57 protein-coding genes and 3 other annotated features (2 of these 60 cut by a window edge) are annotated in these 57,671 nt (G+C 39.1%); of the genes, 11 read left to right on the top strand and 46 right to left on the bottom strand.

Annotated features, from left to right (window positions below):
* Window positions 1–345: the 3' portion of a universal stress protein gene (locus HCJ55_RS05975; RefSeq protein WP_003725993.1), read on the top strand. The gene continues 120 nt to the left of window position 1, outside the view; the window shows 345 of its 465 coding nt (coding positions 121–465); its start codon lies off the left edge, out of view; the stop codon is at window positions 343–345.
* A 50-nt stretch (window positions 346–395) separates the two neighbouring features.
* On the opposite strand, the gene HCJ55_RS05970 is transcribed toward HCJ55_RS05975, so the two are convergent.
* The 5 genes from HCJ55_RS05970 to sppA form a co-directional block, all read right to left on the bottom strand.
* Window positions 396–1,589, bottom strand: coding sequence for an acetate kinase (locus HCJ55_RS05970; protein ID WP_185502372.1), 1,194 nt, complete (start codon window positions 1,587–1,589; stop codon window positions 396–398).
* A gap of 23 nt (window positions 1,590–1,612) precedes the next feature.
* On the bottom strand, window positions 1,613–2,611 hold the full coding sequence (locus tag HCJ55_RS05965) for a class I SAM-dependent methyltransferase (protein WP_185502306.1): 999 nt from the start codon (window positions 2,609–2,611) through the stop codon (window positions 1,613–1,615).
* A 190-nt stretch (window positions 2,612–2,801) separates the two neighbouring features.
* Entirely contained in the window at window positions 2,802–3,299 is a 498-nt protein-coding gene (tpx, locus tag HCJ55_RS05960; protein WP_185517457.1) for a thiol peroxidase, read from the bottom strand.
* 61 nt (window positions 3,300–3,360) lie between these two features.
* Window positions 3,361–3,897, bottom strand: a complete 537-nt coding sequence (locus HCJ55_RS05955; RefSeq protein ID WP_185391483.1) for an RDD family protein — start codon at window positions 3,895–3,897, stop codon at window positions 3,361–3,363.
* A 19-nt stretch (window positions 3,898–3,916) separates the two neighbouring features.
* Window positions 3,917–4,930 carry a signal peptide peptidase SppA gene (sppA, locus tag HCJ55_RS05950; RefSeq protein WP_008947952.1) on the bottom strand — a complete coding sequence of 338 codons (1,014 nt, stop codon included), beginning with the start codon at window positions 4,928–4,930 and terminating at the stop codon, window positions 3,917–3,919.
* Between the two features lie 179 nt (window positions 4,931–5,109).
* Between sppA and HCJ55_RS05945 the strand changes: the two genes are divergently transcribed.
* Complete coding sequence (locus HCJ55_RS05945; protein WP_008947953.1) at window positions 5,110–5,913, top strand: NAD kinase; 804 nt, start codon at window positions 5,110–5,112, stop codon at window positions 5,911–5,913.
* A gap of 32 nt (window positions 5,914–5,945) precedes the next feature.
* Here HCJ55_RS05945 and argF read toward each other — a convergent pair whose 3' ends face one another.
* The 8 genes from argF to ezrA form a co-directional block, all read right to left on the bottom strand.
* Window positions 5,946–6,896 carry an ornithine carbamoyltransferase gene (argF, locus tag HCJ55_RS05940; protein WP_185517455.1) on the bottom strand — a complete coding sequence of 317 codons (951 nt, stop codon included), beginning with the start codon at window positions 6,894–6,896 and terminating at the stop codon, window positions 5,946–5,948.
* A 2-nt stretch (window positions 6,897–6,898) separates the two neighbouring features.
* On the bottom strand, window positions 6,899–8,053 hold the full coding sequence (argD, locus tag HCJ55_RS05935) for an acetylornithine transaminase (RefSeq protein ID WP_185517453.1): 1,155 nt from the start codon (window positions 8,051–8,053) through the stop codon (window positions 6,899–6,901).
* Entirely contained in the window at window positions 8,050–8,802 is a 753-nt protein-coding gene (gene argB, locus HCJ55_RS05930; RefSeq protein ID WP_008947956.1) for an acetylglutamate kinase, read from the bottom strand. Before argB ends, argD begins: the two co-directional genes overlap by 4 nt.
* A gap of 12 nt (window positions 8,803–8,814) precedes the next feature.
* A complete protein-coding gene (gene argJ / locus HCJ55_RS05925; RefSeq protein WP_008947957.1) occupies window positions 8,815–10,011 on the bottom strand; it encodes a bifunctional glutamate N-acetyltransferase/amino-acid acetyltransferase ArgJ in 1,197 nt (398 codons plus the stop codon).
* 15 nt (window positions 10,012–10,026) lie between these two features.
* Entirely contained in the window at window positions 10,027–11,058 is a 1,032-nt protein-coding gene (argC, locus tag HCJ55_RS05920) for an N-acetyl-gamma-glutamyl-phosphate reductase (protein ID WP_185517451.1), read from the bottom strand.
* 172 nt (window positions 11,059–11,230) lie between these two features.
* A complete protein-coding gene (thiI, locus tag HCJ55_RS05915; RefSeq protein WP_008947959.1) occupies window positions 11,231–12,442 on the bottom strand; it encodes a tRNA uracil 4-sulfurtransferase ThiI in 1,212 nt (403 codons plus the stop codon).
* Window position 12,443: 1 nt separating this feature from the next.
* Window positions 12,444–13,583 (bottom strand): cysteine desulfurase family protein, encoded by a 1,140-nt coding sequence (locus HCJ55_RS05910; RefSeq protein ID WP_185517657.1) that lies wholly within the window; start codon window positions 13,581–13,583, stop codon window positions 12,444–12,446.
* Between the two features lie 124 nt (window positions 13,584–13,707).
* Window positions 13,708–15,423: a septation ring formation regulator EzrA gene (gene ezrA, locus HCJ55_RS05905; RefSeq protein ID WP_185517449.1), complete on the bottom strand. Its 1,716-nt coding sequence runs from the start codon at window positions 15,421–15,423 to the stop codon at window positions 13,708–13,710.
* A 292-nt stretch (window positions 15,424–15,715) separates the two neighbouring features.
* Between ezrA and msrC the strand changes: the two genes are divergently transcribed.
* Window positions 15,716–16,204 (top strand): free L-methionine (R)-S-oxide reductase MsrC, encoded by a 489-nt coding sequence (gene msrC, locus HCJ55_RS05900; protein WP_185506997.1) that lies wholly within the window; start codon window positions 15,716–15,718, stop codon window positions 16,202–16,204.
* Window positions 16,205–16,415: 211 nt separating this feature from the next.
* Window positions 16,416–17,018 (top strand): 30S ribosomal protein S4, encoded by a 603-nt coding sequence (gene rpsD / locus HCJ55_RS05895; RefSeq protein WP_003723325.1) that lies wholly within the window; start codon window positions 16,416–16,418, stop codon window positions 17,016–17,018.
* Between the two features lie 99 nt (window positions 17,019–17,117).
* Here rpsD and tyrS read toward each other — a convergent pair whose 3' ends face one another.
* The 5 genes from tyrS to HCJ55_RS05870 all read right to left on the bottom strand — a co-directional run bounded on the left by tyrS (window position 17,118) and on the right by HCJ55_RS05870 (window position 22,249).
* The gene (tyrS, locus tag HCJ55_RS05890) at window positions 17,118–18,377 is read right to left on the bottom strand and encodes a tyrosine--tRNA ligase (protein ID WP_185503502.1); all 1,260 of its coding nucleotides are present in this window, start codon (window positions 18,375–18,377) and stop codon (window positions 17,118–17,120) included.
* A 58-nt stretch (window positions 18,378–18,435) separates the two neighbouring features.
* Window positions 18,436–18,644 (bottom strand) — a binding site (T-box leader).
* A 57-nt stretch (window positions 18,645–18,701) separates the two neighbouring features.
* Window positions 18,702–19,706, bottom strand: a complete 1,005-nt coding sequence (gene ccpA / locus HCJ55_RS05885; protein WP_185506996.1) for a catabolite control protein A — start codon at window positions 19,704–19,706, stop codon at window positions 18,702–18,704.
* A 234-nt stretch (window positions 19,707–19,940) separates the two neighbouring features.
* Complete coding sequence (locus HCJ55_RS05880) at window positions 19,941–21,026, bottom strand: bifunctional 3-deoxy-7-phosphoheptulonate synthase/chorismate mutase (RefSeq protein ID WP_185517447.1); 1,086 nt, start codon at window positions 21,024–21,026, stop codon at window positions 19,941–19,943.
* 221 nt (window positions 21,027–21,247) lie between these two features.
* The gene (locus tag HCJ55_RS05875) at window positions 21,248–21,772 is read right to left on the bottom strand and encodes a YtxH domain-containing protein (protein WP_008947965.1); all 525 of its coding nucleotides are present in this window, start codon (window positions 21,770–21,772) and stop codon (window positions 21,248–21,250) included.
* 21 nt (window positions 21,773–21,793) lie between these two features.
* Complete coding sequence (locus HCJ55_RS05870; protein ID WP_003723567.1) at window positions 21,794–22,249, bottom strand: DUF948 domain-containing protein; 456 nt, start codon at window positions 22,247–22,249, stop codon at window positions 21,794–21,796.
* Window positions 22,250–22,506: 257 nt separating this feature from the next.
* On the opposite strand from HCJ55_RS05870, the gene HCJ55_RS05865 reads away from it, so the two are divergent.
* On the top strand, window positions 22,507–23,619 hold the full coding sequence (locus HCJ55_RS05865; protein ID WP_008947966.1) for a M29 family aminopeptidase T: 1,113 nt from the start codon (window positions 22,507–22,509) through the stop codon (window positions 23,617–23,619).
* Window positions 23,620–23,659: 40 nt separating this feature from the next.
* Here the strand turns inward: HCJ55_RS05865 and HCJ55_RS05860 are convergent, their stop codons facing one another.
* The 8 genes from HCJ55_RS05860 to HCJ55_RS05825 form a co-directional block, all read right to left on the bottom strand.
* Window positions 23,660–24,205 (bottom strand): peroxiredoxin, encoded by a 546-nt coding sequence (locus HCJ55_RS05860; protein ID WP_185517445.1) that lies wholly within the window; start codon window positions 24,203–24,205, stop codon window positions 23,660–23,662.
* A gap of 144 nt (window positions 24,206–24,349) precedes the next feature.
* Complete coding sequence (gene murC, locus HCJ55_RS05855) at window positions 24,350–25,693, bottom strand: UDP-N-acetylmuramate--L-alanine ligase (RefSeq protein ID WP_185502318.1); 1,344 nt, start codon at window positions 25,691–25,693, stop codon at window positions 24,350–24,352.
* Window positions 25,694–25,988: 295 nt separating this feature from the next.
* Window positions 25,989–28,352 (bottom strand): DNA translocase FtsK, encoded by a 2,364-nt coding sequence (locus HCJ55_RS05850; protein WP_185517443.1) that lies wholly within the window; start codon window positions 28,350–28,352, stop codon window positions 25,989–25,991.
* 310 nt (window positions 28,353–28,662) lie between these two features.
* Complete coding sequence (ytpR, locus tag HCJ55_RS05845; protein WP_185502320.1) at window positions 28,663–29,280, bottom strand: YtpR family tRNA-binding protein; 618 nt, start codon at window positions 29,278–29,280, stop codon at window positions 28,663–28,665.
* A gap of 5 nt (window positions 29,281–29,285) precedes the next feature.
* Window positions 29,286–30,086 carry a DUF1444 domain-containing protein gene (locus tag HCJ55_RS05840; RefSeq protein WP_185517441.1) on the bottom strand — a complete coding sequence of 267 codons (801 nt, stop codon included), beginning with the start codon at window positions 30,084–30,086 and terminating at the stop codon, window positions 29,286–29,288.
* Between the two features lie 34 nt (window positions 30,087–30,120).
* Window positions 30,121–30,432, bottom strand: a complete 312-nt coding sequence (locus HCJ55_RS05835) for a thioredoxin family protein (protein WP_008947972.1) — start codon at window positions 30,430–30,432, stop codon at window positions 30,121–30,123.
* 111 nt (window positions 30,433–30,543) lie between these two features.
* Window positions 30,544–30,762: a hypothetical protein gene (locus tag HCJ55_RS05830; protein WP_185517439.1), complete on the bottom strand. Its 219-nt coding sequence runs from the start codon at window positions 30,760–30,762 to the stop codon at window positions 30,544–30,546.
* Complete coding sequence (locus tag HCJ55_RS05825; RefSeq protein WP_185502322.1) at window positions 30,755–31,828, bottom strand: M42 family metallopeptidase; 1,074 nt, start codon at window positions 31,826–31,828, stop codon at window positions 30,755–30,757. Before HCJ55_RS05825 ends, HCJ55_RS05830 begins: the two co-directional genes overlap by 8 nt.
* 197 nt (window positions 31,829–32,025) lie before the next feature.
* Between HCJ55_RS05825 and HCJ55_RS05820 the strand changes: the two genes are divergently transcribed.
* Window positions 32,026–32,337, top strand: coding sequence for a PepSY domain-containing protein (locus HCJ55_RS05820; protein WP_003748003.1), 312 nt, complete (start codon window positions 32,026–32,028; stop codon window positions 32,335–32,337).
* 35 nt (window positions 32,338–32,372) lie between these two features.
* Here HCJ55_RS05820 and HCJ55_RS05815 read toward each other — a convergent pair whose 3' ends face one another.
* The 9 genes from HCJ55_RS05815 to HCJ55_RS05775 form a co-directional block, all read right to left on the bottom strand.
* Window positions 32,373–32,621: a metal-sensitive transcriptional regulator gene (locus HCJ55_RS05815; RefSeq protein ID WP_185517437.1), complete on the bottom strand. Its 249-nt coding sequence runs from the start codon at window positions 32,619–32,621 to the stop codon at window positions 32,373–32,375.
* A gap of 134 nt (window positions 32,622–32,755) precedes the next feature.
* Window positions 32,756–33,607 carry a YtnP family quorum-quenching lactonase gene (locus HCJ55_RS05810; RefSeq protein WP_185517435.1) on the bottom strand — a complete coding sequence of 284 codons (852 nt, stop codon included), beginning with the start codon at window positions 33,605–33,607 and terminating at the stop codon, window positions 32,756–32,758.
* 60 nt (window positions 33,608–33,667) lie between these two features.
* Window positions 33,668–34,312 (bottom strand): tRNA (guanosine(46)-N7)-methyltransferase TrmB, encoded by a 645-nt coding sequence (trmB, locus tag HCJ55_RS05805; RefSeq protein WP_185517433.1) that lies wholly within the window; start codon window positions 34,310–34,312, stop codon window positions 33,668–33,670.
* Window positions 34,313–34,318: 6 nt separating this feature from the next.
* On the bottom strand, window positions 34,319–35,101 hold the full coding sequence (locus tag HCJ55_RS05800) for a phosphotransferase family protein (RefSeq protein WP_185517432.1): 783 nt from the start codon (window positions 35,099–35,101) through the stop codon (window positions 34,319–34,321).
* A 210-nt stretch (window positions 35,102–35,311) separates the two neighbouring features.
* Entirely contained in the window at window positions 35,312–36,781 is a 1,470-nt protein-coding gene (gene mdrM / locus HCJ55_RS05795; protein WP_008947980.1) for a multidrug efflux MFS transporter MdrM, read from the bottom strand.
* Window positions 36,778–37,218, bottom strand: a complete 441-nt coding sequence (locus HCJ55_RS05790; protein ID WP_185517430.1) for a MarR family winged helix-turn-helix transcriptional regulator — start codon at window positions 37,216–37,218, stop codon at window positions 36,778–36,780. The genes mdrM and HCJ55_RS05790 overlap by 4 nt, the downstream gene beginning before the upstream one ends.
* A 222-nt stretch (window positions 37,219–37,440) precedes the next feature.
* On the bottom strand, window positions 37,441–38,310 hold the full coding sequence (gene dat, locus HCJ55_RS05785) for a D-amino-acid transaminase (protein WP_008947982.1): 870 nt from the start codon (window positions 38,308–38,310) through the stop codon (window positions 37,441–37,443).
* 112 nt (window positions 38,311–38,422) lie between these two features.
* Complete coding sequence (pepV, locus tag HCJ55_RS05780; RefSeq protein ID WP_185506985.1) at window positions 38,423–39,835, bottom strand: dipeptidase PepV; 1,413 nt, start codon at window positions 39,833–39,835, stop codon at window positions 38,423–38,425.
* A gap of 74 nt (window positions 39,836–39,909) precedes the next feature.
* Window positions 39,910–40,323, bottom strand: coding sequence for an NUDIX hydrolase (locus HCJ55_RS05775; protein ID WP_185479791.1), 414 nt, complete (start codon window positions 40,321–40,323; stop codon window positions 39,910–39,912).
* A gap of 104 nt (window positions 40,324–40,427) precedes the next feature.
* Between HCJ55_RS05775 and HCJ55_RS05770 the strand changes: the two genes are divergently transcribed.
* Window positions 40,428–41,258 carry an NAD(P)H-hydrate dehydratase gene (locus HCJ55_RS05770; protein WP_185517428.1) on the top strand — a complete coding sequence of 277 codons (831 nt, stop codon included), beginning with the start codon at window positions 40,428–40,430 and terminating at the stop codon, window positions 41,256–41,258.
* Between the two features lie 39 nt (window positions 41,259–41,297).
* Here the strand turns inward: HCJ55_RS05770 and HCJ55_RS05765 are convergent, their stop codons facing one another.
* The 11 genes from HCJ55_RS05765 to trpE form a co-directional block, all read right to left on the bottom strand.
* On the bottom strand, window positions 41,298–41,951 hold the full coding sequence (locus HCJ55_RS05765; protein WP_185517425.1) for a phosphatase PAP2 family protein: 654 nt from the start codon (window positions 41,949–41,951) through the stop codon (window positions 41,298–41,300).
* Between the two features lie 9 nt (window positions 41,952–41,960).
* Window positions 41,961–43,574 (bottom strand): putative polysaccharide biosynthesis protein, encoded by a 1,614-nt coding sequence (locus tag HCJ55_RS05760; protein ID WP_008947987.1) that lies wholly within the window; start codon window positions 43,572–43,574, stop codon window positions 41,961–41,963.
* Between the two features lie 110 nt (window positions 43,575–43,684).
* Window positions 43,685–45,298, bottom strand: a complete 1,614-nt coding sequence (locus HCJ55_RS05755; protein ID WP_185506982.1) for a putative polysaccharide biosynthesis protein — start codon at window positions 45,296–45,298, stop codon at window positions 43,685–43,687.
* Window positions 45,299–45,371: 73 nt separating this feature from the next.
* Window positions 45,372–45,809 (bottom strand): hypothetical protein, encoded by a 438-nt coding sequence (locus HCJ55_RS05750; protein ID WP_008947989.1) that lies wholly within the window; start codon window positions 45,807–45,809, stop codon window positions 45,372–45,374.
* 70 nt (window positions 45,810–45,879) lie between these two features.
* On the bottom strand, window positions 45,880–46,653 hold the full coding sequence (gene trpA / locus HCJ55_RS05745; protein WP_185517423.1) for a tryptophan synthase subunit alpha: 774 nt from the start codon (window positions 46,651–46,653) through the stop codon (window positions 45,880–45,882).
* Window positions 46,646–47,848, bottom strand: a complete 1,203-nt coding sequence (trpB, locus tag HCJ55_RS05740; protein ID WP_185503491.1) for a tryptophan synthase subunit beta — start codon at window positions 47,846–47,848, stop codon at window positions 46,646–46,648. The genes trpA and trpB overlap by 8 nt, the downstream gene beginning before the upstream one ends.
* A 2-nt stretch (window positions 47,849–47,850) precedes the next feature.
* A complete protein-coding gene (locus HCJ55_RS05735) occupies window positions 47,851–48,459 on the bottom strand; it encodes a phosphoribosylanthranilate isomerase (RefSeq protein ID WP_185506979.1) in 609 nt (202 codons plus the stop codon).
* The gene (trpC, locus tag HCJ55_RS05730) at window positions 48,456–49,214 is read right to left on the bottom strand and encodes an indole-3-glycerol phosphate synthase TrpC (RefSeq protein WP_185517421.1); all 759 of its coding nucleotides are present in this window, start codon (window positions 49,212–49,214) and stop codon (window positions 48,456–48,458) included. Before trpC ends, HCJ55_RS05735 begins: the two co-directional genes overlap by 4 nt.
* Window positions 49,211–50,230 carry an anthranilate phosphoribosyltransferase gene (trpD, locus tag HCJ55_RS05725; protein WP_185517419.1) on the bottom strand — a complete coding sequence of 340 codons (1,020 nt, stop codon included), beginning with the start codon at window positions 50,228–50,230 and terminating at the stop codon, window positions 49,211–49,213. Before trpD ends, trpC begins: the two co-directional genes overlap by 4 nt.
* The gene (locus HCJ55_RS05720; protein WP_185517417.1) at window positions 50,202–50,807 is read right to left on the bottom strand and encodes an anthranilate synthase component II; all 606 of its coding nucleotides are present in this window, start codon (window positions 50,805–50,807) and stop codon (window positions 50,202–50,204) included. Before HCJ55_RS05720 ends, trpD begins: the two co-directional genes overlap by 29 nt.
* Window positions 50,804–52,168, bottom strand: a complete 1,365-nt coding sequence (gene trpE / locus HCJ55_RS05715; protein WP_185517415.1) for an anthranilate synthase component I — start codon at window positions 52,166–52,168, stop codon at window positions 50,804–50,806. The genes HCJ55_RS05720 and trpE overlap by 4 nt, the downstream gene beginning before the upstream one ends.
* 67 nt (window positions 52,169–52,235) lie before the next feature.
* Window positions 52,236–52,461, bottom strand: a binding site (T-box leader).
* 48 nt (window positions 52,462–52,509) lie between these two features.
* Window positions 52,510–52,751: a binding site (T-box leader), on the bottom strand.
* Between the two features lie 490 nt (window positions 52,752–53,241).
* Between trpE and lap the strand changes: the two genes are divergently transcribed.
* The 4 genes from lap to HCJ55_RS05695 all read left to right on the top strand — a co-directional run.
* Entirely contained in the window at window positions 53,242–55,842 is a 2,601-nt protein-coding gene (gene lap / locus HCJ55_RS05710; RefSeq protein WP_185517413.1) for an adhesion-mediating acetaldehyde/alcohol dehydrogenase LAP, read from the top strand.
* 122 nt (window positions 55,843–55,964) lie between these two features.
* A complete protein-coding gene (locus tag HCJ55_RS05705) occupies window positions 55,965–56,393 on the top strand; it encodes a VOC family protein (RefSeq protein ID WP_185517411.1) in 429 nt (142 codons plus the stop codon).
* A gap of 82 nt (window positions 56,394–56,475) precedes the next feature.
* The gene (locus tag HCJ55_RS05700; RefSeq protein ID WP_185506974.1) at window positions 56,476–57,396 is read left to right on the top strand and encodes an ABC transporter ATP-binding protein; all 921 of its coding nucleotides are present in this window, start codon (window positions 56,476–56,478) and stop codon (window positions 57,394–57,396) included.
* Window positions 57,393–57,671 carry the 5' portion of an ABC transporter permease gene (locus tag HCJ55_RS05695; RefSeq protein ID WP_008948000.1) on the top strand. The gene runs 789 nt beyond the window's last position, so 279 of the gene's 1,068 nt are visible here — the first part of the coding sequence; the start codon lies at window positions 57,393–57,395; the stop codon falls past the right edge of the window. Before HCJ55_RS05700 ends, HCJ55_RS05695 begins: the two co-directional genes overlap by 4 nt.

Below are 57,671 nucleotides of genomic sequence, written 5' to 3'. Positions count from 1 at the left end.
GTTATCGATACACGCGCCTTTTCATCTGTAGCCAATTATGATACAAGCATGGCGGACAAAGCTACTGAATATGCAGATGAATTACTTAGCGGTTATAAAGAAGATGCTTTAAAAGCCGGTGTCACAAAAGTAGAAAGCTACATCGAATACGGTTCACCAAAAACAGCTATTACAAAAGAAGCTGCCAAAGCATTCCAAGCTGATTTAATCATGTGTGGTGCTACTGGTCTTAACGCTGTAGAACGTCTGCTCATTGGTAGTGTATCTGAATATATTATTCGCCACTCCCCTTGCGATGTGCTTGTCGTACGTAATGATGTTCCTGATTATAAAGAAGAAAAATAATCAAAGAAAAAGGCTGGCTCTTATTAAAGAGCCAGCCTTTTTTATCGTTTTTAGCGATTGTGTTTAATAGTTTCTACGTCACGAGCAATCATTAATTCTTCGTTTGTAGGGATGATGATAACTTTTACTGGGGAGTGAGGATAGTTAAGAAATCTTTCTTCTCCGCGCACTTGGTTAAGTGCTGGATCCCAGTATACGCCCATGAATTCAAGTCCACGAAGTACTTTTTCACGAATGTATGAACTATTTTCACCGATACCAGCTGTGAAGATAATCGCATCTACACCGTTCATTCGAGCTGCATAAGAACCAATGTATTTATGGATACGATCAACGAATACTTGAAGTGCAAGTTCTGCGCGGTCGTTTCCTTTTGCTGCTTCATCTTCTAAATCACGAAGATCACTTGAAATACCAGATACACCAAGCATACCGGATTCTTTGTTTAATACATCAAGTACTTGTTCTGCTGTTTTGTCAGTTTTTTCCATGATGAATGGAATAAGAGCTGGGTCAATGTTACCAGAACGAGTTCCCATAGAAACACCCGCTAGTGGAGTGAATCCCATGGAAGTATCCATTGATTTTCCGCCTTCGATAGCAGCGATACTAGCGCCATTACCAAGGTGACAAGTTAGTAAACGTAACTCTTCTACAGGACGTCCTAGAAGTTCTGCAGCGCGTTCGGATACATATTTGTGGCTTGTACCGTGGAAACCATATTTACGGATACCATAGTCTTCATAGTAGCTGTATGGCAAGCTGTATAGGTAGCTTGCTGGAGGCATTGTTTGGTGGAAAGCTGTATCGAAAACAGCAACCGAAACAACTTCCGGTAAAATTTTGCGGAATGCTTTAATACCAGTAACGTTAGCTGGGTTATGAAGCGGTGCAAGTTCAGATAATGCTTCAATATCTTTAATTACTTGGTCATCAATATAAACGGATTCAGGGAATTTTTCTCCACCGTGAACTACGCGGTGACCAATTCCAGTGATTTCATCATAAGAACCGATAACTTTGTGGTTAATTAATTTTTCAAGTAGCATTTGAACAGCAATTTCATGGTCAGGAATATCAATAATTTCTTTGATTTTTTCTCCGTCTACAGTAATTGTGAAAATAGAATCTTTCAAACCAATTCTTTCTACAATCCCTGCTGTGATAACACGTTCAGATGGCATATCGTATAATTGGAATTTCAATGAAGAACTTCCGGCGTTAATTGCAATCGTTTTTTCCATTTTGTTTTTGTCAATTCCTTCCATTATTGTTTCCTCTTGAACCAGTTCTCTATTTCAGCTAAAATCGGTGCAGTTACGCTCGGATCTGTTAGCGAAGAGAGATTGGCCAGTAAAACTTCTTTTGGCGGCTTTACATTTACATCCGCTTTTTGTAAAATCAAGATGCTTTTTCGTGCTTGTTCAGTCTTAAACAGTGTTTCGGGCAATTTAATAATTCCCTCGATATGACCGTTTTTCTTGATAAACTTGTCCACCTTAGCAAAGTCACTAGTCCCAAACATTGCGTCAGGTACCAAGAAGAATAAATATCCTCCTGGTTTTGTGTAGCGCATTCCCTGTTCTATAAACAAGAAATGTGCAAATGAATGCCCTTCTTCACGGCAAAGTTCAAATGTTTTTGCATTTTCATCATCCGGATAATAACCAACTGGCAAATCACTAATTACGACATCGACAGGATCTACTAATAAATTAGCCAGACCATCTTGATGAAGTAACGTCATTTTTTGTCGCTGTAAATCCGCACCTACTAATGCAAGCGAAATAAGCAAATCATCTACATCCACACCACTCGCATGAACTTCTACATTACCTTTTAGTTCTAGTTGATTAATCACGGTAGTTAAAAGGTTCGCTGTTCCACAGGCTGGATCCAAAATAGAAACATTTTTCTTCTTTTGAATCACTTTTTCAAGTAAATACGCCACAATAAATCCGATGGAATCTGGTGTCATTTGGTGATTAACTTGAATACCATGTTTCATGCCTTTTAGTAGTGCTAACTGAAGACCTTTGCGGATTTCTTCATTTGAGAAATTCTCGAGTTCGATACTATCGTAAGACTCTTGTAATTTCAATTGTTTTTCAGAAGACAACTCTTCTTTTTGTAAAACTTCTTTTTGAAACAGATTTTCCCCTGTTTCATAAACCGCTTCCAAATAGCTTATTTCAAGCTCATTTTGCAAGATAATAGCTGTATTATCAAGCACTTGAAATAATTCTTGCGTTGCTTCATTTGCCAAAAGTAACACCTCGAATTTTTATCATTACTAACACCACCAAACATTATACAGTATTTCCAAAGAATGTGAAAGGATTTTCTGTAGTAAAATCTGAAATAGCCGCTGGAAATATTTAATTGGAATTAGTACAGTTTATTTTTAGTAATAATACAGAAAAAAACCTTCCCTTTCACAGGAAGGCTCTCGTCATTTATGCTTTTTTCGCGGCTTCAATTGCAGCTTCATAATTTGGATGATTGCTGCCTTCTGGAACTACTTCCGCGTAGACAATCTCTCCTGCTGCGTTGACAACAAATACGGAACGCGCTAGTAAGCGAAGTTCTTTCATAATAACACCGTATGCTTCACCAAAAGAAAGGTCGCGGTGATCAGATAAAGTAATTGCATTTGGCAAACCTTCCGCTGCACACCATTTCTTTTGTGCAAATGGTAAGTCAACTGAAATCGTTAAGACAACCGTGTTATCTAAATTGCTTGCTTCTTCATTAAATTTACGCGTTTGTGTGGAACAAACACTGGTATCAATGGAAGGAACAACGCTGATAAGTCTCACTTTCCCGTCATAATCGTGCAACGTTACTTCTTCTAAATCTCTGTTAACCACTGTGAAATTGGGCGCTTTGTCGCCTACTTTTCTTTCTGTGCCTATGAGTGTAACTGGATTATGTTTAAATGTTACTTGAGTCATTTTTTCTTCCTCCTTTAAATGGACGCTTCTATTCCATTTTAAAGAAGAAGTAAACTATAAGCTATTTTTTTGCTCCATATACCCATTTTTCATCTAGTTCTAAGTAGCCCATGTGTACGACGGACGTTGCTTCAAAAAAGTCAGCTATCCCTTGCTTGTTTGGCGTAAAAGCGCAAACAACGTATAATGGCCAAACTGTTTTTAACACAAATCGCATCGCACCCTCTCGAAATAACACATTGAGCCATGTTAATTTCTTACCATTTAATTTGATAACACGAAGACCGAATAACATTTTACCTAATGTTTGCCCGAAAAATTTCGTTAGTAGCACAAAATATGCTAGAAAAATGATCGTTGTTATTACCCAATAAAAGGTAAAGAAACTGTTATCCATCCCGATGCCTGCAATGCGTAAAATCGGATTAATAAGAATTCCCTTTAAGGCCGCAATCGCAATTAAATCGACTAAATATGCTAAAAACCGAATCCAAAATCCCGCAAAATATTGCTTAGGAATAGCTTCTTCTTTCGGGATGGGCGGCTCATAATGATAGACTTGGCGTTTACTTTCAAAAGCTACATTTTCATGCGTCATTTGCGCCTCTCCTCTCATATTATTCTCCATATAAGTACATCATTCTTGGCGCTTTAAGTGTTCCAGTTAATTTAATTAATTGGGAAATATCCGCATTTTGACCAGAGATTTTTTGTGCAGCGACAGAAAATAGCGAACTAAAGTCTTCTGGAGCGCTGTATTCGATGACTGTGGCATCTGATAGACCTGGCTCTTTTTTCAGCGCTTCTAAGGCATCTTCTTGATAACCAAATTCGTCAATTAAGCCATTTTCTTTTGCTTGGCGGCCATCATAAATACGGCCATCCGCAATTTTACGAACTTGCTCTACCGGCATGTCACGACCTTTTGCTACAACTTTAACGAATTCATTGTAAGAATCATCAATCATCGACTGCATAATTTTCTTCTCGTCTTCCGTCATCGGTCTTGTTCCGCTCATAATATCTTTGTATTCGCCACTTTTTATTGTATTATCCGAAACACCTAGTTTTTTCATTAATTCACTATAGTCATAGCTTTGCATAATAACTCCAAGCGAACCTGTCAGCGTTTCTTTACTTGCAAAAATCTTGTCGGCTGGTGCAGAGATATAATAACCACCTGACGCCGCCATACTCCCCATGGAAACGTAAAACGGAATACCTCGTTCTTTTTTAATTTGTAAAATTTTATCCCGGATTTGTGCGGATTCCATTACGCCGCCACCCGGTGAATTAACATACAAAAGTACACCTTGGATAAGATCGTCATTTCTGACTTGTTCTAATTGTTGCATGAAAAGTGAATGGTTATAGCCTGTATCGCCAAATAAAGAACCCGAATCTCCTGTATCTTGAATAGTTCCGTCTACAGATAGTACTGCTATCGTGTCCATTCCGCCTTCTTCAATTACTGTTTCAGTTAATTCACCTGTATCCGCGAATAAACTTTCAGCAAATGTTAGATTCCCCTCTTCCTCTGAAGCAAATTGACTTGATGTAAACTTTGCTAATGCACTTACAATTAAAAGCGCACAAACAATTCCTAGTGCAACCCATCTTTTAGCGTTCATTAAATTCTCCCCTTTTTCTATTTATATACTGTAATAATACCAGTCTCTTTTATTTTGCACAAATTTTCTTTTGACTTTGTGCACCATTTCACTTTTTTATGGATGAAGAAAGAAATTGAGGCTAAGTCATGTTATAATAGGTTTGTTGATTAAAATTGGATTCTGGAGGGACAACTAACATGGCAAAAACTATTTTTTATTTTTCCTATCGAAAAACAGAAGAACTACATGCAAAAGCAAAAGAATTAAAGAAAATTACGACTGATTATGGATACGAATTAACAGATGACTATCAAAAAGCGAACGTTATCATCAGTATTGGTGGCGATGGTGCTTTTCTTAAATCCGTAAGAGAAACTGGCTTCCGTCAAGATTGTTTATATGCAGGGATTGCGTTAACTGAGCAATTAGGTCAATACTGTGATTTCCATATTAATCAATTGGATGAAATCATCAAAGCAGCTATTGAAGATCGTTGGTTAGTACGTCGTTACCCAACTATTTATGGAACAGTAAATAATACCAAAGCATTTTATGTACTAAATGAATTTAACATTCGTTCTTCTATCATTAGAACGCTTACGATGGATCTTTATATTAATGATTCTCACTTCGAAACGTTCCGCGGTGATGGAATGGTTATCTCGACACCAACAGGAAGTACTGCTTATAATAAATCAGTCAATGGTTCAATCGTGGACCCACTTCTTCCATCTATGCAAGTAAGTGAACTGGCTTCTATAAACAACAACAAATTCCGTACACTGGGCTCTTCTTTCATCCTTAGTCCAAAACGTAAACTACGTATTGAGATTTCGTCTGAAGAAGGAAATAATGAGTTTCCAATGATTGGAATGGACAGCGAAGCACTAAGCATTCAACACGTTCATGAAGTAAACTTAGAAGTAGGCGACCGTTTTATCAATATTATCAAACTGCCTAAGAATTCTTTCTGGGATAAAGTGAAACGTAATTTCTTATAATAAAAAAGTCTGGCGTACATGCCAGACTTTTTTTATTTTGCCTCTAATATTGCAGCGAGTAACGCTTTTTGCGCATGGAGTCTATTTCCCGCTTGTTGATAAATGACCGAGTGATCGCCATCAATAATTTCCGTTGTCACTTCTTCTTCTCGGTGTGCTGGTAAGCAATGTAAGAAATGGTAATCAGGCTTAGCAAAACTAGCTAGTTCTGCGTTTACTTGATATTTCTCGCCAAAATCCGCTAATCGTTTCGCGTTTTCATCTTCTTGCCCCATGCTTGTCCAAACATCCGTATAAATAAAGTCTGCATCCGTAACCGCCAATTTCGGATCCTCGGTTACAAAAATGGTAGCACCACTTTGCTCGGCCAATTTTTCCGCAGTAGCGAGAATTGTTTCATCGACCTCATACCCTTTTGGCATTGCTAGGCGGATATCAACGCCGACCATCGCGCTGGCTAAAAGCAGCGAGTGACACACATTGTTCCCATCACCGATATAGGCTAGCTTGACACCTTCCAATTGATCTTTCCATTCATAAATCGTCATTAAATCTGCTAACGCCTGACATGGGTGATGCAAGTCGGTTAAGCCATTAATAATTGGGATTTCCGCATGATACGCCAGTTCTTCCACTTTTTCATGGCTAAATGTCCGGATCATAATCGCATCAATATATTCTGACATCACATGCGCCGTATCTTTAATTGGCTCACCGCGACCGATTTGCAATTCCTTCGAACTCATCACAATCGCTTGGCCACCTAGTTGCAAAATGCCTGCTTCAAAAGAAACCCGCGTTCTAGTAGATGGTTTGTCAAAAATCATTCCTAAAATTTTCCCACTTAAAATATGGCTATAATGGGCCGGGTTCGTTTTCATCGCCACGGCTAACTTTATCATATCCGTCAATTCCTCTTTATTCCATTCCAGCAAACTAAGCATATCTTTGCCCGCTGTATTGTTTTTCGCATACATCGTCATCCCTATTCACTCCCAATCAATTGGTTTTCCAAAACACTTTTCAATATAGTAACTGCTTGATCAATTTCTTCATAATTCACGGTTAAAGGCGGCAAAATTCGCAGTATGTTTGGCCCAGCCGTCAGTATTAACAAGCCTCGCGCTCGTAATTCTGTAACAACCGGTTCCGCCGCAGTTTCCAGTTCTATTCCGATAAGAAAACCTTCGCCACGAATGGCCGAAACATTATCCAAAAGCTCGAAATGTTCTTCTAGTAGGCTTCTAAAATAGCCCGCTTTAGCATTCACTTCTTCTAAAAATCCCGCTTGTTTCATTGTCAGCAAGATTTCCTTTGCAGCCGCAAGTGCTAATTTATTTCCGCCAAAAGTAGATCCATGGCTACCCGGCCCAAAAGCGCTACTTAGGTAAGATTTTCCAACCATTGCGCCAATTGGCAAGCCATTTCCAAGCCCTTTTGCTAACGTGAAGATATCTGGATCCAAGCCAATTTGTTCGAAACCATAAAGCGTGCCTGTTCGTCCTAATCCTGTTTGGACTTCATCGATAATTAATAACGCGCCCACTTTTTTGCAAAGCATTTGAACTTCTAGCAGCCATGCCGCATTCGCTGGGATGACGCCACCTTCTCCTTGAATGACTTCTAACATGACAGCCGCTGTATTTTCGTCAATTTCTTCTTGAACAGCCTTGCTATCATTGTAAGGAACATACGTAAACCCCGGGACAAGCCCGCCGAAACCTTGATGGATTTTCGCTTGGCCTGTAGCTGACATCGAACCAAAAGTACGTCCGTGGAAAGATTTTTCAAATGTAATGATTTTCTCTTTCCCTGTATATTTTCTCGCTAGTTTGAGGGCTGCTTCATTCGCTTCGGTCCCGCTATTGCAAAAGAAAACCAGTCGCTCTTCTCCAGTTGTAATTAATTCTGCGACGCTATCTTGGAGAGCACATTCATATAAATTAGAAGTGTGCCAAACATTTGCTAATTGTTGCTGTATTGCTTCTGTCACATTTTCAGGACAATGACCTAAGTTACAAACTGCAATCCCACTAGTAAAATCGAGGTAAGTTTGACCGGCCGCATCTGTGACAATAGTGCCTGAGCCTTTGACTAAATCAATAGGAAATCTATTGTACGTAGGAAAAACGTGTTTCATCCAATCGCCACCTTGTTTTTTATTTTTGTACCGGTTGTTTGAAGTGAATTTGTAATAATTACTTGGCCAACACCGTTCTCAGCAGCAAACGCGGCACTTGCTAATTTGGGAATCATTCCACCTTGTATTACACCGGTTGTTTGTAATTTGTCGATTTCTGCAGTTGCTATTTCGCTGATGATTTCCGCTCCATTTTTGACGCCTGGTACATCCGTTAGTAGGTAAAGTGCTTCTGCATTTAGCGCGCTAGCCACTTCGCAGGCAGCCGTATCAGCATTGACGTTTAGCCAGTCATGCTCGCTGTTTATTCCAAGTGGTGCAATGACAGTAATAATATTTTCGCCGAGTAATTGTTCGATTAAGTCGGTTTTTACTTTGGTAATTTTGCCAACAAAGCCGAGGTCGGTGTCGCTCAACTGATCTGCCTCTAGCAAGCCTGTATCGCCAGCATTTAAGCCAATGACGGGGATGTCTCGTTTTTGAAAAGCCGTTGTAATAGCCGGCTGCACTTGACCGATTAAAACCATTTTCGTTACTTCGAGAGCTTGTTTATTCGTAACGCGCAAGCCTTTCTTCGTTTCGACCGGAATATCGAGGGCTTCCATCATTTTTGTTATATAATGACCGCCGCCATGGACAAGAACAATTTTTTTACCCGTAGCCTGCCAGGTCGTAATTTGTCGGAAGAAACTTTCTGTTAAATTATCACTTGCGACCCCACCTAATTTAATCACGATTGTATTCTTCATCTGTATCCCTCCTTACGTCCGGTAGCAAGCATTGATTTTGACGTATTCATAACTTAAATCGCAACCCCATGCCGTTCCTGACTCAAGACCGATATGAAGATCGACTTCGATAACAATATGTTCCTCTTCTAGATAAGCATCCAGCGCTTGTTGGTTAAAAATAGTTTGGCTACTATGATTCAGAATTTCAATCCCGCCAATTTTAATCGTAATGTTATCTGGTGCAAAACGACCTCCCGAGTAACCAATCGCACAAATAATCCGTCCCCAATTGCCATCTCCACCAAAAGCCGCTGTTTTCACTAGGCTGGAAGATACGATTTTCTTAGCAATCATTCTTGCATCTTCTGTTTTAGTAGCCCCGTTCACTTGGACCTCGATTAGTTTTGTGGCGCCTTCCCCGTCACGCGCAATGCTTTTAGCAAGATGTTCTGTTACCGCTTGAAACATATCCGCAAATTTGGCAAAATCAGCTGTTCCTTCTTGTATAAGCGGGTTTTGCGCGCAACCATTTGCCATGACGACTACCATATCGTTTGTAGAAGTATCGCCGTCTACTGTTATTTGATTGAAAGTTTTATCTACTTTTATTTTTAGTAATTTTTGCAATAATTCAGCCGGAATAGCGGCATCTGTCGTAATAAAAGCGAGCATGGTCGCCATGTTAGGATGAATCATTCCCGACCCCTTCGCTACACCCGACATCGTCACCGTTTCACCACCAATTTCTGTTTGAAAACTAATTTGTTTTTGAAACGTATCGGTCGTTAAAATGGCTTCTTCAAAATCAGCCGCATTTCCCGTTTGTTTTTCTAGCATATCGATTCCCGCGATTATTTTGTCCATTGGTAGCATGTCGCCAATAATTCCCGTCGAAGCAACCGCGACAGAATCAAGCGGAATTTCAAGGTTTTCTGCCGTTTTCGCACGCATCGCAAGTGCATCTAACATCCCTTGATTTCCTGTACACGCATTGGCATTCCCGCTATTCACAATAATTGCTTGCAACTCGGCGCTACTTTGAAAAGAATCTTTCGTCACAAAAATGGGAGCAGCTTGCATTTGATTCATCGTATAAACAGCTGCGGAATTTGCCGGGACTTCGGAATAAATCCATCCGATATCATTTCGTTTTCTTTTAAGCCCTGCATGTTTTCCGTCCGCATAAAAACCCTTTGGCGAGGCGATGTTTCCTTTAATAAGTTCCATTTCCTTTTTCCCCTTTCACGGATACACTGGAATAAATCCTAATCCGTCACTTTCAGCAAAATTCGCCATGATATTTAAATTTTGAATGGCTTGACCGGCCGCTCCTTTGACTAAATTATCAATCACGGAAACGATGGTAATAACATTCGTTTTTTCGTTATAAGCAAGGCCGATATCACAGTAATTGGATGCGGTCACTTGTTTGACAGTTGGATAAATATTTTCTGCTTGAATTCGGACAAATGGAGCATTTTCGTAGGTGGATTCATAAAGGGTATGTAACGCTTTCTGGGTGATTGGCTTTTTGGGTTTAACGTAGATGGTTGTGAAGATTCCTCTTGTGATGGGAATTAATGAGGTAGAAAACTGGATTGCCGGGATACTTTCATCCCACTTTGTAAGTTGTTGCATAATTTCTGGAATATGTTGGTGGGAATTCATTTTATACAGTGTCATATTTTCATTGGTTTCGGTGAAATGTGTGCTTGCGGATGGTACTTTTCCAGCTCCGGAAATGCCTGATTTCGCATCTACAATAATCGATGTTGGATCAATTAGCTGGTTTTTCACGAGTGGTGCTAATCCGAGCAAAGTTGCTGTTGCATAGCATCCTGGATTGGCGATAAAAGTCGTTTCATTATTTTCACGAAATTCCGCTAAACCATATTCTGCTTTAGCGATGTATTCAACAGGTGCCGCGCTTTTCCCGTACCATTTTTCGTACAATTGACTGTCTTTCAAACGGAAATCTCCGGATAAATCAATGACATTCATTCCTGCATCAACATATGGTAGTGCGATATCTTTGGCAATTCCTGATGGCGTGGCGATAAATACTGTTTCGCTTTTTTCAATGATTTCTGTTGGATTTATTTTCTCTAAGGGGCTAGCTTCTAAATCTTTTAAATGCGGATAAAAGTTTGCGATTGTAGCTGATTGTGTGGAAAAACTATGTAACGTTGCGATGTCGACAGAAGAATGGTGATGCAGCAAGCGTATTAACTCAAGCCCTCCGTATCCTGTCGCTCCGATAATGGAAACTTTCATCCTAACCCCTCCCGTTAATTATTAAATGATACTTTTCATTATAATGATGTATATTTATAATGTCAAATGGTTTTTTATTAATATTTAAAACTATTTTATGCATTATAAGTTATTTATTATGTATATTATATACAAAAAACCGTTTATCCTAAAAAAGAATAAACGGTTAATCTTAAAATAAATCAGCAAACTCATCTTTCACTTGTTCCGTTTCAGCAATATTCACGGAAATCGTTTCGATATTGTCCAGCGCTTTTGTAATTAAAGCATCAAAATCGGTGAAACTTTCGTAATGCTCGATTTTATCTAGTTTTGGTTTTGTTTTTGGTGATGGTGGTGTAAAAATCGTACAGCAGTCTTCAAATGGTTGCACAGATAAATTATACGTATCAATTTTTTGCGCGATTTGAATGATTTCATTTTTATCCATGGAAACAACTGGACGAATGATTGGCGTTGCTGTTACAGCGTTAATTGCTAGCATGCTTTCCAATGTTTGGCTGGCAACTTGACCTAAACTTTCGCCGTTAACAATCGCTAAACCGTTTCTCTTGCGGCGAAGTTCGTCCGTAATTCGCAGCATCATTCGACGAGTAACTGTCATAATAACACTTTCCGGAATTTGTTGTTTAATGACTTCTTGAATTTCTGTAAATGGAACGATGTGCATTTGTACTTGTCCGCTATATTTAGCTAGTTTTGCGGCTAAATCAATTGCCTTTTGTTTGGCTTGTTCGCTAGTGTATGGCGGGCTATGGAAATGAACTGCTTCAATTTCGACGCCACGTTTTTGTGCTAAATATCCAGCAACTGGGCTGTCAATCCCACCAGAAAGCATCAACATCGCACGACCTGATGAACCAACAGGAAGACCAGCTGCTCCAAGAATCGTCCGGCATGATAAAAATACGCCTTCTTTACGTACATCGATCGTTAGTTTCACGTCCGGATTTTTGACGTTTACTGTTAAATCCTCGATGTTTTGCAGTACGTGCGCACCAATTTCTTGATTTATTTCATTGGAATCAAGCGGAAACTCGCGGTGGCTACGTCTTGCTGCTACTTTAAATGTCCCGTTCTCTTCATGTGCATCTTGGACTAAAGCAAGTGCTGCAGCTTTTACTTCCTCTAAATCTAAATTAACGCGCACAGCTGGGCTAAAAGATTGAATCCCGAAAATCGGTTTCAGACGTTCTTCTGCAAGCTGATAATCTGCGCCATTTAAAATAATATACATCCGGTCACGTTCCCCGTGAATGCGTACTTCTGGTAAATCTTGCATTGCGCGTTTGACATTTTGCGCCAACTTCGTCACAAATTGTTTTCTGTTTTTTCCTTTAGTAGATAGCTCTCCGTATCTAATTAACATACGATCAAATTCCAATTTATTTCACCACTTTATTTAGATTTTCAATGATTTCTTGCAGTTTTTGTATAAAAATTTTCGCTTCGGATAAACGGTTTTCAAAAGATAAACTTACGCGCACAGCACCAGTTGCTTCTTCGTCCGTCACACCCATCGCTTTTAACGTGCTACTTGCTAGTTTTTGTTTAGAAGAACAAGCACTTGTTGTTGAAATGTAAATATCTTCTTTTTCTAAAGCATGAACGAGGATTTCACCGCGATGCCCTTTTGCTGAAAAACAAACGATATGTGGTGCGGCAACACCTTGTTTCGTATGGACAGTCATATCAGGCATTTGCGCAATTTCCGTTAGTAAATAGTCACGAATCTCGCTTAATTCTGGTTTTTTGGACTCATTTTCTAGTGTTAGCCTTAGTGCTTTGGCAAGCGACACGTTCCCCGCCAGATTTTCCGTTCCGCTTCGATAGCCCATTTCCTGACCACCACCAAGAATTTCCGGATGCAAATGCACATTTTTTCGTTTAAAGAGTACTCCGGTGCCTCGTAAAGCATGAAATTTATGGCCGGAAACAGTCAGCAAATCAATCGCATTCGCATCCAGTGCAAGCGGTATTTTGCCAATACCCTGAACGAAATCTACATGAAAGAAAGTATGCTCACGCTGGGCGAGTATCTCCCCAATCGCGTGTAGCGGCTGAATGCTTCCTACTTCATTATTCACACCCATAATAGATACTAAAATCGTTTCTTCTGTGAGTGCTGCTTGTAATTCATCTAGTTTGATAACGCCATTTTTGTCAACTGGTAAGTAGGTTACTGAAAAACCTGCTTGCTCCAATTCTTCCATCACAACGCGGACAGACGGATGTTCAATGCTAGAAGTAATAATATGTTTCCCGCGATTTTCATAGCTATAAGCCAACCCTTTAATTGCTAAATTATTCCCTTCCGTTCCGCCAGATGTAAAAATAATTTCTTCGGGCAAAGCGCCTAACATCGTAGCGATTTGTTTTCTTGATGCATCAAGCAGTTCTTTCGACTTAGCGCCAAAACGATGAAGCGAAGAAGGATTAGCAAAATAGTTACTTGCTACTTTTGTATATGTTTCAAGTACGGCAGCATTTGGCTTGGTTGTCGCACTATTATCAAAATAAATCATCAAAACGATATTCTCCTCCCCAATATTCCACTCTCCATTTTATCATAATTCCACTACTTTCCAACTACTATTTTCATAAAAAAACAGGATTCCTATAATAATAGAAATACCTGTTTTTACAATTTTATTCGATATCATCGACACTTACTTTGGAAGAGTAAGCTTTTTCGACTTTTTTAAATGCGCCTGTTTCGACTTTTTCTAGTGCCGTTACAGCAATTTCCAATGCTTTCTTGTACTGATAATCGTTGTAGAAATGATTTTCTGCTTGTACAAGTTCATCTGCCAATTCTTTATTGCGTAATCGGTAGCGATTCGCGTATTGAATGACATGCTCAACTAAACGAACATTCTCCATCATTTCTTCCGCTTTTTCCGTTAAATGAATTAAATCTTCTTCTGCAATACGCCAATCTTGACTAACAGCCTTCATATTCAATGGCTTTTCTTCTAAGCGTTTCTCCAGCGTATCAATAGACTCACCCATATGTTCACGGAGCGATAAATACTCTTCCGGAAGACCTGGCAAACGTTCTCGTTCCATTTTGCGATCAAGTGTGATAATCGCACGGCGCATCCGCTCAGCATCATCGCGTGCTTCAAGTTCATCTTTACGAAGTGAACGTAATTCTTCCGCAAAATTATCTTGTTCAGCACCAATAGTAATAAGCGATGCATCGATTTCTTTCATTGTATCTTGGGCAGCAGAGTAAGCAATCTCGCCGCTAGCAATTAAAGCTGTCAGTTGCTCAAAATTCTCTTTTGCTTCGCTTAATTTAGCGCTTGTTTTTAAATAAATCGCTAAATCGTCTTCCGCAACATGATACGTTTGTTTTACTTCTGTAATTTGTTCAGCAAGTGCATCTGAAACTAGATTTTGACGTTGTAACTTATCAGAAGTCGGGCTATGATTTTCTTTAACGAAATGACGCGCTTCTGCTTCATGCTCCAATGCATCATAAAACAATTCAATCTCGTTATGTAATTCTTCTATACCTTGTTCAGCTTCATCCAAATCAAGATTAATTACATTTTGTTTCATTTTATCAATTTGATTTTTCATGCGCGAAATTTCTTTATCTAACTCCATTTGGGCTAAATAATAACCTTTTCGCACCATTTCTTCATAACCAGCTCGAAGTTTATTCATTTCTTCTGGCAAAATGGTATCTGTTTCATGCAATAAGGACGGAATCCGTTCCATTTGAGCTTCGATAATTTGCATTTCTTTTTGAACAACGATGACGATTTCACGTGCTTCTAAATGATCGCCTTGGTCAGTTAGTAAATCATAGTTATTCAAGCTTTCGGAAAGATCATTTAGTTTGGCTTCTACATAAGGTAAAGTCTCCCCTAGTTTAAAGCCTCTTGTTAACACTTCCCGGCGAAGTTCTGCAAATTTTTCTTTTGTTGCACGACTTTCTTCGGCATTTTTCTCTTCACTAACAAGCAATTCTTTTAGACCGCCAAGAATTTGATCCATTTGTTTTTCGATGACAACGAGCATTTGCTCAATATCATTTTCGGCATATGTAGCAGAACGGAATTTATAACGATCTGTGTTCATCTCTGCTTCTAATAATACTTCTTCTAAATCAGGAAATAATCTTGTTTCAATTTCATCCCAGGACGAACGCCATGATTCAAAAAGCGCTTCTGTCTGACCTGTTAGCTTTAATTTCTTCACTTTTGAAAGTTCATCAATAACCGGCCGCTCTCTGAGTTTAATCTTTTTCTCTTCTAACTCGTTTATTCTTTGGTAATGTTTTCTTTTTAAAATGTAGCCTGCACTAATAACTGCAATTACTACGATAATAAAGCCGATTAACATGTAGTACATCCAAAATCCTCCCATCAACGTTAACTTGTGAAAGAAAAACAGCCACACTCGTGCTGCTCATACATCTTTTCAATTATGTACATCTTTCCATATGTAGTATATTTTATTCCTCATTTTCAGTTCATTATACACATCTTTTATTTTACCACGATTTCCTTAGAATTACTTGCGTTTAGCGAAAAAAAATTTGGCGTAACTAAAATCCATCTTATCACGAAACAAATTTCCCGAAATCCCTTGCCGTTCATGCTATACTAAAGACATTATTTGAAAAGAAATGTGGGGATATAAAATGATTGAAATTCAAAAAATGACTGGTACAAAAGAAGAAAATTACGCGCTTGCGTTAAAACAAGTCCAAGCAATGATTGCTGGCGAACCAAATTTAATTGCCAATTTGAGCAATGTTTCTTCTATATTAAATCAAGCACTTTCTGATATTAATTGGGTCGGCTTTTATTTACTAGAAAAAGAATCCAACCAATTAGTGCTTGGCCCCTTCCAAGGTCTGCCTGCTTGCATTCGCATTCCCCTTGGTAAAGGTGTGTGCGGTTCTGCTGCTGCTGACCAAAAAACGTATATCGTTGAAAATGTTCACGATTTCCCTGGCCATATCGCTTGCGACGCGGCTTCTAATTCAGAAATTGTTCTACCTATCGTGAAAAATTCGCAGTTGCTTGGCGTACTTGATATCGATAGCCCAAATTTTAGCCGTTTTGATGAAGTAGATCAATTATGGTTAGAAAAAATCCGTGATGCGATTACTCAAGAAATCAATTGACAAGCGACTAGTAACTATACTATACTGGAAGATGTGTAAAATGCAGCTTGAGTAAAATGAATGAGTGTGTTGTTTACCCCCAGATTTAATTCTGTGGTATATCGCGTAACCGGCGGCTGCTATGGTGATGGTATATGAAGGTAAACTGCCCTGATTAGGTTTTACGTCACGTTTGTTTTATACCAAAAACAAATAAAAGGAGGAGTCTCTTATGGCTCGTTATACAGGTCCAAGCTGGAAAGTTTCCCGTCGTTTAGGAATTTCACTTTCTGGAACAGGTAAAGAATTAGAGCGTCGTCCGTATGCTCCAGGTCAACACGGCCCAACTCAACGTAAAAAAATCTCAGAATATGGTTTGCAACAAGCTGAAAAGCAAAAATTGCGTCATATGTACGGATTAACAGAACGTCAATTCAAAAACACGTTCAACAAAGCTGGTAAATTACAAGGTAAACATGGTGAGAACTTCATGATCTTACTAGAACAACGCCTTGATAACATCGTTTACCGTCTTGGTCTTGCTCGCACTCGTCGTGCAGCTCGTCAACTAGTAAACCATGGCCACATCACTGTAGATGGCAAACGCGTAGATATCCCTTCTTACCAAGTTTCTGTTGGTCAAGTGATTTCTGTTCGTGAAAAATCTGCTAAAAACTCTGCAATCGCTGAAAGCTTAGAAGTTTCAAGCTTCGTGCCTGAATACGTAACTTTCGATGCAGAAAAACTTACTGGTTCACTTAACCGTCTTCCAGAACGTTCTGAACTTGCTGCTGAAATCAACGAAGCATTTATCGTAGAATTCTACAGCCGTTAATTAGAACTAAAAGCCTTACAATTCATGACTTCGGTCGTGGTTGTAAGGTTTTTTTTATGCACAAAAAAGCACTCGCCTTAAAAACGAGTGCTTTTTTTCTTATTTATAAGAAACTAAGAAATATTTTTTCTTCCCGCGTCTTACAATCGTAAATTTATTTTCAATCCGGTCGCTTGCATCCATGATTTTTTCTAAATCTTGTTGACGTTCGCCGTTAATGTAGATAGCTCCGTTACCCACATCTTCCCGAGCTTGACGTTTCGAAGGCTCAATGCCAAGCGTTACTAACCAATCCACTAAGTTAACTTCCGCATCTTCTGCTACAAACGTTGGTACATCTTTGAAGCCTTGTTCGATTTCGTCTGCAGTAAGTGCCTTAACATCCCCACTAAACAACGCTTTTGAAATTTTCAAAGCTTGCTCTAAAGCTTCTTCACTATGCACAAATTTAGTCATTTCTGCAGCTAATGTTTTTTGAGCAGCTCGCAAATGAGGTTCTGTTTCCACTTGTTTTGCCAATTCGGCAATTTCTGCTTCCGTTAAGAACGTAAAGTATTTCAAGTATTTCACGACATCACGATCATCCGTGTTAATCCAAAATTGATAAAACTCATACGGCGTCGTTTTTTCGGGGTTTAACCAAATCGCGCCACCCTCTGATTTACCAAATTTCGTTCCATCCGCTTTTGTTAAAAGTGGAATCGTTAAACCAAACGCCTTCGCATTTTCGCCTTGTTTTTTACGAATTAAGTCTAGCCCAGCTGTTATATTCCCCCACTGATCACTACCGCCAATTTGCAGACGACAATCATTAAATTCATATAAGTGATTAAAGTCCATCGCTTGTAAAATTTGGTAAGCAAACTCCGTAAATGAAATCCCTACTTCTAAACGACTAGCAACGATATCTTTAGAAAGCATCGTGTTTACATTGAATTCTTTTCCGTAATCACGTAAGAAATCAAGAATACTTACATCTTTCGTCCAGTCATAGTTGTTGACCATGCTTGCTGCGGAATCACCTTCAAAATCAAAAATCTTTCCAAGCTGCACACGTAAACTTTCCACATTTTTGCTGATTTGTTCCATTGATTGCAATTGACGTTCTTCTTTTTTACCACTTGGATCACCAATTGTTCCAGTTGCTCCACCAACTAAAATAATCGGACGGTGCCCAGCATTTTGGAAACGACGTAAAATCATAAACGGAATTAAATGACCAATATGCATCGAATCTCCCGATGGATCAATCCCGCAGTATAAAGAAATTTGCTTTTCTTCCACCCATTTACGTAAACCTTCTTCATCTGTTTGTTGGTAAATGGCTCCGCGCCACTCTAACTCATCAATAATATTCATTTCAATCATTCTCCTTTTATTTTTGGACATAAAAAACGCCCCTCCGCCAAAAATTTAGCGAAGGGACGTATTAATTAACGTGGTACCACCCTACTTTTAGGAATAAATCCTACTTCAAAGAATAACGGCTCAACACCGGCCGCACCATTATCCTGTGCAGCGTGACTCCGGGATGTAATTCGTCCACTCATCTCTACTAGTTTCCACCAACCACTAGCTCTCTAAGAAAAAGAATAAGCAACTACTTCGTCCGTTCATAGTCATTTTCGATATGAAAAGTATACATACATTTATAACATACCGTCAAAAATGATGTCAACTCTTTTATTTTTCTTTCGTTGTTCCACGTAGTTTTTCGCTATGTGGTAAGATTACTGTTTTTTCGTCTACTTCTTCACTTGTCATTAATTTCGTAAGTAAACGCATCGCAACCGCACCAATATCATATAAAGGTTGTACAATAGTCGAAAGTTGCGGACGTGACATTAACGTTAATTTTGTATTGTTGCTTGTCATCACTTCTAGGTCTTCCGGAACTTTGATTCCAGCATCCAGTGCTGCGTTCAAAATACCAATAGCTAGTTCATCATCAGCGACTACAACTGCATTTGGTTTTTTCGCTAAAGCACTTAATTCCGCCCAAACTTTTACACCTGCATTGTAGTTGTATTTTGCTTCAATAATGTAATCTTCTTGGTAAGCAATACCAGCTTCTTCTAACGCTTCTTTATAGCCAGCTAACTTCATTTCACGATTGACAGGCTCGTTTAAAGAACCACTGACGAATGCGATTTGCTTATGGCCGTTCGCTACAAAACGTTGTACGGCTTCTTTAGTCGCTTGTTTGTAATCGATATTAACAGAAGCTAATTTGTTTTCCAAATCAACTGCTCCAGCTAATACGACTGGTGCAGGAGAACGGTCAAATTCTTCTTGTAATTGTTCTGAAATACGTTCACCCATGTAAATAATACCGTCCACTTGTTTGCCAAGCAGCGTGTTTAGTACTTGAAGTTCTTTATCCTCATTTTCGTCCGAGTTGCTAAGGATAATGTTGTATTTGTACATCGTTGCAATATCTTCAATCCCACGTGCAAGTTCTGCATAAAACACGTTAGAAATATCTGGAATAATTACGCCAACAGTAGTTGTACGTTTGCTTGCTAGCCCTCTAGCTACAGCGTTTGGACGATAACCTAATTGATTAATAACATCCAATACTTTTTTTCTTGTTACTGGTTTAACATTCGGATTGCCGTTAACTACCCGAGATACCGTTGCCATAGAAACGTTCGCTTCACGTGCAACATCATAAATTGTTACATTCATCCCTATTCACTCTCCATATTCATTATTTTAATGGCTCTATCTACCATTGTAAACGGAAACAAACTAGCCTTCCCTTAATAATACGATAAGTTTTTTCGATATGCAATTGTTTTTACTCTTTATTTTCATTTATTTTCATATCAAAACGGCATTGTTTCGGATATAAGAATGTTATTTATGCATTAATAATAGTTAGCAAAATAAAAAGCCTTGGAATCCCAAGGCTTTTCCGTATTATTTTATTTTGCGCGGTACCAAATTACTCGCTAAAATCGCATTCCAGAACTCTTCAAATTCAGGAATATCCATTTGTTGTGCAGAATCTGATAAGGCAACAGCTGGATCTGGATGAACTTCCGCCATAACACCGTCTGCTTCAATAGCTAGAGCAGCTTTTGCACATGGAAGTAATAGATCTTTTCGACCAGTAGAATGCGTTACATCAACCATAACTGGTAAATGCGTTTCTTTCTTCAAAATCGGAACAGCAGAAATATCTAATGTGTTTCTTGTCGCTTTTTCGTAAGTACGAATACCACGTTCACATAAAATAATTTTGCCATTTCCTTGTGACATAATATATTCAGCAGCACCGATGAATTCTTCAATTGTAGCAGATAAGCCACGTTTTAGAAGAATCGGTTTGTCGACACGACCAGCCGCTTTTAGTAATTCGAAGTTTTGCATGTTTCTTGCACCAATTTGAATAACATCGACATAATCAAGTGCTACTTCAATATCAGCTGGTGTAACGATTTCGCTAATAACGCCTAAACCGTATTCATCAGAAACACGTTTTAAAATTTTGAGTCCTTCTAAACCTAATCCTTGGAAGTCATATGGGCTAGTACGAGGTTTAAATGCCCCACCGCGAATAAGTTTTAAGCCTTTCGCTTTAATAGATTCAGCGACAGCAGCAACTTGTTCGTAAGATTCAACCGAACACGGACCGAATACAAATACTGGTTCGCCGTTTCCGATTGGTAAGCCTTTAACAGTAACAATCGTATCTTCTTTTTTATTTTTTCTAGAAACGAGTAATGCTTTAGAGTGATCATCTTCTTGAAGTTCTAATCCCGCTTTAAAAATTTCTTTAAATAATTTTTGAACCGTACTATCTTCAAAAGGTCCTTCATTTGCCGCAAGAATCGTGTTAAGCATTTCTCTTTCACGCAATGGATCAAAACGAAGAGAACCTTGAGTTCCTTTGATTTTGCCAATTTCTTGTACTAAATTTGCGCGTTTGCTAATTAATTCCAGCAAATCAATATTTAATTGATCCACCTGTGTTCTAAGTTCCTCTAAATTTGTATTAACCATTTTACTTCCACCCTTCTAAAAAATCTGCTCCAAGATTATGTTTCATTATAGAGGAAAACAGATAGTTTGTCACGAATCCACTTTTATACTTAATCGCTTTTAAGCATTAAAGTGAATAATGTAAAACTAATGTTAACACGTTTTGAAATAAATTACAAGCGGATAATTGCTTTTTCTCCTAATAAAAAAACAGCCCCGAAAGGCTGTTTTTATTAATTACTTTATTTTACTTCTTTTTTAGCGTCGGAAGCAATTTTTTTCGCTTCGTCTTTGCCTTCATTGACTGCTTTTTTTGCTTCATTTTTCGCTTTGTCTGCTGCTTTTTCTACATCGTCTGCAGCGTCTTTAGCTTCACTTTTTACAGCTTCTGCCGCTTTTTTAGCAGCTTCTTGGTTTTCTTCTTTATTTTGTGAAACGACTTCTTTCACTGCTTTGCTTTGTTTAGAAACTGTATCAGCTAATTTACCTGATTTGTCTTTTACTACGTCTACAAATCCACCAGCGGAATCAACTAATTTATCTTTTGTTCCTTTGGCAACACCACTGATTTCGATACCTTTTTCATAAGCAACGTCTTTCCATTGGTTGCCTTTTTCTTTAATTGTATCTACTTGTGTATTTAAGTCTTCACGTAGTTCTTTACCTGATTTAGGGGCAAATAATAGTGCTGCGGCTGAACCAACGATTGCACCAATTAAACCACCGATTAGAAAATCTTTTGTATTAATACCATCTTTTTCTGCCATGTTAAATCCCTCCAAATTATATTAGAAATTAGATTGTTCTGCCGCTTCTTTTGCGGCTTCTTTCGCTGCTTTATTCGCTTTCATTTTTTCTCTAAAAGAAAGAATTGAATTGCTAATTGAGACAGCTTGAGAAATCTTCGCTTCATTTTGTTCTACCTTGTTTGTTGCGAGTGTTGCTAGTTCGCGAACAGATTGACTTAATCCTAGTAAAGAAGTCCCAATGTCACCAACTGCATCAAAAACTGGATCCACTTTCGCTACTTTGCCATTTACATCTTCTAGAAGTGTATTGGTCTTATCAAGCAATTTTTGTGATTGCCCTGTAATCCCCTGTACTTCTACTGTGATTTTTTCTAACGACTTAGCTACCTCATCCATTGTTTGGGACGTTGATTTTAACGTTTTTCCCAAATAGATGGCAATAACTAAAAGCGCAATTGCGGCAATGAGCGCAGCAATATACAAGATTACTATCATCTATCCACACCTCCATATTCTTTTTTCTATACCCTGAGTATTCCCCTCTAAAACTTTCTTCCCTAATGAATCTATGTACAAAATGCAAAAAAGAAAAGGTATTAGCTTCATTTTAGCAAGTAACCGCCGAAAAATAAACTAATAAGAAAGAAACATGCTAATTTGTTGCAGAAGGTTGCTTTTGGTGTGATTTGGAGTAAAATAGATACAGGCTGCTTTTTTGCCCATTTTTAGTTAAAATTCAGGGAGGTAACAATATGAGAGATGCAAGAATCGAAAAATTAGCACATAATTTAATCAACTATTCCGTCAAACTTGGCGCTGGAGAAAAAGTATTAATCGAAAACTTCGGTGTTCAAAAAGAACTAGTGATGGCTTTAGTGGAAGAAGCATACAAAGCTGGCGGTTTCCCGTTCGTTTCTTTAAAAGAACCACAAATCGACCGTGCGATGATGCTCGGCGCTAACAGTGAACAATACGCGAAAATTGCTGAATTCGAAGGCAATGTAATGAAAGAAATGGATGCTTACATAGGTTTACGTGCTGGGGATAACATCAACGAAACATCTGATGTACCAGCCGATAAATTGAAAATCAACGGCGAAACAGTTGGTAAAATGCACTCGGATATCCGTGTCAAACAAACAAAATGGGTCGTTCTGCGTTACCCAAGCTCATCCATGGCACAACTTGCGAAAATGAGCACAGCTGGTTTTGAAGATTTCTATTTTGATGTATGTAACTTAGATTACGGAAAAATGAGCGACGCAATGGATGGCTTAGTAGAACTAATGAACAAAACAGATAAAGTGCACTTAGTTGGACCAGGAACAGATTTAACATTTAGCATTAAGGATATTCCGGCAATTAAATGTGCTGGTGAAATGAATATTCCAGATGGCGAAGTATTTACTGCTCCAGTTCGCGATTCCATTAACGGAACACTTACGTATAACACGCCTTCTCCTTACCAAGGCTTTACGTTTGAAAATGTCTCTTTCACGTTTAAAGATGGAAAAATTGTGGAAGCGACTGCTAACGATACAGCACGCATCAATAAAGTTTTAGATACAGATGAAGGTGCACGCTTTGTTGGTGAATTCGCAATTGGTGTGAACCCATTCATCCACGAACCAATGCAAGATATCCTTTTTGATGAAAAAATCGAAGGCAGTTTCCACTTTACACCTGGTCAATGTTATGATGAAGCGTTTAATGGTAATCAGTCAGCGATTCACTGGGATCTTGTTAATATTCAACGTGCCGATTACGGTGGCGGCGAAATCTACTTTGACGATGTTCTAATTCGCAAAGATGGTATTTTCGTTCTTCCTGAATTAGCACCACTTAATCCAGAAAACTTAGTATAAAAAAAGGCGCTTAGGAATTGATCCTAAGCGCTTTTCTTATTTAAACAATTGTTTTTTCACCTGGTTGCCAGTTAATTGGGCACAGGCCACCTGTTTGTAATGCTTGTAAAACTCGTAAAACTTCATCGACTTCACGGCCGATATTATTATGGTGAACCACTTCGTATTGAATTTCACCTTTTGGATTGATAATGAACAGGCCACGTAACGCTACGCCCTCTTCTTCAATTAAAACACCGTAATCGCTTGCTACTTGGTGATTTGTATCTGCAGCGAGCGGGTAGGATAATTTACCAATTCCGCCTTCTTTAATCGGCGTATTTGTCCATGCAAGATGCGAATGAATTGTATCAGTTGAAGCACCAATAATACGTGCATTTAATGCATCAAATTCATCTGACCGAGCGGAAATAGCAACGATTTCTGTCGGACAAACAAATGTAAAGTCCATTGGATAGAAAAACAGAATCGTCCATTTATCATCTTCTATATTTTTTTCTAGACTTACTTTACCAAAAGTCTGATTTGGCATAACAGCTTCCATTTCGAATCTTGGAGCTTGCGTGCCTACTAAACGTTCTGCCACTTTTATCCCTCCATTAATTATGTAGTTGTATTTTGCATCACATGATATATTTTAATACACCTAAGAAAGACTGTAAAGCTTTATTTATACTAATTATAAACAAGAAAAAAGCATGCCCGATGATGGACATGCTTTTTTTAGTCATTAATTAATCGCGCTTTTTTTCAAATCAGCAGCTGTGATAACTTCATTATCAAGTACTTTTTCATAGGCAGCTTGGAATTTTTGAACATCCCCTGCACCCATGAATAAAATAACTGCTTCTGGATATTTCAGGAGCTCTTCTGTGTGCTCTTCTTTAATAATGTGATTACCTTTTGTTTTATGTGCTAAATCAGCAATCGTTAAATTGCCTGTTTTTTCGCGCGCGGAACCAAAGATGTCACAAAGGTATACTTCATCCGCTAAATTCAAGCTATCCGCAAAACCTTGTAAGAATGTGCGTGTTCGCGTGAATGTGTGCGGCTGGAATACGGCAACAACTTTTTTGTCTGGATATTTTTGTCTTGCAGCATTGACAGTAGCGCGAATTTCGGATGGATGATGCGCATAGTCATCAACTAATACTTGATTCGCTTTTTCTGTAATACTAAATCTTCTTTTTACGCCTTCAAAGGTTTTTAGTTCATTTTTAACTGCTTCTACTGGCAGACCTTCGTAATCGCAAAGTGCAATAACACTTAATGCGTTTAATACGTTGTGATCCCCGTATGCCGGAATTTCAAAAGAACCTAAAAACTCTCCGCGATGATACACGTCGAATTTTGTTCCAGTTGTTTCTTTGATTACGTTTTTCGCTTGGAATTCGTTTTCCTCATCGAAGCCAAAGTAAATAATCGGAATATCTAAAGTAAGTTTACGCAATTCAGCATCATCGCCTAGCGCAAACACAGCTTTTTTCACTTGTTTACCTAGAGTTTCAAACGCGTTAAATACATCATCCACGCTCTTGAAATAATCCGGATGATCCCAATCAATATTTGTCATGATTGCATAGGTTGGTTTATACGCAAGGAAATGGCGTTGATATTCACACGCTTCAAGCGCAAAATATTCCGCCCCTTTTGTCCCGCTACCAGTACCATCACCAATCAAGTAAGAAGTTGGGCGGATAGCGCCAACGACATGAGAAAGCAGACCGGTTGTCGACGTTTTACCATGCGAACCAGTTATTGCAATACTTGTATAGCCATCTATTAATTGACCTAAAAATTTATGATATCGAATCACTGGAAGACCAAGTTCCAGCGCACGCTCAATTTCTTCATGTGTATCTGGGAATGCGTTCCCAGCAATAATTGTTAGGCCTTCTTGAATATTATCAGCCGAAAAAGTCATAATCGGAATTTGCTTTTCTTCTAATGCTTTTTGTGTAAAGAAATATTTATCTACATCACTGCCTTGCACTTGAAAACCTTTATCATGCAGGATTTGAGCAAGTGCACTCATTCCTGACCCTTTTATTCCAACAAAATGATAGATAGTCATTATTTGAACCCCCATTAATTTATCTTGAAGAGGGTGCCTAAAAAAAACATGTTAACTGTTAAGCACCAAGTCTTAACTTTGAAAACAGTATAAAGTCTCCGTTTTCTAGACATCATCTTACGTTCCAATTGTGTTTTATGTTTGAATTCTTAGTTGAGTCAATAATTCACCAGCTTATTATATCACTTTCCATGTAAATAGAAAAATCTTTCAGCGAATATAAGCGAAATTACTCATGAAAATAGCCATATTTTGTAAAACTAATTAAGTAATGTGTTAGTTTAGTACTACAAAATTAAGATTCTTTGTTTCTTAACTTAGCTAATTGGTCCTTTGTAATAATAACATCTCGCGGCTTGGAACCATTTATCCCGGAAACGATTTGATGATTCTCGAGTGCTTCCATTAATCGCGCTGCACGGTTGTAGCCGATTCTAAAATGTCTTTGTAGCAAGGATGTCGATGCGGCATTTTGACTTAAAACAAAGTCACATGCCTCTTCAAATAATTCATCCGTGTTTTCTTTTACAGACTCTTTTACAAGTAATTCTTGTTCTTCAAAGATATAATCCGCCTCGCCTTGACTTCGAACATGAGCAACTACGGCATCAATCTCTTCATCACTAACGAACGTTCCTTGTAAACGTACTGGCTTACTTGCGCCACTTGGTAAGAATAGCATATCCCCTTTTCCAAGTAGTTTTTCTGCCCCACTCGCATCAAGGATCGTTCTAGAGTCGATTTGAGACGATACAGAGAACGAAACACGCGTCGGGATATTCGCCTTAATAAGACCTGTAATTACGTCTACAGAGGGGCGCTGTGTCGCTACAATCATATGAATACCACATGCCCTTGCTTTTTGAGCGATACGGCTAATGGATTCTTCTACATCGTTTGGTGCAACCATCATTAAATCAGCTAATTCATCAATCACAATTAAAATATAAGGTAATTTTTCTCCCGTATGATCGGGGTGACTAGCATATTCATTATATTTTTCCATGTTTCTAACGCCTGTGTGGCTAAATAGTTGATAACGTCGTTCCATTTCTTCTACCGCCCATTTCAAAGCGACCGTTGCTGCTTTGGCGTCTGTAATTACCGGGCTCACAAGATGCGGAATCCGGTTGTATGGCGCTAACTCAACCATTTTTGGATCAATTAAGAGTAGTTTCAATTGATCTGGTGTTGCTTTGTACAATAAACTTACTAGCAATGAATTGATACAAACACTTTTCCCTGACCCTGTTGCTCCGGCTATTAAACCATGCGGCATTTTTTGTAAGTCAGTAATAATTGGCGTTCCAGAAATATCTAATCCTAGCGCGGCTGTTAATGGCGACTCGGATGATTGGAAAGCTTCGGTGTTCATTAATTCAGAAAGCATTACTGGGCGACTCGTTTGATTCGGAATCTCAATCCCCACGGTACTTTTACCAGGAATCGGCGCCTCAATACGAATATCTTTCGCCGCTAAACTTAATTTAATATCATCGGTTAAATTGGTGATTTTGCTCACTTTTACGCCTTTTTCAGGTTGAACTTCAAACCTAGTCACGGCTGGCCCTTGTGTCCGGTTAACAACACTCGCATGGACATTGAAATTTTCTAATGTTTCATCTAGCATTTCTTGCTGCATTTGAAGCCAAGAATCATCTTCGCGTTTCGATACTGGCGGATGGAGCAAGCTGAATGACGGGAACTCGTAATTCGTTGGATAAGTCGCTGTTACAGATTGTGTTTGTTCCGTTATGTTTGGTTGTTCTTCTATTATTGCTGGTTTTTCCGAAATAACTTCATGTACTTCTTCTTTTTGGAGTGCTTGTTTATCTTTTTTCACCATCATAACATTGAATGGAATTCTACTTTTCAACATTTGTTCTTGTCTATTCGATTCCACTTGGGCATTTCTGGCAGATGATGTCGCTTGTACGGGTTCCTCTTTAATTAAAGAAACGCGTTTTAGTTCAGGTTCTGCTATTTCTGGAATGGGTTCTGCTTCGATTGGTTCAGGTTCCGAAACAACCTCTTCTTCTGTCACAACTTCAATTTCTTCTGGAAATTCTGCTTCTATTTGACGATCCAATTCCACATCAAGTGCAATCGTTTCTGCTTCGGCTGATTCTAATAAATCAACTGGCGCAATTGTTAAATCTTCTTGTATCTCTGTTAATTCTTCCGCTTCTGAAACGGCAAATTCGAATTTACTTGGTCGTTTTTTAAAGGCATAGACAGGCGAAGGTACATCCGTCGCAGTAAAAGGTCTTTTTCTTGTTTCTGTTTTTACTGGTTGTGGTCTTTCCGCTACTTGTCTTTCTGTTATTGGTTGTTTTTTTGGTTGAATTGGTTGGCTTACTTGTTTGTCTGGAATTAGTGGAAAACGGAATTCACCTTTTGGATATTGATATACCATCTGTGTTTTCATTTGCCGCTTCACTGGTTGTACTGGTTTTTGTTTTGGTACTGTTTTATATGCAACTGGTCGCTCGTTTCTTATAGTACGTTCTTTTGTTTTAATTGCTGTTACATTTGATTTCGGTACTACTTCTGGAGCTCGTTGTTTTACTTGTTTTTCTACTTTTCTAGAAGACGTATCTTCGTATGTATCTATTTCTTCGTCCATATCGCCAAAGAAAAAATCTTTAAACCATCCCATTCATTATCACCCTAAATTTAATTTTCTTGTTTGATTTTAACAGACAAAAACAAAATAATCTATGACAAAATTGTGAATTCGCTATTTTTTAAAGCATATTCGTTATAATACCTTGATATAACTAAGTTTAAACGTGATATAAGTTTTTATTATAACTCGAAAATCATTCTATTTTTGTACGATTCATATCTATTTTGTATACAATTAACACTAAATCGTTCTACATTTCACCTAATTTCACAATATATGAAATTTAGCAATATAAAAAGCGCCCAATATAGCATTGGACGCTTAAAAAATAATCATTTATTTAGAAATTAACCGGAAATTCTTCTCCTGGTGTAGCCGAGGCTTCCAGAACAAGAATACCTTTTTCAGCAGGCGCATCAGGAATCGCAAGTTCACGCGCAGCACATACCATGCCGAAAGAATCTTCTCCACGTAGATTTGAGGGTTTAATGATTAAACCACTCGGCATAACTGCTCCGATTTTCGCAACAACAACTTTTTGTCCTGCTTCGATGTTCGGGGCACCACATACAATTTGCAGCACTTCTTCCCCTACATTGATTTGGCAGACGTTTAATTTATCTGCATTAGGATGTTTTTCTTTCGATTCTACATACCCAACAACGAACTTAGGAGATAAATCAGCAACGATTTCTGGTTCAAATCCCGCTTTTTCGATTACTTGATTCATTAATGCAACTAATTCTTCCGTTAGTTCTACTTTGCCATTTGCGGTAATATCAAAGTATTTTGAGCTGTTAAAAATATTGAAGCCAGCTACTTCTTTTGTTTCGCGATCAAAAATACGAGCTACGTCACCACGGCGCTCCCATTCGCGATTTTCAAATGTTACTTCGCCTGTTTCAATCAGCAGAGTGTCCCCTACCCCTTTTTCATTATAAAATGCGTTTACTATCACGTCTTCTACTCCTTTAATCTGTTTTTTGCCATTATAAATATCGGTTCAAGTTTACCATTATTATAGACAAATGGCAAAGAGGTAATTGGTACGAGCCCATCTGCGAAGAAATCCATCGTCATATGAGCCAACACATCATAACCTGTATTATCTTGAATATCCCCGATAATTAAGACATCTTGATGCGGTACAGCCAGCACCATTTCGCCTGTTAATTTTTCACGCATTTCACGGAGAAACGCATCGTTTAGTAATCGACTTGCATCATAGCCATCGTTTGTACGTACGAAATAAAAATCGTTACCGTTGACCGAATCTTTTTTCAGCGGAATTTCTAGTTTAGATAGATTGCGGAAAGCAGCTTCTTTTATTTCTTCGTGTGTTAGATTCGCCTCTTTAAGCATACTCTCTTCAATAAAACGATAGGATTTCCCTAGGTCATACGCGTAGAAAATTTTCGTTTCCGCTGTATGATCGTCCGTCAACAACGACTCCCCCGCTTTCGTTTCGCTCGGGAAAGAAGTCGCGCGAACAACTGGATAAATATTTGATTTATTTGTTTCAAGCTCGACATTTCCTACCGCAGCCCGAAAACCTTCTTCAACATAATAAACTATTTTTTCAATCGCTGCATCTCCATCATTTTCGTAATTCGCGATGATTTGCGGAATTGTTAGCGTTACTTTCTTACCATTTTGCATAACCGAAAGCGTATCATTGTCGCGATTATACGAAAATTGGCGATTCAGCGTAGCTAGTTCTTTTTCTAGCCGTTCTTTCATTTTTAACGTGGTCATTTTTGCCATAGGTGCCTCCCCTTTCATAAAAAGCAGTCACTTTTTATATTGCAGCTAGGAAATCATTAATTTCTTCTTTTGTTTTTCTATCCTTACTTACGAAACGCCCTACTTCTTCATCGTCTTCAAACGCAAGAAAACTAGGAATTCCAAAAATCGCTAAATCCGCACATAAATCAATGAACTTATCTCGATCAACATGATAAAAAGCAAAGTCTTCGTTTTCCGCTTCGATTTCAGGCATTACTGGTTCAATATATTTACAATCGCCGCACCAATCAGCACTAAACATAAAAACTGATTTACCTTCTGCTTTGATATCGTTAAATTGTTCTACTGATTCCAAGTTTTTCATTTTGATTCACTCCTTCTTGTTTCATTCTAGTTAAATCCTAACTTTTAGTGTAGCTTTCGTCCAGAATAACGCTCACGAAAAAAGTCCGGCTCCGCTCAAGAGCCAAACTTTTCACCTCACTTTAGAACGCGCTTTTTTCTTTTCTAGATAATCACCAATATAACTAAAAATCAAGGTCATCAGCCCTGCAATTAAAGTTGCGATTATCCAACCAAGTTCCGAGTCACGAAAATACGGCATGTGAGCGGCGTAGCCTAATAGCGAGACCACACTTGCCACCAACAGCAATAAACCAACTACTAATACCGGTTTTTTCCATATTTTATGCATTGTTTTTAATAGTTTCAAAAGTTGTTTTATCCAAACCGCGAATGAGTGTCGTAATCATTTCTTTCGCCGCTGCGTAATCATCCACGTGTAAAATCGAGTTAGATGAGTGGATATATCTAGCCGGAACACCAATTACCGCACTTGGAATTCCACTTAGTGATGTATGCACTTTACCAGCATCGGTCCCACCTGGCGAAACGAAATATTGGTATGGAATTTTATTCGTTTCAGCTGTATCTAGTAAAAATTCACGCATACCGCGGTGCATAATCATCGTCCGGTCAAATATGCGCAATAAGAAACCTTGACCAATTTGGCCGAATTGCGATTTATTTCCAGTTGTATCATTGGCAGGACTCGCATCTAGCGCAAAAAATAAATCCGGTTTAATCATGTTAGCACTAACACCCGCCCCGCGCAGGCCAACTTCTTCTTGTACGTTCGCTCCAGCAAAAAGAGTATTTGGTAACGATTCACCTTTCAGTTCTTTCATAAGTTCGATTGCAAGACCAACACCGTAACGATTGTCCCACGCTTTTGCTAAAATTTTCTTCGGATTTGCAAGCGGCGTGAATTCCGCTACTGGAACGATAAATTGTCCGGGTTTAATGCCAATTTTTTCCGCATCCGCTTTATCATCTGCACCAATATCAATCAGCAAGTTTTTAGGATCTGTCGGTTTGCTACGTTCCGCTTCAGATAACAAGTGCGGCGGAACAGAGGCAACCACACCAATAACAGGACCATTTGGCGCCATTATTTGCACTCGTTGCGCTTGTAGAACTTGCGGGTTCCAACCACCAATTGTTTGAAAACGGATTAAACCATTGTCCGTAATTTGTGTGACCATAAAGCCAACTTCATCCATGTGAGCCGCAACAAGCACACGCGGGCCATCTTCTGCTCCGTGGCGCACGCCGAAAATGCCACCTAAGCCATCTTGAATAATTTCATCGGAAACTGGTTCAAGTTCTTTTCGCATAAAAGCACGAATTCGATGTTCATCGCCTGAAGTCCCTTGAAGTTCCGTTAATTCTTTAAACATTGCTAACGTTTCTTTTTCCATTAATAATCATCTCTTTCCGTCTGAAATCTCTCTTATTATAGCAAATAATATCCGTTTCCGCTCGCTTCACTTCTTCATTTTTCGGAAAGCGCGTTCAAAAATCCTTTTATAATCAAAAATTTGTAGTATAATGATAAAAAGAGATGTTCCAAGTAGCATCTTTTAAAAAGAATAGGAAACACTAGGGAGGAAAAGCGATGAACTGGAAAGCTTTCATTGCAGGCGTTGGAGCAGGAGCAGCGGCTGGACACCTTGTTTATCATTATTTACTTAGCGATAAAACAATTTCAGGGGATGTCATCTTAGAAAACGTAAAAGATGCGTTCAAACAAGACGGACCAATTGAAGGTTCTTGGATTCAACTTAAAAAGCAACACTACAAAAAATTCGCGATTGATACTTTCGTTTACCACGGCGGAATCACATGTATTCGCGAAGGCGAGAAAAAGCAATTTGAATTTATCGCAGACGCTAACACAGGAACAATCATTGATGTATATTTAGCATAAAATTAAAACGACTACCCATCACGGGAGTCGTTTTTTTAACGGATAAAACTATCGATTTTCTTTTTAATCACCGCTTCATCGGTCTCACCTTGCTCGATTAAAGATTTCATTTGTTCGGTATAAATTACTTTCGCAGCGGCATCCATCGCTTTTTTCACCGCGGCTATTTGTTGCATAATCATCTCTAAATCGCGTTCTTCTTCTGTCATATTTTTGATTGATCGCACATGGCCTTCTATCTTAGCAAATCTTGTTACTAATGCTTTCTTTTGAACGTTATCCATATATACCCCCATATAGTATAATTAAGCGCAACCCCCTACCCAGGTTATCACTTTGGCTTTGTTTAAAGCTTTACAATTAATATAATACCACAAAATAAAAATACCCTCAAAAAAAGAAGTGGGATTCCCACTTCTCAATTTCGAAATTCTATTTTTAATTCAGATTCTTTTTCCCCATTTTCATCGATTTTAACTGCTCGAAATCTTGCATCATGATAGGATAAGAACCAATAATTTTTCCCGAAAGTTTGTTTGAAAATCGCTTGTTTCGCGGAAATGGAAGTCATTGGATAATCATCATAAGCAGTTACCCAAAGGACATTTTGATGCGCGAATGTCGGGAAAATATCTGCCATATGAATCGCCTTCACTCCATCCGACTCCAACCAAACCACCGAATGTCCATTACTATGTCCGCCAGTATGAGTCATTTTGATTGCGTCATGGAACACCTTTTCTTTTGTAAATGTGTGAACCTGTCCTTCTATCGCTTCCCAGTTTTCTTGCCAATAAGTTGCTTTTGAACGAATATTAGGGTGACGCATTTCATCCCATTCGATTTCCGAAGTCCAGATTTCTGCATTCGGGAAAATCGAGTAATAATCGCCCTCTTTTGAAATACCAGTTAGACCTAAAACATGATCAAAATGTAGATGTGTCATTAAAATATAATCAATATCCTCTGGAGAGACTCCTAACTTAGCTAAATCTTCCAGCACAAATGATTCTTCTGTCACGCCATAGTTCCGCTTTTGCTTTTCAGTTAACCGGTTGTTCCCTAGCCCACTATCAATCAGATAATTTTTCCCTAAGTACTGAAAAAACATTGGATCAGTTACGTTGGCCAGTTGATTTTTTTCGTTTGCTGGATATTTTTTCTCCCATAAAGGTTTTGGTACGACACCGAACATCGCCCCGCCATCAAAATGAGTATAACCGCCTCGCAACCAATAGATGTTGATTTCTCCAATTTGAATCGAATCCACTTTAAACGCCTCCCACTGAAAATAAAAACCAGATGCAGCAGATGCACCTGGTTATCCTAATTAATTTCTATCAAATTTTGCTTCAAGACGATAGATTGGGAATCCTTTAGCTGAAAATTTTTCTTCGTATTCAGTTTTGATATTCCCTTCATAATCGCTGTTATGCAAATCAAGTGAAACAAACGTTAGTAACATGTTGTATTCTGAAAAAGCTACTAACGAATATTCGAATAAACTGCGGTTATCGGTTTTGAAATGTATCTCCCCCGCTGTTGGTAGTATTCGCTCATAGATTGTTAAGAATGTTGGGTTGGTTAAGCGACGTTTCGTATGACGCTTTTTCGGCCATGGATCAGAGAAATTTAAATAAATTTGTGCAATTTCTCCTTTTTCGAAACATTCTTCTAGTAATTTCGCGTCTCTTGCAACTAAGCGCAAATTAGGAACGTCTACTTCAATTGCTTTATCCAGCGCAGAAACGAGCACACTTTCAATCATTTCGATACCGATATAGTTGATTTCCGGATTTGCTTTTGCCATACCACTAATAAACTGGCCTTTACCGGAACCGATTTCGATATGGATAGGATTATTATTGCCGAACACTTCTTGCCAACGACCTTTAAAATCTTCTGGGTTTTTGATGTAAATGGCCGGAAATTCTTCCAAACGATCTTTTGCCCATGGTTTATGTTTTACACGCATCTTTCTTTACACCTCATCATCTTCTATTGCATTTTGAAAAATTTGTTTTGCTCGTTCATTTGCTTCATCGGATTGGTCAGTTGTGAGCTGCATCACTGTTTGGCAAATTGTATACCACTTTAACTTGCGATGTAATTCAGCAGTTAATGTGGTGCCGTAATTAGATAGCCAACGCTCCCAATCTTTCCGTGGAATGTACTGGTACAAAATCATGCCGATATCGTTCGCGGCATCAGCAAGCATTGCACCATCCCAATCGACAAGAAACAATTCATTGTCCTCAGAAATAATCCAATTATTATGATTAACATCCCCGTGACAAACAACATAATCCGTCGTTTCCACTGCAAGAACATTTGCTTCTAAATAGTGAATCGCTGTCGTTATTTCTTCTGTTACATCGGTATTATCTTCTGTCCCCGCTTTTACAAGGTTTAACAGTTGATCCGCCGAAAAATAGCAGTTTTCGATTTTGGCCAGCATATGTTGTAAATTTTCTGATTGATGGATTTTAGCTAATAGTTGCGCCACTCTTGCCCCAACCATTTCTTCACGCGTCAAAATGTGGCAATTGACCCATTTTTGCGCAGTGATGACATCGCCATTCTCCACCCGTCTTGTCCAAACTAGCTTCGGCACAATGTTTTCTACGGAAAGCGCAGCTAAAAAAGGCGAAGAATTTCTTTTTAAAAAGAATTTTTCGTCTTCATGTGTTGCAACGAATGCTTGGCCAGTTTCCCCTCCGGCCGGGGCTATGTCATATTCTCTCCCAAAAAAGTCATTTTTCATCTACATGCACACCTTTTACTAGCTCTTTGCAACTTCATTATCCCTCGTTTATTTCACTTCCGAACAAATAGGTAACTATTCATGATTTTACTTCTCTTAGCCTTACTAGTCAAGTCAACATATGTTCGTTCTAGATATTTTTTTGCAGTTTTACTTTATTTATACAAAAAAAGTACATCCCCCGGAAAAGGAATGCACTTTTTTCATGATTTAAGCTTCTTCTGTTTTCGTTACAATCGGTTCCATCGCACTTCTGTTTTTTTGAATAAACAACGCTAGCACGCAGGCAACAACGGAAAGAATTCCAGCAACTAAAAAGGCTGTTTCGATTCCGTGAATAAGCACGTGGTTCGCAATTTCTGTTTTCGTTTTACCAATCACATCTGCTGGTCCAAGTTTATCCGCAAAGCTCGCGGCACTTTTGGACATGACAGTAATAAGCGCGGCCGTCCCGATAGAACCGGCAACTTGGCGCATCGTATTGAACATCGCTGAACCGTGGGATGCTAGTTTTAATGGAAGTGAATTAAGCGCCGCGGTTTGTAGTGGCATCATTACCATCGCCATACCCGCAGAACGAATCGTTTGAACTATGATGATAAAGGTCAAAGTAGTTGATTCGTCCAGATTCGTAAACATGAACGTCGAACCGGCCATAATAATCAAGCCCACTAAGGATAAATACTTAGCTCCAAATCGGTCAAACATCACCCCGGTGACCGGAGAAAGTACGGCCGTGACGAGCGCGCCCGGCAAGAGTACCAAGCCTGATTCAAGCGGCGAGAAACCTCGAACAGTTTGTAAGAAAATCGGTAGTAGCAACATTCCACCAAATAGTCCCATCACAACGAAGAAACTAATCGCTGTTGTAAGCGCAAATGTTGGATATTTAAACACTCTAAAGTTAAGTAGTGGTGCTTTGTTGCTTGTTTGATAACGAATAAATATTCCTAGAACCACTAAACCAAGGATAATAAATCCAGCTACTTTCCAAGTAAGCCAATCGTGGTCTCCGGCATTACTAAATCCGAGTAACAAGCTTCCGAAACCGACTGTCGACATAATAACGCCCAGAATGTCGAGTTTCGGGAACGTTCTTTTTCCGACATTTTTAAGTAAGAAAATCGCTACGACAATATCAAGTATCGCGAACGGAATAATAATAAAGAATAAATTGCGCCAATCATATTGTTGAACGATCCAACCAGAAAGTGTCGGACCAATCGCGGGAGCAAAGTTCATGGCAAGACCTATCAAGCCCATCGCCCGCCCTCTTCGTTCCATTGGGAATAAATTTAACACGACAACGGTTAGTAGCGGCATGACAATCCCCGCACCAATCGCTTGTACCATACGCCCAGCAATAAGCATCGTATAATCTGTTGCAAATCCGCCAATCGCTGTACCAATCGCAAAAGTAATCATCGCGAATAAATAAAGTTGGCGTGTCGTAAATCGTTCAATTAAAAAGGCTGTCATTGGAATCATGACACCATTAACTAACATAAATCCAGTCGATAACCATTGCCCTTGACTGGCAGTAATTCCAAAATCTTTCATAATACTTGGTAGCGCGACATTCATCAACGTTTGGTTGAGAATTGTAACAAAGGCGCCCATAAGCATAACGATCAAAATACCATTACGCTTCACTGATGTACTTGCTGCTTTCATATTCAATCTCGTGCACCTTCCCTTTCTAAAATGGCAATAATTTCTTGGTGCATCTCTAGCATTTCTTTCAACCTATCTTCCCCAATTTCCAAAATAGGTTCCAAACGATTAAAGAAAACATGGTACGTTTCTGCTGCTTTCGTAGTTCCTTTTTCCGTTAATTCTAAGCTGAGTGCGCGGCGGTTTGTTTCATTTCTTGTCCGTTTTAAAAATCCCGCTTTTACTAATCGGTCTACAATGCCAGATACAGTGCTTTTACCAAGTTTCATTCGTTCTGCTAATTCACCAAGCGTTAATTCTGACTCTCTTTGTAATTCTCTGATTGCGAGTAATTGCGTCGTTGTAATTTCTCGGTTTGCCGCTTCTTCCGCTAGCACATGATGTGTTTTTCGTTGCACTTCGCGAAAAGAGAAAATAACCTCTTTCACTAATTTTTCATCCATTGACTTCCCTCCGTACCGTTCGCTTACAAATATTTCGCATGCGAACTATTAGCCTTTTGAATTATACACCTCAGAAAAAATTTGTCAATGGCTTGAAACAACACTTTTCAGGCTGAAAGCGGAGCCAATGAAGGAATTGCAACGAATAAAAAAGTTATATAAATTTTTACATAGGTGGGCAAATAAAAAAAACCTTCCTAAAAACTAGGAAGGTTTTAACTATTATTTAGCTAGTTCTACTTCACCACATGCAGCAACAATTTCTTCTACAAAGTATTGATGTAATTTCGCAGTAATTGGACCACGTTTTCCGTCAGCTACTTGTACACCATCGATATGAGTGACTGGTGTGATTTCGATTGTTGTGCTTGAAATGAATACTTCATCCGCTTCACGAAGGTCCGTTAAAGTGAAATCAGCTTCTTTGACAGGAATGCCATTCTTTTTCGCAACAGCAATAATAACTTGACGAGTAATACCATTCAAGATTAAATTATCTGCAGCATGTGTCCATAACACGCCATCTTTAATAATAGAAACATTGGAAGCAGAACACTCGGTTACTTGCTCTCCGCGGTGTAAAACAGCTTCTAACGCATTTTGTTGATGTGCTTTGTTTTTCGCTAAAATGTTTCCAAGTAAGTTCAAGCTCTTGATATCGCAACGTAACCAGCGCACATCTTCTTCTGTAATAACCGGTCCGCCTTCTACAAATTGCTGCTCATTTCTTGGTACTTCGCGAGCTGCAGCAGTTAAAACGCCTTCTAATGGGAAATCATCTGGCATCACATGATTACGTGGATTTTGAACCCCACGTGTCACTTGCAAGTATACATTTCCTGTATTAATGTTATTTTCGGCAACTAATTTTTCTAATAATTCACGTAACTCTTCTTTAGAATAAGGAATAACTAAGTCAATTTTTGCTGCACTAGCATATAAACGATCAATGTGTTCATTATAAGTGAAGAATTTACCATTATATAAACGAACTACTTCATATACACCGTCACCAAACTGATATCCGCGGTCTTCAATGTCAACTGTGGCATCTTCTCTTTCCACTAAATGGTTATTTACTAATACTTTCATCTTAAGTCTCTCCTTGCATAGTTAATTTTTGGAACTGTCTAAAAACTTAATGAAACAAAGAAACTGCCGCAAAACTAAGCTTTGCAGCAGTTAATTTTTTCAATTATAACCCTTACTTCGCTAATTTGTAAAGTGCTTCTGCATAAATTGCTGTAGCTTTTAACAAATCGTCAAAATAGCTGAATTCGTCTTTTTGGTGCATTGTGTCTTCACGGCCTGGGAATAGTGCGCCGAACGCTACGCCTGTCTCCATATGACGTGCATAAGTTCCGCCACCGATTGCTAGTAAAGTAGCTTCTTCGCCAGTTTGTTTTGTATACACTTCTTGTAAAGTTTGAATAAGTGGGTGATCTTTTGGTACGAAAAGTGGTTTGGAATCTTCGTAATGTGTATATTGTGCATTGTACTCATATACAACTGTTTGCATTTTGTTTTTCAGTTTATCCATGTTAGCAGTCACTGGGTAACGGAAATTAAGTCCGTATTTACCGCCTTCTGCTACATCATAACGGATAACGCCAACGTTCATTGTTAGTTCGCCGCTTTCTGCATCTTCATAGCTAATGCCTAGTTTAACAGCACGTGAATCGCCGAATAAATAATCACGACCAAATGTCACGAAATCATTTGCAGCTCCAGTTAACTTAAATTTACCTAGGAAGCCGACTAAATGAAGACCCGCATTTACACCATTATTCGGTTCCATCGCATGAGCAGATTTGCCGACGATGTTAATTTTAACGGATTTGCCATTTTCTTCTAATGTTCCTTCTACTGGATGGTTTGCTAAGAATGTTTTGAAGGCACTCGCTACTTTGTCGAAGTCTTTTACATCTTCTAAAATAGCTGTTGCGTGATCAGGAACCATATTGTAACGTTCGCCAGATTCTACGCTAAGTAAACGGAATGCTGCTTCTCCGCTCGCTTCACCATCTTTGAAAGATACATCAAGTTCGGAGATACCTTTTTCTGCATGAATGATTGGGAATTCTGCATCTGGAACGAAACCAAGTGTTGGTTGTTCTTCTGTTTCGAAATAGCGCTCTACACAGCTCATACCGCTTTCTTCATCAGAACCAATAATGATTCTAACGCGGCGTGAAAGTGGTAAACCTAATTCTTTAATAATTTTGAGTGCGTAATAACCAGCGATTGTTGGGCCTTTATCATCCGCAACTCCGCGAGCGTATAATTTGCCGTCACGTAAAGTTGGTTCGAATGGTCCATTTGTCCAGCCGTCACCAACAGGAACAACATCCACATGTCCTAAAACGCCAACTAGTTCTTCGCCTTGACCATATTCAAGGTGTCCAGCTACGTTGCCAACTTCTTTCGCAGTGAAGCCATCTTTTTTACCTAATTCAATCATATAGTCGAGTGCGCGTTTTACGTCCGGTCCAAACGGCGCATCTTCTGTTTTTTTACTATCATCGCGAACACTTGGAATGCGAAGAAGCCCTTTTAAATCTTCTAGGAAATCATCTTTACGTGATTCCACTTCTTTTTGCCAATTAATTTCTGTCATAATTGTTATTCCCTCCTTCAAACTTATCTTCTCTATTGTAAACTGTTTTTACGTAGCTTGGAAGCCGTAACTACCTATTTTCTCATAAAACCTTTAATTGCTTCAAAATCCCAACGTTCCATCCGCGAAGAAAAAACGATATCGATGATGTTTAAGCTTTCTTTTTCTAGTGGTAAAAAGCGATATTCTTCGTGTTCATCGGATAATTCGATTTCGCCACCTTCTGGCATTTCCACTAAATAAAAAACACCGGTAATTTGGAAGTCCTCATGGAAAAATTCCCACGTGTCATATAAAATAAACGGTTGGACTTGTAATTTGGTTTCCTCGTATACTTCTCTAAAAAGGGCTTCCCCGTGTGTTTCACCGTAATTCATGCGGCCTCCTGGAAGTTCAAATACGTCTCCTTCTACCCCTTTTTTCTTGAGTGCTAAAAATTTTCCGTCTTTTACGATAACTGCTTTTACTGCAGGATATATAGGTTTCATTTTACAAAAGCCTCCTTATCATTTAAGATAAACATGATTTATCTGTTCTTTATTTTACCCGGTTGAGTAGATAAAAGCCAGTGTCATAAGGAGGTTTTACAAAAATGAAGAAAATAACACCAAAAGCTATGTGCGCATGGATTCCAAAACGTGAGGATGAAACACACAAGGGTGATTATGGGCGCGTTCTGATTGTCGCTGGAAATAAACAATTTGGCGGAGCTGCCATTATGGCCGCAGAAGCTTGCGTTAAAAGTGGTGCTGGTTTAACGACAGTCGCTTCTGATAGCGTTAACCGTCCTGCTCTCCAAACAAGAATTCCCGAATGTATGTTTATTGATTATGAAAATGTCACGAGTCTAAGCGAACAAATCAGCCAATTTGATACAATTTTAATTGGGCCAGGGCTTGGTTTAGATGCAAATGCCGAAGAAATTTTTCAATTAGTTTTACAAAAATCAACCGAACAGCAGCAAGTGATCATTGATGGCGACGGCATTACCATTTATGCAAAAGGAGAAACTCCCCATCCCGCCGCTAAACTAACATTCACACCACATGCGGGCGAATGGGCACGACTAAAAGTGTTAGCGCCTGATGCAGAAACACCAACTGATGTTGCGCTTGCAATTGATGCAACGATTGTACTTAAAGGGCATCGTACCAAAGTATACTCCGGTGAATCTGCTTGGCAAAACATGTACGGTACGCCTGCAATGGCAACGGGCGGCATGGGCGACACACTCGCTGGAACGATTTGCGGATTGATGGCGCAAACAGAAAAACCTATTACCGGTACATTAGCCGCAGTCTTTCTACACAGCTATATCGGCGAAATTTTAGCTAAAAAACGCTATGTGGTACTTCCAACTGAAATTGCCGAAGAATTACCGACCTATTTGAAAATTTTTAGCGAAACAGACGAACATGCTTAATAAAAAATCCTCCCTTTTTATGAAAGAGAGGATTTTTTTCTATGCTTTTTTAAATTTACTAGCCCATAAAGCTAGTTTTTTATTCCAAATAAAGTAACAACCGATGCCGCTGAAAAGTACCGCATTGCCGATTAAAAATCCAGCGACAACATCACTTGGGAAATGAACTCCTAAGTAAACGCGAGAATACATGATGAAAATAACAAGCCCAAACCCAAGAATCCCAATCGTATATCGAAGCCATTTATGACCAACATACAGGATTAAAAAGAAAGCGAGCATTCCGTAAAAAACAGTGGAGCCAGTCGAGTGTCCGCTTGGAAAACTAAATCCACCTTGTTCAATTAATTTGTACGTAGGCCTTGGTCGTTGAACGATATTTTTAATAATTGAAGGAATCAACGCGCCTCCAATTAAAACAATGCCACCAAACCAAATCGCCATATCTATTTTTCGCATAAAAACAAATACAACAATCACGACCACAGTCAAAATACAAATGGTCGCTACCCCACCAATATCGGTTAAATAAGAAATCACAGTCGTTTTCGTATCCGTAATACCGGTGCGAATAATACTATTCCAATAATCATCAAAACGTTGAATCCATTTTGCCCCGGTCATAACTCCTGTCATAAAGAAAATAAATCCAAGGAGGGCGATACCGCTAATAATAAATGGTGTTTTTTTCATACAATCCTCCTAGCGAATTCTTAGTTTTTCACGCAATCTCGTTCCGCGTGGTCCAAACAATTTGTCAGATAAGTGTAGTTTAAATGCCATATAGCCATAGAAAACCGCGCCTATTCCCCCACAAACGATAGTAATGATTAACGCAGGGATTTTCCGATCGGTGGAAACAAAATTTCCCATGAAAAGATAAAGCAGAATGACTACAAGCCCCATTAAGGCTGTCATTCCAAAGAAAAGCACCGTTCGCCGCAAAATAACTTTGAATGAGAAACGAACATATTTTTTAATAATAAGTAGCATGAAAATACAAGATACTGCATAGCCAATTCCGGTCGCGATAATCGACCCTTTTGCTTCAAATAACATAATAAGCGGCATTTGCAGTACTGATTTAGCTAGTAAACCGAGTAATAAACCAAGCACCGTAAAGCGTTGTTCATCAATCCCCTGAAGGACTGCCGCAGAAACACTAAAGAGCGAGAATAAAATCGCAATTGGAGCAAACAGTTGTAACAACGCGGTTCCGTTATCACTAGGCGCGAAAAACACCGTGAATAATGGTCTTGCTAGCATCGCGATACCAAAACAAGCAGGAATCGTTAAAAATAATAAAATTTGAAAAACATCATTTAATTGGCGTTTCACTTGAGCGTATTCTTTTCGAACATAAGCGCCAGTCACAAGCGGAACAAGTGCCATCGAAAACGCAATCGCGAGCGTTCCCGGAATCATAATCAATTTTTGAACATCAAAGTTAATAATCGCTACATACGAATTTACTAATTCAGGAGTAATACCAATATATTCCAGTACCCGCCCTAACGTAAATTGGTCAATCAGTTGATAAAGCGATGTTGCTGATCCAACAATAATAAAAGGAATCGCCGAAAGAATAATATCTTTATACAGTGTCGGAATCGAGATTTTTACAGTTCCTCTGTCCTCTAAAAGCATTCGGTCAAGTCCTGGTTTTCGTTTGTAATAATACCATAGTAGTAAAAGTAAACTGGCAAAAGCACCTACAAAAGCGGAGAATGTAGCGATACTAATTGCTGTTACTACATTTCCATCAAGCACGTACATCACAATAAATGTGCCAGCAAGCAAGAACATAATTCGTACAACTTGTTCTAAAACTTGTGATACAGCAGAAGGCCCCATCGAATTATATCCTTGGAAAAAACCTCGAAGTAAACTCATAACTGGAATAATAAGTAAGGCAAAACTAACTGCACGAATAACCTGAATCCCGTCCGCTAAACTATACCCACCCTCGAGTTGTTGCATACGAGCAAGTGTCGGAGCAAGTCCATACATCGCTAGGAAACAGACAATGCCGGAGAAAATCATTAAATATACACCGGTTTTAAATAATCGTCGGCCTACCGCGTATTCTTCCATCGCATTATATTTCGCTATATATTTAGCAACAGCCAGCGGAATCCCAGCAGTCGCAATGCTTAAGAATAATTGATACGGCACATAACCGAAATTATACAGAAGCGCTGGTTCATCTCCTCCAATAATCGCATAAAACGGAATCACATACAATATTCCGAGCACTTTAGAGATTAATGTCCCTAGCGTCAGAATAAATGTTCCTCTGAGCAGTTTTGAACCCATCGTCTAACTTCCTTTACATTAAATTATATATCCTTGTTTACTTTACCATTAACTCTTTTAAAAAAAAAGAACAAACCAAAATAAATATCGGCTTGTTCTTTACAAAAAGTTTAAATCAAATGAAGTTTTTTACGAATTTTATACATCCGATTGCCAAGAATGTACTTCAAGAGCCCTGCTTTTGCAGCTAAAAACGCATAAATATAAGCGCCAAATCCAGCGGCAATAAAAACAATCACTAAAGCTGTTAATCTTGCATGCGGATTTAAAAATAAAATTAACCCTTGATAAATGACCCAGACGCTAATCAGCATCACAGCGCTAATTCCTAAAATTAGCAACAGTCGTCGCATAATATATTTAAACGAGTACTTCGCATATTTTTTAATAATCCAGATAGTAAAAGTGACAGAAACAATGTAACCAAGTCCAGTCGCTAAGGCTCCACCTTTTGCTCCAAGAAGTAGGATTAATGGCATTTGTAACACAGATTTTGTAAGTAACCCAAGTAGTAGGCTAAGAACAGTGTAACGCTGCTCATCGACCCCTTGCAAAATCGCTGCCGTTACGCTAAATAACGAGAAGAAAATCGCGAATGGGGCAAAAAATTGAAGTAACATGGAACCATCCGCATTATACCCATAAAAAATCGTATAGAGCGGATCAGCTAAAATCGCAATTCCAAGACATGCAGGCACGACTAAAAATAACAATACTTGAAAAACGGCCGTTAAATGATGATGCACTTCCCGAAGCCGCCCTTTATGAAAAGCCGCTGCTACTAACGGAACGAGTGTCATTGAAAATGCTAAAGCCAATGTCCCCGGAATCATAATAATTTTTTGGACAGAAAAGTTGAAAATAGAAAGCAAGTCTTCTGCCGTTTTTCCAGCCATGCCATCATATGTTAAAATTCGCGCAAATGTAAACAAATCAATTTGCTGATACAGCGACATCGCCATTCCAACAATAATAAATGGCACCGCAGATATCGAAATTTCTTTTAATAAATGAAAAGTCGAAACGCGCAACTTATTATCACTACCAGCAATCATCTTTTGAATGCCGGGCTTCCGTTTTCGATAATACCAGATAAGACAAATCAAGCTGAAAAATGCCCCAACAAAAGCCGCGAATGTCGCTAAACTCATTGCTGTTACAAGGCTGCCGTTCAGCACATGAAGCACAATATACGTACTCGCAAGTAAAAATACAATTCGTGCTACTTGCTCAATTACTTGCGACACAGCAGATGGTCCCATCGAGTGAAACCCTTGGAAGTAACCCCGCAGCAAGCTCATGACCGGGATAATAAGCAAGGCAAAACTTACCGCTCGAATAACAGTTGTAATGTCCGCAATGCTTGTTCCACCACTGACTTCTTGCATCCCAGCTAAAACAGGCGCAAAAATGTACATAATTAAAAAGCTGACAATCCCCGTAAATAACATTAAATACGTACTGGATTTATATAACCTTTGACTCAAAGCATATTCATTTAACGAATTATACTTCGAAATATATTTGGCAACCGCTAATGGAACGCCAGCTGTCGCGATATTTAAGAAAATTTGGTACGGAACATAACCATATTGATAGAGAATCGTCGCCTGTTCCCCGCCCGCTATCCAATAAAATGGAATAACATATAAAATCCCTAAAATTTTTGACAGCAAAGTTCCTGCTGTTAAAACCGCGGTCCCACGCATTAATTTTGAACTCATAATTTCTGTTACCTCAATTGATTTTTTCTTTGTAAGTCTGTCTGAATATCTGTTATGTAAAAATCATGCTCCCTTACTTCATGCGTCTAAGATTTAAAATACAAATGACACTCAAAGCAAGTAGTATAGCCGGTAAAATGAGCGATAAAAAGTTTACACCACTATTAATCATCGATAAAACAACACCAAGAACAGTAAACGCAGCATATAAGTAATACACAATCGGTGAAATGATAATGCCTTTTCTCAGCTTGTTAAAAGAAAGAAATAAAATAATGGTAAATGCGATACAAAGTACAGCCATAATCGTTGTCGTCATAATAAGATTTTGAACAACAGCAGTTACATTTGCATTAGCAAGTACTTCCTTTTTTTGTTGTATCGCAAAAAGGGATACGATCGAAAACGAACTTAATACGGTTTGAATAGCCGAAACTATCGCTATTCCTAGTGTGATATTCTTTGTGTTATTGAGCATTCTAGCATGCTCTGGTTTAACTTCAACAGACATCCTTACAACTCCTCTTTAACATTCTATACACCAGACTTTACCATATTTAAAGAGAAATTGTAAGTAGTAATTAGTTTTCAATTCGAACTTCTGCAGCCTTTTGCAAAAATGCACCTAGTTCAGCGGATTTCTCTTCGTGCAACATTTGCACAACTTTACTTCCGATAATCACACCATCACAGACATGCGCAAATTTTTCCACATGTTCTATAGAAGAAACACCAAAGCCCGCAAGAACTGGAACAGGACTAATACTTTTTAAATAAGCTAAATGGCTATCAATATGTGTATCAAATTCACTTCGTACACCCGTTGTTCCGTTGACCGTCACGGCATAAATAAATCCTTCTGCTTGTTTTGCAATTTCTTCTAGACGCTCTTTCGGACTAGTCAATGAAACGAGCGGGATAAGCGCGATATCTGTGCCTTCGAGTTCTGGGGTAATTAGCGTTTGATGCTCATACGGTAAATCGGGAATAATCAGCCCTTTTACCGGAGTTTTTTGAACCAATTCGACAAATTTTGGAATACCTAAATGGAAAATTGGATTGATGTAGCTCATGATAATTAGCGGAATTCGCACTTTGCTCGTTTGCAATGTCGTTAAAATTGCTTCTAAACTAACTTGTTCGCTTAAAGCGCGGAGTCCTGCAAGTTGAATAATCGGACCGTCGGCAACTGGATCTGAAAAAGGAATCCCGATTTCAATTGCGCTCACGCCTGATTTTTCTAAGAATAATAGCTGTTCTTCTAAATGATCTAAACCGCCGTCTCCGCCCATGATGTACGTAACGACGGCAGCGTGCTCTTTATTCGCTAGTTTTTTTGTTAACGTTTTAGTCATTTGCTTGTCCCTCCAAACGTTCTTTTAGTTGGTTAACGTCTTTGTCCCCGCGACCTGACAAGCAAACAACCATGCTTTCTTCTGGGCACATTTTGCTTGCCAATTTGACAGCATAGCTAATTGCATGAGAACTTTCGAGTGCTGGAATAATTCCTTCTGTGCGGCATAACAACTGAAATGCTTCCACAGCTTCATCATCGGTAACAGAATGATACTCCGCTCGGCCTAAATCACGGAAAAAACTATGTTCCGGACCGATACCGGGATAATCTAAACCAGCAGAAATTGAGAATGCTTCCAAAATTTGCCCATTTTCATCTTGTAAAACGTCCATCATTGCCCCGTGTAAAATCCCAATTTCACCTTTAGAAATCGTTGCGGCGTGAAATTCGGTTTCTAAGCCGTGCCCAGCAGCTTCAACACCATGCATTTGAACGGAAGCATCGTCTACAAATGGATAAAATAAGCCCATCGCATTACTACCACCGCCAACACAAGCGACGATTGCTTCTGGAAGTTTACCTTCTTTTTCCAAATGTTGCTTACGTGCTTCAATCCCGATAACACTTTGGTAATCACGCACAATTTCTGGAAATGGATGAGGCCCAAGAACAGATCCCATAATATAATGCGTATCTTCTACATTAGCAACCCAGAATCGCAGCGCTTCATTAACTGCATCTTTCAAAGTACGACTTCCTGCTTTCACGCTCACTACTTTTGCACCAAGTAGCTCCATTCTAAACACATTGAGCGATTGACGTTTGACGTCTTCCTCACCCATAAAAATCGTACATTCCATATTGAAAAGTGCTGCTACTGTTGCAGTTGCCACACCATGCTGCCCTGCGCCTGTTTCAGCTACAACTTTTTGCTTGCCCATTTGGCGAGCGAGTAATGCTTGACCGATTGTATTATTGATTTTATGCGCGCCAGTATGATTCAAATCTTCTCGTTTTAAATAAATTTTTGCCCCGCCAGCATGTGCTGTTAGTTGTTCCGCAAAGTAAAGGGGCGTTTCCCGGCCAACGTATTCTTTTAGATAGTAGTTTAATTCTTTTTGAAAAGCGGGGTCTGTTTTGGAAGCTCGGTAAGCTTCATCTAGTTCTTTCACTGCTTTCATTAAAGTTTCTGGTACAAATCTGCCACCAAATTTGCCGTAAAAACCATTTTCGTCAGGTGCTTGATATGTCATGATTATTCCACTCCTTTTGCTGTTTTAATGAAGGTTTTAATTTTTTCTGGATCTTTTTCGCCGTTTGTTTCGACGCCAGAGGAAATATCTACTGCATATGGTTCGAAGCGTTTAATGGCTGCTTGAACATTTTCAGCATTTAGTCCGCCGGCAATGATTAATTTGTTTTTTGTGAGTGCATCACTATTTATTTTGTCCCAATCAAACGTTTTCCCGCTACCACCTTCGTATTCTTCTGCTGGGGCATCGAGTAAGATGTACGCATTTGGATAATCATTTATATTGGAAGGAAGTTTTCCCTCTTTGACTGGGAATGCTTTAATTACCGCTGCGTCAGTGCGATTTGCTTGTTCGGTTGGCTCTTGGCCGTGAAGTTGCACGATATCTAATGGCACGCCGTTAATTGCTGCCGTTAATTCTGCTTCGGTTGGATTAACGAACACGCCGACTTTTTTGACGTTGGCTGGAATATTTTTGGCTAGTTGATGCGCTTGTTCAATCGTGACTTGGCGTTTACTTTTTGCAAAAACAAAGCCAATCATATCTGCACCATTTTCGACTGCCGCTGCTACATCCACCGCTTTTTTTAACCCACAAATTTTCACAATCATCGTGTCACCTTCAATGTTTTCGCGGCTACTTCTGGAGTTTCTTCTCGCATAAGCGCCTCGCCAACAAGCACCGCATTATATTTTGTACGCACTCGAGCCACATCTTCTGCTGTTCTAAAACCTGATTCACTGATATAACAAGCGTCGGTCGAAAAGTCATTCGCTAGCTGTTCGCTTACGGCGATGTCCACTTCAAAGCTGTGCAAATTGCGGTTGTTTACACCAATTAATTTAGCGCCTAATTGTTGCGCCACAGCCAATTCTTCCCGGTTATGCACTTCCACTAACACTTCCAAATCAAGCGTCACAGCCTGTTCAAAAAGGTTTTTTAGCGCATCTTCTGCAAGTGCTGAAACAATCAGCAACACTACTGTCGCTCCCGCATTACGAGCACGAATCAATTGTTTCTCGCTAATAATAAAGTCTTTACAAATCACGGGAATTTCTACATTTTTCGCCACTTCCCGCAAATCTTCAATTGATCCTTTGAAAAAAACGGGATCAGTTAAAACGGAAATCATCCCCGCTCCGGCTGCTTGATAGGATTTTGCTTGGGCAACTGGATTCACGCCCATATTAATTTCACCTTTTGAAGGCGAGGCACGCTTTACCTCGGCAATTAACTGCATCTCACTCGTATTTGCTTTTAAAAATTCATAAAACGAATAAGTTTTCCGTTTTTCAGCTACTTTTTCTAGCGGCATTGCTGCAACTTCTATTGCTTTTTGAGCTAAAATTTCTTCTAAAAATGTCATTTCGCCAGCACCTCTTTTTGATAAGTAATTAGATCCGCCAATTTTTGTTTGGCTAAACCGCTTCTTATTAAATCTCTTGCTAAGTCCACGCCTTCTTTCACCGTCGCTACTTTGCCATTCGCGAATAAGCCAAATCCGGCGTTTAGGAGTACTGTATCTAAGTAAGCACCTGGTTCGCCCTCAAGCACGCTCCGAAGAATGGCTGCATTTTCTTTAGCGTCCCCACCTTTAATTTCCTCCAGTGGATAGCTTGGTAAACCAACTTCTTCCGGACTTAGCGTATATAATTGCACTTCCCCGTTATTATATAGCGCGTAATGGTTTTCACCAGCTAGAGAAGCTTCATCCATAAAACCAGCGCCATTTAAAACGACTGCCCGTTTTCGACCAAGTTGACCGAGCACCTCCGCTGTTTGTTCCAATAAATCACGACGATAAATGCCCATCAATTGAGTTTCAAGATGCACCGGATTCGTAAGCGGCCCAATCAAATTAAAAATCGTTGGCGTACCCAGTTCTTTCCGAACGTCCATCACATACTTCATATTCGGATGCACATGTGGTGCGAATAAAAAGGCAATCCCAACATGTTCAAGCAAATACGTCATATCTTCCGGCCGCATATTAATATCAATCCCTAATTCCTGACAAACATCCGCACTCCCAGAACGACTAGAAATACTTCGATTCCCATGTTTCGCAACTGGAATCCCCGCCGCTGCTAGCACGAAAGCAGAAGTTGTACTTATATTAAAACTATTGGATTTATCGCCTCCTGTTCCACAATTATCCATCGCCGTTCCAGCTGGAAAAGCAACTTGAATGGCCACTTGCTGCATTGCCTCCGCAATCCCCGCCATTTCTTCCGCTGTTTCCCCTTTTACTTTCAGTGCCATTAAAAAGGCAGCTATTTTCGTTTTTGACAACCGTCCTTCAAAAATTTCCGTTGCAATGCTATTCATTTCCTCTTTCGATAAATTTTCTTGATCATATACTTTTTGTAGTAAGCTTTCCATTTCTCCGCACTCCTTCCACTATATTAATAAAGTTCTCCATCATTTGTTTTCCGTCATCCGTACCAATTGATTCTGGGTGAAACTGCAAGCCGTATACTGGATAATCTTTTAGCTTCATCGCCATCACTTCCGCATCATCTGTTGCCAGCGCTAAAACTTCCAAAACATCTGGCAACGTATTTTTTTCTACTATTAAAGAATGATATCGCATCACTGGCATCTCTTCTGGCAAATTGCCAAAAATAGCTCCACCAGTTTGATGCATTGTCGAAACTTTACCATGCCGAATTTTTGCTGCCTGTTTTACTTCCCCGCCGAACACCTCACCAATTGCCTGATGCCCTAAACAAATCCCCAGTAGCGGTTTTTCTTTCGCAAATTTCAAAACCACTTCTTCTAAAAGCCCTGCCTCATTTGGCTTTCCTGGCCCCGGTGAAAGAACAATCCCATCCGCCAAAGCAGCTACTTCGAGTAAATCAGCCGCATCATTCCGTTTTACAACGACTTCACTATATTCCGCCAAATACTGTTCTAAATTAAATGTAAAAGAATCATAGTTATCAATTAATAAAATCATTCGCCCACCTCCAAAAGTGCCTTCGCTTTTTGCAAGGTTTCAAGATATTCGCTTTCAGGATCAGAATCATAAACTATTCCCGCACCAGCTTGCACATAGGCTTTTCCGTCATGAAGTACCATCGTTCTAATCGAAAGCGCGAAATCCGAATCGCCATTTTTCGTTAAATAACCAACCGCACCTGCATACGGTCCGCGTTTCACATTTTCCCATTCATAAATCCGTTGCATTGCTCTAATTTTCGGTGCTCCACTCACTGTTCCAGCCGGAAGCGTCGAGCGGAGAGCATCCATTGCTGTAAGACCTGGCTTCAGCGTTCCTTCCACCACAGAAACTAAATGCATTAAAAAGCGATATCGTTCAATAGTTAAATACACAGGTACGTGAACAGAGCCAGTTTCTGCAATTTTTCCAATATCATTTCGACCTAAGTCTACTAACATGCGATGCTCTGCAAGCTCTTTTTCATCCGATAATAATTCCGCCGCTAAACGTTCATCTTCTTGCTTTGTTGCCCCGCGCCGCCTCGTTCCCGCGATTGGGTTAGTAATAACCGTTCGCCCTTTCGTTTTAATTAAACTTTCTGGAGAAGAACCAATCAAAACAGTGTCGCCAAAATCAATGAAATACAGATACGGTGAAGGATTTAACAAACGTAATTTCCGATAATAATCAAACGGTGTCACGGTAAAATCTGCCTCCAAGCGCTGCGAAAGAACAATTTGAAAAAAATCACCATCTTGAATATATGTTTTCGCTTTTTTTACTAACGCCATATATTCCGCTTTTGTATAATTGCTTTTATAAGTCATTTTCGGAACATGAACAGCTTCATGCTCGTCTTTCTGAGGCGTTGTTAGTTCTAGAAACATTGCTTCAAGTGCCTTATCCAGTTCTGCCTCGCTTCTACCTGAGTAACAATTATCTTGTACTAAAATGAGCTCCTCTGCCTGATGATCCATAAGGACAAAACTTTCATAAACATAAAAACGAATATCTGGCATATCTCGTGTTTCCACGGGGAGCTCGCCTAACTTTTCATAAAGCGAAATTACGTCATAACCTACATAACCAATCGCTCCCGAGTCTAACGGCAAATCCGCTTCATCCTCTTTCGCCTTTTCAATAAACAATTCAATTTCTTTTAATGGATCCGCTACCACTTGGTGAACCCCATCTATATAATAATCATGCTGATATACTTTAATTTCATGCACTGGGTTGATCGCAATAATCGAATACCGACCAGCCTCCGCATCTTTCGCCGCCCCTTCAAGCAAACTTTTCCCTATACCTGATAGTCTTTGAAACGCCAAAATTGCCGTTAATGTGTCAGCATCCATTCTTTTCATTTTTCTCATCTAAATCATCCCTTCTTCTTTTCTGAAATAAAAAAAGTCCTCTGAAAAAGCGCAAAGTCATGCTTTTTCAGAGGACGAGTTATCGCGGTGCCACCTCATTTTAGGAATAAATCCTATCTCAGTGCTGCAATATTTGCAGCTGCTCTATAACGGGAGCACCCGTTCACCCCTACTAAATTTCAAGGTATCACGCACAAGGCCCATTCCTAATTCATCTATTTGTCAGCTTTCACCATGCGCCAACTCTCTGTAAAAATCGATGAAAAAGTACTATTCTTGTTTGATGTTTTCGTTTTATAAAATTAAAAAAGGGCCTCTCTCCAAGCCTAGCAAATATACTAGACAAGGACGAGAGACCCGTGGTACCACCTTGATTAACTGCAAAAACAGTTCACTTAATCCATCCAAATTCCGAATGGGCGCCTTGTGTAACGATAAGGCCTAATCGCTGTATCCTACTAAGAAAAACCTTTCAGATCAGAGCTCAGAAGTCCATTCACATCATGTCCGCTACTGACTTTCACCAACCGCCAGCTCTCTAAAAACTTTCATCATGCTACTTACTCTTCTTCAATGCTATCATTTTTTACTTGTGTTCATCTTACATAAGAAAATCACGAAAGTCAAGCAAATAAAACCAACGAAAATTAAATTAGATGAAAACACTAACTAATAAACAAGTAAGAAAAAAGAACTAGTCACCCAAATTCACTTTTCCAAAAAAACACCCATGACATTCTCTCTATTCAAATATATTCAAATAACCTCCAAAAACATCTGATAACAAAATAATATACCATTTATCCTCCTAAACTAAACACCCCTATTATCTATACCTAATTGACTAAAATTCGAATCCCCAAAAGGACTATTCAACTATCTTTGCTTATTTGTGAAGTTTTTCACGTGAAACACTGGACAAACTTTTATTGATGGATTATACTAACGGTGTAATCAAATAAAACAAAAGAATACAGCAAAGCAACAAGCTAAATTTTTTTGGATTATCAGGGACGTTAAAAGTCTACTATGGACGTTTTGAGTCCCGAACAAATATTAGGAGGTTCTGGAAAATGGCAATTAAAGAAAATGCGGCCCAAGAAGTATTAGAAGTTCAAAAAGTGATTGACAGATTAGCAGACAATGGACAAAAAGCATTGAAAGCATTTGAAAGTTACAACCAAGAACAAGTAGACAATATCGTACACGCAATGGCGCTTGCCGGACTTGACCAACATATGCCCCTTGCAAAATTAGCAGTAGAAGAAACTGGACGTGGATTATACGAAGATAAATGTATTAAAAACATCTTCGCGACAGAATATATTTGGAACAGCATCAAAAATAATAAAACAGTCGGCGTTATTAACGAAGACGTACAAACAGGTGTGATTGAAATTGCTGAACCAGTTGGTGTTGTTGCCGGCGTTACACCAGTAACTAACCCAACATCTACTACCCTTTTCAAAGCAATTATCGCCATTAAAACGCGTAACCCAATCATCTTCGCTTTCCATCCAAGTGCGCAACGTTGTTCATCTGAAGCAGCAAGAGTTGTTTACGAGGCAGCAGTTGCAGCTGGAGCACCAGAACATTGTATTCAATGGGTAGAAAAACCTTCCCTAGAAGCAACAAAACAATTAATGAACCACGATAAAGTAGCACTTGTTCTTGCAACTGGTGGTGCTGGAATGGTTAAATCAGCATACTCTACTGGTAAACCTGCACTAGGTGTTGGACCAGGTAACGTACCAGCTTACATTGACAAAACAGCTAAAATCAAACGTTCTGTTAATGACATCATTCTTTCTAAATCTTTTGACCAAGGTATGATTTGTGCTTCTGAACAAGCAGTAATCGTCGACAAAGAAGTAGCTAAAGAAGTAAAAGCAGAAATGGAAGCAAACAACTGTTACTTCGTTAAAGGTGCTGAATTCAAAAAATTAGAAAGCTATGTTATCAACCCTGAAAAAGGAACACTTAACCCAGATGTAGTTGGTAAATCTCCTGCATGGATTGCAAACCAAGCTGGCTTCAAAGTTCCAGAAGACACAAAAATTCTTGTAGCTGAAATTAAAGGTGTTGGCGACAAATACCCACTATCTCACGAAAAATTAAGCCCAGTTCTTGCATTTATCGAAGCTGCTAACCAAGCAGAAGCATTCGATCGTTGTGAAGAAATGTTAGTATACGGAGGACTTGGACACTCCGCAGTTATTCACTCTACTGATAGAGAAGTTCAAAAAGCATTTGGTATCCGTATGAAAGCTTGCCGTATCATTGTAAACGCACCAAGCGCACAAGGCGGTATCGGTGACATTTATAACGGCTTTATCCCTTCCCTAACTCTTGGTTGTGGATCTTATGGTAAAAACTCTGTATCACAAAATGTAAGTGCGACTAACTTGCTGAACGTTAAACGTATCGCGGATCGGAGAAATAATATGCAATGGTTCAAACTTCCACCAAAAATTTTCTTTGAAAAATATTCCACTCAATACCTTCAAAAAATGGAAGGCGTTGAACGCGTATTTATCGTAACTGACCCAGGAATGGTTCAATTCAAATACGTTGACGTTGTAATCGAACACTTGAAAAAACGTGGCAATGACGTATCTTACCAAGTATTTGCTGACGTAGAACCGGATCCATCTGACGTAACAGTTTATAAAGGTGCAGAATTAATGAAAGACTTCAAACCAGACACAATTATCGCTCTTGGTGGTGGTTCTGCAATGGATGCTGCCAAAGGTATGTGGTTATTTTATGAACAACCAGAAGCTTCATTCTTCGGCCTAAAACAAAAATTCTTAGATATCCGTAAACGTACATTCAAATATCCTAAACTTGGTCAAAAAGCGAAATTTGTTGCGATTCCAACAACAAGTGGTACAGGTTCTGAAGTAACTCCATTTGCGGTTATTACAGATAAAGAAAACAACATTAAATACCCTCTTGCTGACTACGAACTAACTCCAGACGTTGCGATTGTCGATGCACAATACGTAACAACTGTTCCAGCACACATTACTGCTGATACTGGTATGGACGTTCTAACTCACGCAATTGAATCTTATGTATCCGTAATGGCAAGCGATTATACTCGTGGACTTTCCATCCGTGCAATCGAACTTGTTTTTGAAAACTTACGTGAATCCGTTCTTACTGGTGATCCAGATGCGCGTGAAAAAATGCATAATGCTTCTGCCCTAGCTGGTATGGCGTTTGCGAATGCGTTCCTAGGAATTAACCATAGCTTGGCACACAAAATTGGACCTGAATTCCACATTCCTCACGGTCGTGCGAATGCAATCCTTATGCCACACGTTATCCGTTATAACGCACTTAAACCTAAAAAACATGCGTTATTCCCAAGATATGAAAGTTTCCGTGCTGATGAAGATTATGCTCGTATCTCTCGTATTATCGGCTTCCCTGCTGCAACTACAGAAGAAGGCGTTAAATCACTTGTAGATGAAATCATCAAACTTGGTAAAGATGTTGGTATCGACATGAGTCTTAAAGGACAAAATGTTGCTAAAAAAGACTTGGATGCTGTTGTAGATACACTTGCAGATCGCGCATTCATGGACCAATGTACTACTGCCAACCCTAAACAACCTCTTGTAAGCGAACTAAAAGAAATTTACCTAGAAGCTTACAAAGGTGTCTGAAACTAGCTAACTTGTCCACCATTAATATATAAAGTTAGAAGAAAGCGCAAGTCCATCCCAGGGCTTGCGCTTTCGCTTTAGTACTAAAATTAGTATAATGAAACAAGAATGGAGTTGATTGAATGATACAAGTAGCGGTTCCCTATTTTACTTTTGACGGGGAAGCCCAGGAAGCACTAGACTTTTATAAAAAAGTGTTCCAAGCAGAAATTACGCAAACGCGTTACTTTCACGAGATGGAAGGATTTTCAGGAGATAAAAAACTAGGAGAACGCATCCTACATGCAAGACTTACGAAAGAGAAAAAAGATTTATTTTATTTCTCTGATACGTTTGAAGGCGAAACAGACGCGGGTAATCGCCTATCACTTGCGGTGAATTTTAGTTCCGAAGCAGAATTCGTTCATGCTTTTGTCCTACTTTCTAAAACCGGCACCATCGAAATTCCGATCCAAAATACATTTTGGGGCGCAAAATACGCGAAAGTAATCGACCACTACAGCATTGACTGGCATCTCAACTTAGAAAACGAGTCTACTACTAAAGTATGATTTTTCCCCCTTCTCTAGCCGAATGTATTTAGAACTAAAAAATAGTACAATTTAGAAGTGAGAGAAGAAAAGGAGTGAGTTCATGACTGAGACAGTTTTAAAATTAGAACATGTCACGAAAAAAATTGGACAAAAAAATATTGTCCACGATATCAGCTTTGACATACATAAAGGAGAAGTATTTGGTTTACTTGGCCCAAACGGCGCTGGTAAAACAACTATCATCCGCTCGATTGTTGGTTTAATTCGTCGCACAGAAGGTACTGTTTTTATTAATGGTAAAAATGTCGACACCGAATATAAAGCAGCAATTTCTGAAGTAGGCGCAATTATTGAAAATCCAGAATTTTATATGTATATGTCTGGATGGGCAAACTTAAAGCAATTCGCGCGCATGAGTCAAAAAAACATTACCGACGAACACATTCGTGAAATCGTTGAACTTGTCAAACTTACAGGCGCAATTGACCAGAAAGTAAAAACCTATTCCCTTGGTATGCGCCAACGTTTAGGTGTTGCCCAAGCATTAATTCATAGCCCTGCTCTACTTATTTTAGATGAACCTACCAATGGACTTGATCCACAAGGTATGGCTGAATTCAGAACGTTGATTCGCGACTTAGCGACAAACGGTACTTCTGTTTTAATTTCTAGCCATTTACTGAGCGAAATCCAACAAATTACGGATCGATTCGCGATTATTAATAAAGGTGTTTTAACGCATATTGAAAAAATGAGTGATCTCGTTGAAAATCATGTTGCTGTTTACAAATTAAAAGTCAGCGATCCCGAAGCAACTAAAACCGTTCTCCCTACACTCCCAGTCAAACTCGTTGCTCAGAAGGATGATTTATTCAAAATCGAAGTGGCTCATGAAGATATACATCTAATTGCCCGCGCGATTATTCAAGCAAATATTGATTTATTAGAAATGGTTCCACTTCAAGCCTCCCTTGAAGAGCGATTCCTTGAATTAACTAAAGGTGGAGGTGCGGAAGTATGATAGCATTAGTAAAAAATGAATTTACCAAATTATTCTCGAGAAAATCAAGTTGGATTATGCAAATCGTCTTATTTGTAGCAGTTTTAGCTCTTGCTCTATTAATGTTTTTTGTGAGTAAAATAGATACAAGTGGTACTGAAGGCGGCGATGCAAGTAATGCCGGGATTACTGCTTATTATGATAATAAAGGTGCACCAGTCAGCGAAGAAGAATACTGGAATTCGGCTGATAAAGATGGTAATCCGACATATAAATCCGAAACATTATCATTAACA

It is taken from the genome of Listeria marthii, assembly GCF_014227425.1.
Taxonomy (GTDB): Bacteria; Bacillota; Bacilli; order Lactobacillales; family Listeriaceae; genus Listeria; species Listeria marthii.
This window is presented reverse-complemented; position numbering and strand designations above follow the sequence as displayed.

Excerpts from the sequence above, each read along its gene's own strand:
- dat (WP_008947982.1), bottom strand. The coding sequence starts at position 38,310 with ATGAAAGTATTAGTAAATAACCATTTAGTGGAAAGAGAAGATGCCACA.
- HCJ55_RS05750 (WP_008947989.1), bottom strand. The coding sequence starts at position 45,809 with ATGTCTGTTGAAGTTAAACCAGAGCATGCTAGAATGCTCAATAACACA.
- HCJ55_RS05790 (WP_185517430.1), bottom strand. The coding sequence starts at position 37,218 with ATGGATGAAAAATTAGTGAAAGAGGTTATTTTCTCTTTTCGCGAAGTG.
- tpx (WP_185517457.1), bottom strand. The coding sequence starts at position 3,299 with ATGACTCAAGTAACATTTAAACATAATCCAGTTACACTCATAGGCACA.
- HCJ55_RS05970 (WP_185502372.1), bottom strand. The coding sequence starts at position 1,589 with ATGGAAAAAACGATTGCAATTAACGCCGGAAGTTCTTCATTGAAATTC.
- HCJ55_RS05880 (WP_185517447.1), bottom strand. The coding sequence starts at position 21,026 with ATGGTTAATACAAATTTAGAGGAACTTAGAACACAGGTGGATCAATTA.
- trpE (WP_185517415.1), bottom strand. The coding sequence starts at position 52,168 with ATGAGAAAAATGAAAAGAATGGATGCTGACACATTAACGGCAATTTTG.
- HCJ55_RS05800 (WP_185517432.1), bottom strand. The coding sequence starts at position 35,101 with ATGAAAAATGACTTTTTTGGGAGAGAATATGACATAGCCCCGGCCGGA.
- HCJ55_RS05720 (WP_185517417.1), bottom strand. The coding sequence starts at position 50,807 with ATGATTTTATTAATTGATAACTATGATTCTTTTACATTTAATTTAGAA.
- HCJ55_RS05825 (WP_185502322.1), bottom strand. The coding sequence starts at position 31,828 with ATGGAAAAAGAAACGTTAGCAATGTTTAAAGAATTAACGGAACTTCAA.
- HCJ55_RS05910 (WP_185517657.1), bottom strand. The coding sequence starts at position 13,583 with ATGATTTATTTTGATAATAGTGCGACAACCAAGCCAAATGCTGCCGTA.
- ezrA (WP_185517449.1), bottom strand. The coding sequence starts at position 15,423 with ATGTACTACATGTTAATCGGCTTTATTATCGTAGTAATTGCAGTTATT.
- argJ (WP_008947957.1), bottom strand. The coding sequence starts at position 10,011 with ATGGAACTTATTAAAGGAAACATCGCCTCGCCAAAGGGTTTTTATGCG.
- HCJ55_RS05820 (WP_003748003.1), top strand. The coding sequence starts at position 32,026 with ATGAACTGGAAAGCTTTCATTGCAGGCGTTGGAGCAGGAGCAGCGGCT.
- trpC (WP_185517421.1), bottom strand. The coding sequence starts at position 49,214 with ATGACATTTTTAGAAGAAATTTTAGCTCAAAAAGCAATAGAAGTTGCA.
- trpA (WP_185517423.1), bottom strand. The coding sequence starts at position 46,653 with ATGACTAAAACGTTAACAAAAAAACTAGCGAATAAAGAGCACGCTGCC.
- trpB (WP_185503491.1), bottom strand. The coding sequence starts at position 47,848 with ATGACATATCAAGCACCTGACGAAAATGGTTTTTACGGCAAATTTGGT.
- HCJ55_RS05835 (WP_008947972.1), bottom strand. The coding sequence starts at position 30,432 with ATGAAAAACTTGGAATCAGTAGAACAATTTAACGATATCAAAGCAGAA.
- ccpA (WP_185506996.1), bottom strand. The coding sequence starts at position 19,706 with ATGAATGTAACAATTTATGATGTTGCACGTGAAGCGAACGTTTCTATG.
- HCJ55_RS05815 (WP_185517437.1), bottom strand. The coding sequence starts at position 32,621 with ATGGATAACGTTCAAAAGAAAGCATTAGTAACAAGATTTGCTAAGATA.
- HCJ55_RS05765 (WP_185517425.1), bottom strand. The coding sequence starts at position 41,951 with ATGAAAAAAACACCATTTATTATTAGCGGTATCGCCCTCCTTGGATTT.
- HCJ55_RS05870 (WP_003723567.1), bottom strand. The coding sequence starts at position 22,249 with ATGATAGTAATCTTGTATATTGCTGCGCTCATTGCCGCAATTGCGCTT.
- HCJ55_RS05945 (WP_008947953.1), top strand. The coding sequence starts at position 5,110 with ATGGCAAAAACTATTTTTTATTTTTCCTATCGAAAAACAGAAGAACTA.
- argC (WP_185517451.1), bottom strand. The coding sequence starts at position 11,058 with ATGAAAGTTTCCATTATCGGAGCGACAGGATACGGAGGGCTTGAGTTA.
- rpsD (WP_003723325.1), top strand. The coding sequence starts at position 16,416 with ATGGCTCGTTATACAGGTCCAAGCTGGAAAGTTTCCCGTCGTTTAGGA.
- pepV (WP_185506985.1), bottom strand. The coding sequence starts at position 39,835 with ATGACAGAAATTAATTGGCAAAAAGAAGTGGAATCACGTAAAGATGAT.
- murC (WP_185502318.1), bottom strand. The coding sequence starts at position 25,693 with ATGACTATCTATCATTTTGTTGGAATAAAAGGGTCAGGAATGAGTGCA.
- HCJ55_RS05865 (WP_008947966.1), top strand. The coding sequence starts at position 22,507 with ATGAGAGATGCAAGAATCGAAAAATTAGCACATAATTTAATCAACTAT.
- HCJ55_RS05775 (WP_185479791.1), bottom strand. The coding sequence starts at position 40,323 with ATGAAACCTATATATCCTGCAGTAAAAGCAGTTATCGTAAAAGACGGA.
- HCJ55_RS05735 (WP_185506979.1), bottom strand. The coding sequence starts at position 48,459 with ATGATTGTGAAAATTTGTGGGTTAAAAAAAGCGGTGGATGTAGCAGCG.
- argF (WP_185517455.1), bottom strand. The coding sequence starts at position 6,896 with ATGACGATGTATGCGAAAAACAATACAGCGGGCAAAGATATGCTTAGT.
- HCJ55_RS05840 (WP_185517441.1), bottom strand. The coding sequence starts at position 30,086 with ATGGCAAAAATGACCACGTTAAAAATGAAAGAACGGCTAGAAAAAGAA.
- tyrS (WP_185503502.1), bottom strand. The coding sequence starts at position 18,377 with ATGAATATTATTGATGAGTTAGAGTGGCGCGGAGCCATTTACCAACAA.
- HCJ55_RS05830 (WP_185517439.1), bottom strand. The coding sequence starts at position 30,762 with ATGCATAAAATATGGAAAAAACCGGTATTAGTAGTTGGTTTATTGCTG.
- HCJ55_RS05955 (WP_185391483.1), bottom strand. The coding sequence starts at position 3,897 with ATGACGCATGAAAATGTAGCTTTTGAAAGTAAACGCCAAGTCTATCAT.
- argD (WP_185517453.1), bottom strand. The coding sequence starts at position 8,053 with ATGAAACACGTTTTTCCTACGTACAATAGATTTCCTATTGATTTAGTC.
- HCJ55_RS05850 (WP_185517443.1), bottom strand. The coding sequence starts at position 28,352 with ATGGGATGGTTTAAAGATTTTTTCTTTGGCGATATGGACGAAGAAATA.
- HCJ55_RS05700 (WP_185506974.1), top strand. The coding sequence starts at position 56,476 with ATGACTGAGACAGTTTTAAAATTAGAACATGTCACGAAAAAAATTGGA.
- lap (WP_185517413.1), top strand. The coding sequence starts at position 53,242 with ATGGCAATTAAAGAAAATGCGGCCCAAGAAGTATTAGAAGTTCAAAAA.
- HCJ55_RS05760 (WP_008947987.1), bottom strand. The coding sequence starts at position 43,574 with ATGGGTTCAAAACTGCTCAGAGGAACATTTATTCTGACGCTAGGGACA.
- HCJ55_RS05770 (WP_185517428.1), top strand. The coding sequence starts at position 40,428 with ATGAAGAAAATAACACCAAAAGCTATGTGCGCATGGATTCCAAAACGT.
- trmB (WP_185517433.1), bottom strand. The coding sequence starts at position 34,312 with ATGCGTGTAAAACATAAACCATGGGCAAAAGATCGTTTGGAAGAATTT.
- sppA (WP_008947952.1), bottom strand. The coding sequence starts at position 4,930 with ATGAACGCTAAAAGATGGGTTGCACTAGGAATTGTTTGTGCGCTTTTA.
- HCJ55_RS05705 (WP_185517411.1), top strand. The coding sequence starts at position 55,965 with ATGATACAAGTAGCGGTTCCCTATTTTACTTTTGACGGGGAAGCCCAG.
- msrC (WP_185506997.1), top strand. The coding sequence starts at position 15,716 with ATGATTGAAATTCAAAAAATGACTGGTACAAAAGAAGAAAATTACGCG.
- HCJ55_RS05875 (WP_008947965.1), bottom strand. The coding sequence starts at position 21,772 with ATGGCAGAAAAAGATGGTATTAATACAAAAGATTTTCTAATCGGTGGT.
- trpD (WP_185517419.1), bottom strand. The coding sequence starts at position 50,230 with ATGGAAAGCTTACTACAAAAAGTATATGATCAAGAAAATTTATCGAAA.
- argB (WP_008947956.1), bottom strand. The coding sequence starts at position 8,802 with ATGAAGAATACAATCGTGATTAAATTAGGTGGGGTCGCAAGTGATAAT.
- HCJ55_RS05755 (WP_185506982.1), bottom strand. The coding sequence starts at position 45,298 with ATGAGTTCAAAATTAATGCGTGGGACCGCGGTTTTAACAGCAGGAACT.